Source organism: Nonomuraea cavernae (assembly GCF_040655715.1).
Taxonomy (GTDB): Bacteria; Actinomycetota; Actinomycetes; order Streptosporangiales; family Streptosporangiaceae; genus Nonomuraea; species Nonomuraea cavernae_A.
On the sequence record NZ_JBFAKL010000040.1, the window covers coordinates 1 to 54,456 of the forward strand.

58 protein-coding genes, 1 tRNA gene and 1 pseudogene (1 of these 60 only partly in view) are annotated in these 54,456 nt (G+C 71.7%); 23 read left to right on the forward strand and 37 right to left on the reverse strand.

Annotated elements, in window-relative coordinates; genetic code table 11:
• Positions 1–94: 94 nt before the first annotated feature.
• A pseudogene (locus AB0I38_RS37380) lies at positions 95–892 on the reverse strand (RNA-guided endonuclease InsQ/TnpB family protein); the annotation flags it as partial.
• A 116-nt stretch (positions 893–1,008) separates the two neighbouring features.
• On the opposite strand from AB0I38_RS37380, the gene AB0I38_RS37385 reads away from it, so the two are divergent.
• On the forward strand, positions 1,009–1,866 hold the full coding sequence (locus AB0I38_RS37385) for a carbohydrate ABC transporter permease (RefSeq protein WP_358493435.1): 858 nt from the start codon (positions 1,009–1,011) through the stop codon (positions 1,864–1,866).
• Between the two features lie 46 nt (positions 1,867–1,912).
• Here the strand turns inward: AB0I38_RS37385 and AB0I38_RS37390 are convergent, their stop codons facing one another.
• From AB0I38_RS37390 to AB0I38_RS37430, 9 genes are all read right to left on the reverse strand, one after another.
• Positions 1,913–2,932, reverse strand: a complete 1,020-nt coding sequence (locus tag AB0I38_RS37390; protein WP_358493440.1) for a 2-hydroxyacid dehydrogenase — start codon at positions 2,930–2,932, stop codon at positions 1,913–1,915.
• Positions 2,929–3,543 carry a histidine phosphatase family protein gene (locus tag AB0I38_RS37395; protein WP_358493445.1) on the reverse strand — a complete coding sequence of 205 codons (615 nt, stop codon included), beginning with the start codon at positions 3,541–3,543 and terminating at the stop codon, positions 2,929–2,931. Before AB0I38_RS37395 ends, AB0I38_RS37390 begins: the two co-directional genes overlap by 4 nt.
• Positions 3,540–4,976: an FGGY-family carbohydrate kinase gene (locus tag AB0I38_RS37400; RefSeq protein ID WP_358493450.1), complete on the reverse strand. Its 1,437-nt coding sequence runs from the start codon at positions 4,974–4,976 to the stop codon at positions 3,540–3,542. The genes AB0I38_RS37395 and AB0I38_RS37400 overlap by 4 nt, the downstream gene beginning before the upstream one ends.
• Positions 4,973–6,460 (reverse strand): FGGY-family carbohydrate kinase, encoded by a 1,488-nt coding sequence (locus AB0I38_RS37405; RefSeq protein WP_358493459.1) that lies wholly within the window; start codon positions 6,458–6,460, stop codon positions 4,973–4,975. Before AB0I38_RS37405 ends, AB0I38_RS37400 begins: the two co-directional genes overlap by 4 nt.
• A complete protein-coding gene (locus tag AB0I38_RS37410) occupies positions 6,460–7,704 on the reverse strand; it encodes a sugar ABC transporter permease (RefSeq protein ID WP_358493464.1) in 1,245 nt (414 codons plus the stop codon). The genes AB0I38_RS37405 and AB0I38_RS37410 overlap by 1 nt, the downstream gene beginning before the upstream one ends.
• Positions 7,701–8,492: an ATP-binding cassette domain-containing protein gene (locus tag AB0I38_RS37415; RefSeq protein WP_358493468.1), complete on the reverse strand. Its 792-nt coding sequence runs from the start codon at positions 8,490–8,492 to the stop codon at positions 7,701–7,703. The genes AB0I38_RS37410 and AB0I38_RS37415 overlap by 4 nt, the downstream gene beginning before the upstream one ends.
• A gap of 18 nt (positions 8,493–8,510) precedes the next feature.
• A complete protein-coding gene (locus tag AB0I38_RS37420; RefSeq protein WP_358493474.1) occupies positions 8,511–9,596 on the reverse strand; it encodes an ABC transporter substrate-binding protein in 1,086 nt (361 codons plus the stop codon).
• Positions 9,597–9,792: 196 nt separating this feature from the next.
• A complete protein-coding gene (locus AB0I38_RS37425) occupies positions 9,793–10,752 on the reverse strand; it encodes a sugar-binding transcriptional regulator (RefSeq protein WP_358493478.1) in 960 nt (319 codons plus the stop codon).
• A 120-nt stretch (positions 10,753–10,872) separates the two neighbouring features.
• Positions 10,873–11,856, reverse strand: a complete 984-nt coding sequence (locus AB0I38_RS37430) for an ArsR/SmtB family transcription factor (protein ID WP_358493481.1) — start codon at positions 11,854–11,856, stop codon at positions 10,873–10,875.
• A 105-nt stretch (positions 11,857–11,961) separates the two neighbouring features.
• Between AB0I38_RS37430 and AB0I38_RS37435 the strand changes: the two genes are divergently transcribed.
• Positions 11,962–13,176 carry an MFS transporter gene (locus AB0I38_RS37435; RefSeq protein ID WP_358493485.1) on the forward strand — a complete coding sequence of 405 codons (1,215 nt, stop codon included), beginning with the start codon at positions 11,962–11,964 and terminating at the stop codon, positions 13,174–13,176.
• 95 nt (positions 13,177–13,271) lie between these two features.
• Here the strand turns inward: AB0I38_RS37435 and AB0I38_RS37440 are convergent, their stop codons facing one another.
• On the reverse strand, positions 13,272–14,252 hold the full coding sequence (locus AB0I38_RS37440; protein ID WP_436838819.1) for a LacI family DNA-binding transcriptional regulator: 981 nt from the start codon (positions 14,250–14,252) through the stop codon (positions 13,272–13,274).
• Positions 14,253–14,355: 103 nt separating this feature from the next.
• Here AB0I38_RS37440 and AB0I38_RS37445 point away from each other — a divergent pair, with 103 nt between their 5' ends.
• A complete protein-coding gene (locus AB0I38_RS37445) occupies positions 14,356–15,015 on the forward strand; it encodes a hypothetical protein (protein ID WP_358493489.1) in 660 nt (219 codons plus the stop codon).
• Here the strand turns inward: AB0I38_RS37445 and AB0I38_RS37450 are convergent.
• Positions 14,993–15,556 (reverse strand): cysteine dioxygenase, encoded by a 564-nt coding sequence (locus tag AB0I38_RS37450; RefSeq protein WP_358493492.1) that lies wholly within the window; start codon positions 15,554–15,556, stop codon positions 14,993–14,995. The genes AB0I38_RS37445 and AB0I38_RS37450 overlap by 23 nt on opposite strands.
• Entirely contained in the window at positions 15,553–16,413 is an 861-nt protein-coding gene (locus AB0I38_RS37455) for an amidohydrolase family protein (RefSeq protein WP_358493495.1), read from the reverse strand. The genes AB0I38_RS37450 and AB0I38_RS37455 overlap by 4 nt, the downstream gene beginning before the upstream one ends.
• Before the next feature lie 182 nt (positions 16,414–16,595).
• Between AB0I38_RS37455 and AB0I38_RS37460 the strand changes: the two genes are divergently transcribed.
• Entirely contained in the window at positions 16,596–17,585 is a 990-nt protein-coding gene (locus AB0I38_RS37460) for a LacI family DNA-binding transcriptional regulator (RefSeq protein ID WP_358493501.1), read from the forward strand.
• Between the two features lie 92 nt (positions 17,586–17,677).
• Here AB0I38_RS37460 and AB0I38_RS37465 read toward each other — a convergent pair whose 3' ends face one another.
• On the reverse strand, positions 17,678–19,018 hold the full coding sequence (locus AB0I38_RS37465; protein ID WP_358493508.1) for an aromatic amino acid ammonia-lyase: 1,341 nt from the start codon (positions 19,016–19,018) through the stop codon (positions 17,678–17,680).
• A gap of 4 nt (positions 19,019–19,022) precedes the next feature.
• On the reverse strand, positions 19,023–19,403 hold the full coding sequence (locus tag AB0I38_RS37470; protein WP_358493513.1) for a phage holin family protein: 381 nt from the start codon (positions 19,401–19,403) through the stop codon (positions 19,023–19,025).
• A gap of 135 nt (positions 19,404–19,538) precedes the next feature.
• Between AB0I38_RS37470 and AB0I38_RS37475 the strand changes: the two genes are divergently transcribed.
• Complete coding sequence (locus AB0I38_RS37475; RefSeq protein ID WP_358493517.1) at positions 19,539–19,814, forward strand: hypothetical protein; 276 nt, start codon at positions 19,539–19,541, stop codon at positions 19,812–19,814.
• Here the strand turns inward: AB0I38_RS37475 and AB0I38_RS37480 are convergent.
• Both AB0I38_RS37480 and AB0I38_RS37485 read right to left on the reverse strand, forming a co-directional pair.
• A complete protein-coding gene (locus AB0I38_RS37480; RefSeq protein ID WP_358493520.1) occupies positions 19,811–20,587 on the reverse strand; it encodes an FAD:protein FMN transferase in 777 nt (258 codons plus the stop codon). The genes AB0I38_RS37475 and AB0I38_RS37480 overlap by 4 nt on opposite strands.
• 45 nt (positions 20,588–20,632) lie before the next feature.
• The gene (locus tag AB0I38_RS37485; RefSeq protein ID WP_358493525.1) at positions 20,633–21,337 is read right to left on the reverse strand and encodes a hypothetical protein; all 705 of its coding nucleotides are present in this window, start codon (positions 21,335–21,337) and stop codon (positions 20,633–20,635) included.
• Positions 21,338–21,388: 51 nt separating this feature from the next.
• Here AB0I38_RS37485 and AB0I38_RS37490 point away from each other — a divergent pair, with 51 nt between their 5' ends.
• From AB0I38_RS37490 to AB0I38_RS37500, 3 genes are all read left to right on the forward strand, one after another.
• Entirely contained in the window at positions 21,389–21,784 is a 396-nt protein-coding gene (locus AB0I38_RS37490; protein ID WP_358493529.1) for an OsmC family protein, read from the forward strand.
• Between the two features lie 158 nt (positions 21,785–21,942).
• The gene (locus AB0I38_RS37495) at positions 21,943–22,200 is read left to right on the forward strand and encodes a hypothetical protein (RefSeq protein ID WP_358493534.1); all 258 of its coding nucleotides are present in this window, start codon (positions 21,943–21,945) and stop codon (positions 22,198–22,200) included.
• A gap of 46 nt (positions 22,201–22,246) precedes the next feature.
• Positions 22,247–22,320: transfer RNA gene (locus AB0I38_RS37500), tRNA-Lys, on the forward strand.
• A 129-nt stretch (positions 22,321–22,449) separates the two neighbouring features.
• On the opposite strand, the gene AB0I38_RS37505 is transcribed toward AB0I38_RS37500, so the two are convergent.
• The 6 genes from AB0I38_RS37505 to AB0I38_RS37530 form a co-directional block, all read right to left on the reverse strand.
• A complete protein-coding gene (locus AB0I38_RS37505; RefSeq protein WP_436838820.1) occupies positions 22,450–23,874 on the reverse strand; it encodes an aminobutyraldehyde dehydrogenase in 1,425 nt (474 codons plus the stop codon).
• A 77-nt stretch (positions 23,875–23,951) separates the two neighbouring features.
• Positions 23,952–25,142, reverse strand: a complete 1,191-nt coding sequence (locus tag AB0I38_RS37510; RefSeq protein ID WP_358493537.1) for an NAD(P)/FAD-dependent oxidoreductase — start codon at positions 25,140–25,142, stop codon at positions 23,952–23,954.
• Between the two features lie 5 nt (positions 25,143–25,147).
• Positions 25,148–25,336: a ferredoxin gene (locus tag AB0I38_RS37515; RefSeq protein WP_358493541.1), complete on the reverse strand. Its 189-nt coding sequence runs from the start codon at positions 25,334–25,336 to the stop codon at positions 25,148–25,150.
• A 13-nt stretch (positions 25,337–25,349) separates the two neighbouring features.
• Positions 25,350–26,195 carry a fumarylacetoacetate hydrolase family protein gene (locus AB0I38_RS37520; protein ID WP_358493547.1) on the reverse strand — a complete coding sequence of 282 codons (846 nt, stop codon included), beginning with the start codon at positions 26,193–26,195 and terminating at the stop codon, positions 25,350–25,352.
• Complete coding sequence (locus AB0I38_RS37525) at positions 26,195–27,136, reverse strand: catechol 1,2-dioxygenase (RefSeq protein ID WP_358493552.1); 942 nt, start codon at positions 27,134–27,136, stop codon at positions 26,195–26,197. Before AB0I38_RS37525 ends, AB0I38_RS37520 begins: the two co-directional genes overlap by 1 nt.
• Entirely contained in the window at positions 27,129–28,583 is a 1,455-nt protein-coding gene (locus AB0I38_RS37530) for an aldehyde dehydrogenase (protein ID WP_358493557.1), read from the reverse strand. The genes AB0I38_RS37525 and AB0I38_RS37530 overlap by 8 nt, the downstream gene beginning before the upstream one ends.
• A gap of 102 nt (positions 28,584–28,685) precedes the next feature.
• On the opposite strand from AB0I38_RS37530, the gene AB0I38_RS37535 reads away from it, so the two are divergent.
• Entirely contained in the window at positions 28,686–29,384 is a 699-nt protein-coding gene (locus AB0I38_RS37535) for a gamma-glutamyl-gamma-aminobutyrate hydrolase family protein (RefSeq protein WP_358493561.1), read from the forward strand.
• 19 nt (positions 29,385–29,403) lie between these two features.
• On the opposite strand, the gene AB0I38_RS37540 is transcribed toward AB0I38_RS37535, so the two are convergent.
• Together AB0I38_RS37540 and AB0I38_RS37545 are read right to left on the reverse strand one after the other, a co-directional pair.
• The gene (locus tag AB0I38_RS37540; protein WP_358493565.1) at positions 29,404–29,976 is read right to left on the reverse strand and encodes a MarR family winged helix-turn-helix transcriptional regulator; all 573 of its coding nucleotides are present in this window, start codon (positions 29,974–29,976) and stop codon (positions 29,404–29,406) included.
• 181 nt (positions 29,977–30,157) lie between these two features.
• Positions 30,158–30,985: an acetoacetate decarboxylase family protein gene (locus AB0I38_RS37545; RefSeq protein WP_358493568.1), complete on the reverse strand. Its 828-nt coding sequence runs from the start codon at positions 30,983–30,985 to the stop codon at positions 30,158–30,160.
• A gap of 185 nt (positions 30,986–31,170) precedes the next feature.
• On the opposite strand from AB0I38_RS37545, the gene AB0I38_RS37550 reads away from it, so the two are divergent.
• The 3 genes from AB0I38_RS37550 (at position 31,171) to AB0I38_RS37560 (ending at position 34,336) form a co-directional block, all read left to right on the forward strand.
• The gene (locus AB0I38_RS37550) at positions 31,171–32,502 is read left to right on the forward strand and encodes a glutamine synthetase family protein (protein WP_358493573.1); all 1,332 of its coding nucleotides are present in this window, start codon (positions 31,171–31,173) and stop codon (positions 32,500–32,502) included.
• A 27-nt stretch (positions 32,503–32,529) separates the two neighbouring features.
• Entirely contained in the window at positions 32,530–33,774 is a 1,245-nt protein-coding gene (locus tag AB0I38_RS37555; RefSeq protein ID WP_358493581.1) for a cytochrome P450, read from the forward strand.
• Positions 33,775–33,856: 82 nt separating this feature from the next.
• Positions 33,857–34,336, forward strand: a complete 480-nt coding sequence (locus tag AB0I38_RS37560) for a DUF4232 domain-containing protein (protein ID WP_358493591.1) — start codon at positions 33,857–33,859, stop codon at positions 34,334–34,336.
• 68 nt (positions 34,337–34,404) lie between these two features.
• Here the strand turns inward: AB0I38_RS37560 and AB0I38_RS37565 are convergent, their stop codons facing one another.
• The 5 genes from AB0I38_RS37565 to AB0I38_RS37585 form a co-directional block, all read right to left on the reverse strand.
• Positions 34,405–35,349 (reverse strand): sugar kinase, encoded by a 945-nt coding sequence (locus AB0I38_RS37565; protein WP_358493594.1) that lies wholly within the window; start codon positions 35,347–35,349, stop codon positions 34,405–34,407.
• 223 nt (positions 35,350–35,572) lie between these two features.
• The gene (locus tag AB0I38_RS37570; protein ID WP_358493597.1) at positions 35,573–36,673 is read right to left on the reverse strand and encodes a winged helix DNA-binding domain-containing protein; all 1,101 of its coding nucleotides are present in this window, start codon (positions 36,671–36,673) and stop codon (positions 35,573–35,575) included.
• A 46-nt stretch (positions 36,674–36,719) separates the two neighbouring features.
• The gene (locus tag AB0I38_RS37575) at positions 36,720–37,940 is read right to left on the reverse strand and encodes a serine/threonine-protein kinase (RefSeq protein ID WP_358493601.1); all 1,221 of its coding nucleotides are present in this window, start codon (positions 37,938–37,940) and stop codon (positions 36,720–36,722) included.
• Positions 37,941–38,135: 195 nt separating this feature from the next.
• Positions 38,136–38,690 carry a GNAT family N-acetyltransferase gene (locus AB0I38_RS37580; RefSeq protein ID WP_358493605.1) on the reverse strand — a complete coding sequence of 185 codons (555 nt, stop codon included), beginning with the start codon at positions 38,688–38,690 and terminating at the stop codon, positions 38,136–38,138.
• 12 nt (positions 38,691–38,702) lie between these two features.
• Positions 38,703–39,212: a shikimate kinase gene (locus tag AB0I38_RS37585; protein WP_358493609.1), complete on the reverse strand. Its 510-nt coding sequence runs from the start codon at positions 39,210–39,212 to the stop codon at positions 38,703–38,705.
• 34 nt (positions 39,213–39,246) lie between these two features.
• On the opposite strand from AB0I38_RS37585, the gene AB0I38_RS37590 reads away from it, so the two are divergent.
• Both AB0I38_RS37590 and AB0I38_RS37595 read left to right on the forward strand, forming a co-directional pair.
• On the forward strand, positions 39,247–39,528 hold the full coding sequence (locus AB0I38_RS37590; RefSeq protein WP_358493614.1) for a hypothetical protein: 282 nt from the start codon (positions 39,247–39,249) through the stop codon (positions 39,526–39,528).
• A gap of 13 nt (positions 39,529–39,541) precedes the next feature.
• Positions 39,542–39,928, forward strand: a complete 387-nt coding sequence (locus tag AB0I38_RS37595) for a ChaB family protein (protein WP_358493617.1) — start codon at positions 39,542–39,544, stop codon at positions 39,926–39,928.
• Between the two features lie 22 nt (positions 39,929–39,950).
• On the opposite strand, the gene AB0I38_RS37600 is transcribed toward AB0I38_RS37595, so the two are convergent.
• Genes AB0I38_RS37600 through AB0I38_RS37610 form a run of 3 tightly spaced genes read right to left on the reverse strand, consistent with a single transcriptional unit; the run spans position 39,951 to position 43,115 of the window.
• Positions 39,951–41,777 (reverse strand): transketolase, encoded by a 1,827-nt coding sequence (locus AB0I38_RS37600; RefSeq protein WP_358493622.1) that lies wholly within the window; start codon positions 41,775–41,777, stop codon positions 39,951–39,953.
• Positions 41,778–41,796: 19 nt separating this feature from the next.
• Positions 41,797–42,834, reverse strand: coding sequence for an SDR family oxidoreductase (locus AB0I38_RS37605; protein WP_358493627.1), 1,038 nt, complete (start codon positions 42,832–42,834; stop codon positions 41,797–41,799).
• An 8-nt stretch (positions 42,835–42,842) separates the two neighbouring features.
• Positions 42,843–43,115 (reverse strand): hypothetical protein, encoded by a 273-nt coding sequence (locus AB0I38_RS37610; RefSeq protein ID WP_358493631.1) that lies wholly within the window; start codon positions 43,113–43,115, stop codon positions 42,843–42,845.
• Positions 43,116–43,328: 213 nt separating this feature from the next.
• On the opposite strand from AB0I38_RS37610, the gene AB0I38_RS37615 reads away from it, so the two are divergent.
• Both AB0I38_RS37615 and AB0I38_RS37620 read left to right on the forward strand, forming a co-directional pair.
• Entirely contained in the window at positions 43,329–43,577 is a 249-nt protein-coding gene (locus AB0I38_RS37615; protein WP_358493636.1) for a BON domain-containing protein, read from the forward strand.
• On the forward strand, positions 43,570–44,292 hold the full coding sequence (locus AB0I38_RS37620) for a metallophosphoesterase family protein (protein WP_358493639.1): 723 nt from the start codon (positions 43,570–43,572) through the stop codon (positions 44,290–44,292). Before AB0I38_RS37615 ends, AB0I38_RS37620 begins: the two co-directional genes overlap by 8 nt.
• Before the next feature lie 224 nt (positions 44,293–44,516).
• On the opposite strand, the gene AB0I38_RS37625 is transcribed toward AB0I38_RS37620, so the two are convergent.
• Both AB0I38_RS37625 and AB0I38_RS37630 read right to left on the reverse strand, forming a co-directional pair.
• Positions 44,517–44,666, reverse strand: a complete 150-nt coding sequence (locus AB0I38_RS37625; RefSeq protein WP_181308348.1) for a GPGG-motif small membrane protein — start codon at positions 44,664–44,666, stop codon at positions 44,517–44,519.
• Positions 44,667–44,750: 84 nt separating this feature from the next.
• Positions 44,751–45,236 carry a DUF1360 domain-containing protein gene (locus AB0I38_RS37630; RefSeq protein ID WP_358493644.1) on the reverse strand — a complete coding sequence of 162 codons (486 nt, stop codon included), beginning with the start codon at positions 45,234–45,236 and terminating at the stop codon, positions 44,751–44,753.
• 94 nt (positions 45,237–45,330) lie between these two features.
• Between AB0I38_RS37630 and AB0I38_RS37635 the strand changes: the two genes are divergently transcribed.
• From AB0I38_RS37635 to AB0I38_RS37655, 5 genes are all read left to right on the forward strand, one after another.
• Positions 45,331–45,927, forward strand: coding sequence for a nucleotidyltransferase (locus AB0I38_RS37635; protein ID WP_358493648.1), 597 nt, complete (start codon positions 45,331–45,333; stop codon positions 45,925–45,927).
• A 162-nt stretch (positions 45,928–46,089) separates the two neighbouring features.
• A complete protein-coding gene (locus AB0I38_RS37640; RefSeq protein WP_358493654.1) occupies positions 46,090–46,971 on the forward strand; it encodes a DMT family transporter in 882 nt (293 codons plus the stop codon).
• A 218-nt stretch (positions 46,972–47,189) separates the two neighbouring features.
• Positions 47,190–49,340, forward strand: coding sequence for an accessory Sec system translocase SecA2 (secA2, locus tag AB0I38_RS37645; RefSeq protein ID WP_358493659.1), 2,151 nt, complete (start codon positions 47,190–47,192; stop codon positions 49,338–49,340).
• A 49-nt stretch (positions 49,341–49,389) separates the two neighbouring features.
• Positions 49,390–49,761 (forward strand): VOC family protein, encoded by a 372-nt coding sequence (locus AB0I38_RS37650; protein WP_358493667.1) that lies wholly within the window; start codon positions 49,390–49,392, stop codon positions 49,759–49,761.
• A 121-nt stretch (positions 49,762–49,882) separates the two neighbouring features.
• Positions 49,883–50,767: a DMT family transporter gene (locus AB0I38_RS37655; RefSeq protein ID WP_358493670.1), complete on the forward strand. Its 885-nt coding sequence runs from the start codon at positions 49,883–49,885 to the stop codon at positions 50,765–50,767.
• Here AB0I38_RS37655 and AB0I38_RS37660 read toward each other — a convergent pair.
• Entirely contained in the window at positions 50,670–51,830 is a 1,161-nt protein-coding gene (locus AB0I38_RS37660; RefSeq protein ID WP_358493675.1) for an FAD-dependent monooxygenase, read from the reverse strand. The genes AB0I38_RS37655 and AB0I38_RS37660 overlap by 98 nt on opposite strands.
• An 82-nt stretch (positions 51,831–51,912) precedes the next feature.
• On the opposite strand from AB0I38_RS37660, the gene AB0I38_RS37665 reads away from it, so the two are divergent.
• Complete coding sequence (locus AB0I38_RS37665; protein ID WP_358493680.1) at positions 51,913–52,503, forward strand: TetR/AcrR family transcriptional regulator; 591 nt, start codon at positions 51,913–51,915, stop codon at positions 52,501–52,503.
• 131 nt (positions 52,504–52,634) lie between these two features.
• On the opposite strand, the gene AB0I38_RS37670 is transcribed toward AB0I38_RS37665, so the two are convergent.
• The gene (locus AB0I38_RS37670) at positions 52,635–53,213 is read right to left on the reverse strand and encodes a GNAT family N-acetyltransferase (RefSeq protein WP_358493688.1); all 579 of its coding nucleotides are present in this window, start codon (positions 53,211–53,213) and stop codon (positions 52,635–52,637) included.
• A 106-nt stretch (positions 53,214–53,319) separates the two neighbouring features.
• Between AB0I38_RS37670 and AB0I38_RS37675 the strand changes: the two genes are divergently transcribed.
• Positions 53,320–54,456 carry the 5' portion of an acyl-CoA dehydrogenase family protein gene (locus AB0I38_RS37675; RefSeq protein WP_358493694.1) on the forward strand. The gene runs 66 nt beyond the window's last position, so only the first 1,137 of its 1,203 coding nucleotides appear in the window; the start codon lies at positions 53,320–53,322; the stop codon falls past the right edge of the window.

Sequence of the window (54,456 nt, forward strand, 5' to 3'; positions counted from 1 at the left end):
CGAAACCCCGGCCGACAGATCCAAACCAAGACACCTGGGTCTGTTCTCGCGCGGGTCAAGCCAGGGCTCGAAGCGGCACACGTCCATCCTCACAGTTCTCACGAACAAGCCGGGTGCTGACCTTATGCAAGTGGTCGCGTCTGCGGTCGGCGATCCGTGCGTGCACGCGGGCCACCTTCAGCCGGGCCCTGGCCCGGTTGTTCGATCCCTTCTGCTTGCGGCCCAGCGCCCGCTGAGCGCGGGCCAGCCGCTTGCGGTCGGCTCGCTCGTGACGTGGGTTCACGATCTTCTCCCCGGTCGACAGCGTGAGCAGAGCGGTTATGCCCGCGTCCACTCCCACGCGGGCCGCTACCTGGGGCAGCGGGGAGATCTTCTCCTCCACCAGCAGGGACACGAACCAGCGTCCGGCCGCGTCCTTGCTCACGGTCACCGTGGACGGCCGAGCGCCCTCAGGCAGGGGACGCGACCACACGATGTCCAGCGGCTCGGACATCTTGGCCAGCGTCAACCGGCCGTCGCGCCAGTGGAACGCCGAACGGGTGTATTCCGCGCTCTGGCGCGACTTCTTGCGAGACTTGAACACTGGGTACCTGGCCCGTTTGGCGAAGAAGCCGGCGAACGCCGCCTGCAGATGGCGCAGCGCCTGCTGCAACGGAACACACGACACCTCACCGAGAAACCTCAGCTCCTCGGTGCCCTTCCACGCCGTCAGTGCCGCCGACGACTCCGCGTAGGAGACACCACGGCCCTCCAGCCGATAAGCCCGGGTCCGCTCCTGCAGCGCCTTGTTGTAGACCAGGCGCACACAGCCGAACGTCCGGGCAAGCTCCGAAGCCTGCTCGGGAGTCGGGTAGAAGCGGTACTTGTAGGCCCGCTTCACGATCTGCGCCACGCCGCACAACCTACTGCAAGATCAGCTAAATCTCGTACATGTGTTCGATTTGATGGCATTGTTCCGGCTTTCCTCCCCGCCCTGAAGGACGGGGTCTCCAGCCTCGAGGAGATTCGATGACGGCGGTGGCCGGGCGAAGGCGGGTGTTCACCGGGCTGCGGCTCGCGGTGCTGATCGCCTTCGTGGTGATCTTCCTGATCCCCATCTACGTCCTGCTGGTCACCAGCTTCAAGCCGCTCACCGAAGCCGACCCGGGACAGGCCTGGAACCTGCCGCAGACCTGGACCCTTGAGGCGTGGCGGGTGGCGTGGGAGAAGCTGGCCCCCGGGCTGTGGAACAGCGTGCTGCTCGCGGTGCCCGGCTCGCTGCTGTCGTGCGTGCTGGGCTCGATGAACGGCTACGTGCTGTCCAAGTGGCGCTTCCCGGGCGCCGACCTGCTGTTCACGCTCTTCCTGTTCGGCATGTTCATCCCCTACCAGGGCGTGATGATCCCGCTCGTGCAGCTGCTGGTCGGGCTCAACGAGCTGACCGGGCTGCAGGGCGTCTTCTACGGCGGCATCCCCGGGCTGGTGCTGGCGCACGTGGTCTACGGCATCCCGATCTGCACGCTGATCTTCCGCAACTACTACGTCACGATCCCCGACGAGCTCATCGAGGCGTCACGGGTCGACGGCGCGGGGATGCTGCGGACGTACTGGTCGGTGGTGCTGCCGGTGTCGGCGCCCGCCATCGCCGTGGTGATCATCTGGCAGTTCACCTCGCTGTGGAACGACTTCCTGTTCGCCGTGTTCCTCACCGGGCCGACGAGCTGGCCCGCCACCGTGATGCTCAACAACATCGCCGGCGCGCAGGCCACCCCGTACAGCCAGCAGATGGCCGCGGCGATCCTGGCCTCGATCCCGACGATGCTGATCTACGTCCTGCTGGGCCGCTTCTTCATGCGCGGCCTCATGGCGGGCGCCCTCAAGGGCTGACCGCGGGGCTGACCGCGCGGGGCTGAGTCGCAGGGCTGAGCCGCGGTCAGGAGGCGGCGAAGGCCGGGTTGGCGCAGTGGGCCAGCGGCTCGCCGCGCACGTAGCGGGCCACGTCCGCCGCGACGATCCGCGCCGCCTTGATCGCCGTCTCCTTGCTGGCCCCGGCCAGGTGCGGGGTCATCACCAGGTTGGGCGTCGTGAGCAGCCGCGACCCGTCAGGGATCGGCTCCTCGGGGAAGACGTCCACGGCGGCGCCGAACAGATGGCCGGAGTCCAGCGCGTCGCACATCGCGTCGTAGTCCAGCAGCGCCCCCCTGGCGCAGTTGACCAGCACGGACCCGGCGGGCATCCGGGCGATCTCGGCGGCGCCGATCATGCCGGTGGTCTCGGGCGTCGCCCTGGCGTGCAGCGAGACGAAGCGGGAGCGGGTGAGCAGTTCGTCGAGGCTCACCTTGCCCGGCAGGTCGACGTACGGGTCGTGGACCAGCACCTCCGCGCCGAAGCCCGCCAGCATCCGGGACACCCGGCTGCCGATCGCGCCGTAGCCGACCAGGCCGACCGTGCTGCCGTCGAGCTCGGGCCCGACCATCTCGTAGCGGTAGTAGTCGCCCCGCCACACGCCTGCGGCCAGGTCGGCGTGCGTCGTCGGGATGCGGCGGGTGGCGGCGAGCAGCATGGCCAGCGTGTGCTCGGCCGTGGCGACGGCGTTGCGGCCGGGGGCGAAGGTCACGGCGACGCCCGCCTCGGTGGCCGCCTCCAGGTTGGCGTTGACCGGGCCGCCACGGCTGACGCCGAACAGTTTCAGGTCGGGGCTGGCGGAAAGGACGCGGCGCGTCAGGGGAGCCATCTGGGTGACGCACACCTCGGCGCCCCGCAGCGCCTCGATCAGCTCGTCCTCCACGTCGGACGCCTCGTCGACCTCGCCCACCCGGCCGAACGGCACCACCGGCCACGGCAGCGTGAGCTCGCGGATCTCGACCTCGCCGGGAACCTGGTGCCGGAGCGCGTCGGCGAACAGGCGGTTCTGGACGAAGTGGTCACCGGCGGCAAGGACTCGAAGTGTCAACGCATGACTCCGATCGGAGAGTTGAACTGCAGGATCGCGACCTGCCCGGCACGCACGCGGAGTTCGGTGACGGCGCAGTTGTCCAGGCGCGGGAAGAGCCGCCGGTACGAGCCGAGCGGCACCCCGATGAGCCCGCACAGGGCGAGCCTGATGGCGGTCGTGTGGGCGACCACCAGCACCCGGCCGTCCGGGTGGGCGGCGTGGATGTCGCGCAGGGCGGCCACGAACCGGTCGGCGGCCCGGTGCGGGTCCTCGCCGCCGGGCAGCGGGTGCGCGGCCGGGTCGGCCTCGAACGCGGCCCGCGCTTCGGGGAAGCGCCCGTGCATCTCGGTGGCGGTCAGCCCGTCGGCCTGGCCGAAGTCGAGCTCGACCAGGCGGGCGTCCACCTGGAGCTCGACCCCCGCCGCGCGGGCGCTGGCCGAGGCGGTGCTCCGGGCCCGGCTGAGCGTGGAGGAGTATACGGCCGACAGGCCCGCGGAGGCGGCCCAGCCGGCCAGGCGCGCGGCCTGGTCGTGACCGCGCGGGGTCAGCTCGATGTCGCTGAGCCCGGCGTAGCGGTTCTCGGCGTGCCAGACGGTCTCGCCGTGGCGCACCAGCACCAGGTCGGTCATCGGGTGGTCCTCTCGCGGGCGTGGGTGGCGGCCGGCGAGGGGAGCCAGCCGCGGCCTTCCAGTTCGTCGACGAAGCGCAGGTAGTGCTCGCGCAGGTCGGTGCCGTCCGGCTGGACGACCTCGCGGGTGCGGATCATCCCCGCCGACGCGTCCGGCCCGGCGGCGAGCACGGCCATGCCGAGCGCGGGCTCGGCGTTCTCCCGCAGCGTCACCGGCCGCCCGAGCACGTTCGCGCGCAGCCGGTTCCAGTACGCGCTGCGGGTCGCCCCGCCGGTCAGGATGATCTCGCCGTCCACCGGCGCGCCGAGCAGGTCGAGGTAGTCGAAGCAGAGCCGCTCGATGTACGCCGCCCCGCGCAGGATCGCGGCGTACCGCTCGACGTCGTCGGAGACGTGGCCGAGCGTGAAGCCCTCCGCCTCCGGAGCGTCGAACGGGAACCGCTCGCCCCGCGAGACCAGCGGGTAGGTGGTGGCGGGGTCGGCCCAGGAACGGGCGGCGGCCTGGTGGCCGAGCGCGTCGAGGTCGCGGCCGGCGAGGTCGCGGGCCAGCACGCCCGCGCCCGTGCTGGACGCGCCGCCCGGCAGCCAGGAGCCGTCGGGCGCGCGGTGCGAGTAGACGACGCCCAGCGGGTCGTGGACGAGCTCCCGGGTGACGCCCTTGAGCACGAGCGTGGTGCCCATCACGGAGTTCCAGTCGCCCGCCTGCAGAGCGCCCGCGCCCAGCTGGGCGGCGCAGCCGTCGGTGGCGCCGGCGATCACCGGGGTGCCCTCGGGCAGGCCGGTCGCCTCGGCGGCCTCGGCGCACACCGTGCCGAGCCGGCTGCCGGGCCGTACCACCTGGGGCAGCATCGAGGCGGGCACCCCGAGCGCGTCGAACGTCTCGCGGGGCCAGTCCTCGTCGATCAGGTGCACGCCCGTCTTGAGCGCGTTGCTCAGGTCGGTCGCGACGTGGTGGCCGGTCAGGCGGCGGTTGACGAAGTCGCTCTGGTGGGCCAGCAGCGCCCCCGCGGGGGCGTCCGGCAGCAGCCAGAGCAGCTTGGGCAGCGCCCAGTTGGGCTGCATGCGCTGGTAGCCGAGCCGCTCCCACACGGCGGCGCCCACCGTGTTGACCCGCTCGACCTCGCCGGTCGCCCGCCGGTCGTCGTACATCAGGCCGGGCGTCAGCGGGTCGCCGTCGCCGTCGGTCAGCAGGACCGTTCCAGAGGTGGCGTCGACGGCCACGCCCTCGATCCGGCCGGGCGGCACGTCGCGCAGCGCCTCGCGGGTGGCGGCGGCCAGCTCGCGCCACCACTGCTCGGGGTCCTGCTCGTGCCTCGGCCCGTCGCGGTGGCTGGTCAGCGGCCGGCTCGCCGCGCCGAGCACCCGCCCGGTCTCGTCGACGGCCATCGCGCGCACGCTCTGCGTGCCGAGGTCGATGCCGATCCACACGCTCATGTACGGTCCCAAGTCCGGTTTCGCATCTCGGCGAGCAGCGGCCAGGATCGGGCGCTGTTCTCGCGCAGGGCAAGGAAGTCCTGGTAGGCGGTGTCGTACGGGCCGGGTTCGGGATGTACGGCGTCGCGCAGCCGGACGAACCGGTCGGCGGCCACCTCGATGCCGGGGGCGGCGCCCGTGGCGACCAGCCCGACGATGAAGGCGCCCCGCGCGCCGACCTCGGCGTCACTCGACCGGTGGACGGGCAGGCCGGTGATGTCGGAGATCAGGCGCACCCACAGGGCGTTGGCCGACCCGCCGCCGCACACGCGCAGCTCGCGGGCCGCGACCCCGGAGACGGCCAGGCAGTCCTGGATGACGAGGCTGAGCCCTTCGAGCACGGCGCGGGCGAGGTGCTCGCGGCCGTGTTCGAACGACAGGCCCAGGAAGGAGCCCCGGGCGAGCGGGTCGGAGAACGGCACCCGCTCACCGGCCGGCGAGAAGTACGGCAGGAACGCCAGCCCGCGGGCGCCCGGCGGGCTCTGCGCGGCCAGCTCGCCCAGCGAGGCCGGGCCGGGCAGGCCGAGCAGCCGGCAGGCCCACTGGACGACCTCGACCCCGGAGAAGGTGGGGAAGGCCCGCAGGTAGCCGCCCGGTATCGCGAGCGTGACGCCGACCGCGTCGCCGTTCAGGTCGGGCCGCTCGGCGACGGTCTCGGTGCACAGCGTGGTGCCGAGGATGCCGCACGCCTGGCCTGGCCGTACGGCTCCGGCGCCGATCGCGGTCGAGGCGATGTCGTAGGGCGCCATCACGACGGGTGTCCCGGCGGGCAGGCCGAGCGACTCGGCGGCGCCGGTGGTGAGGGCGGCGACCCGGCGCGTGTCGTCACGTGGCTCGGGCAGCAGCCGCTCGGCCCACTCCAGGCCGTACATCGCCATCAGCTCGGGGGAGTAGGCGCGGGTGCGCAGGTCCATGAACGGGGCCGACGCGTCGGATTCGTCGGTGGCGATCTCACCGGTCAGCCGGGAGAAGATCCAGCCGCCGCAGGTGAGGCTGGCGGCCGAGCGGTCGAGCCGGTCGGGGTCGTGCTCGCGCAGCCAGCTCAGGATCGCGTGCGGCAGGCCCGACGCGCTGACGTTGCCGTTGAGGCGGAAGGCGCGCTCGGCCACCCCGGAGCGGGCCCAGGCGTCGACCGTGGCGGCGGCCCGGCCGTCGTTCCACAGGATCGCGCTGCCGGTGGGCTCGCCGGCGGGGTCGACCAGCCAGACCCCGTCACCCTGCGCGGTGACGGAGACGAAGTCGACCGGGCCCTCGGTCTGGGAGGCGACGTCGCGCACGGTGCGCACGACCGCCTCCCAGACCATGGTCATGTCCTGCTCGGCCCAGCCGGGAGCGGGACGGTACACGCCGGTCTCGTGCCGGGCGATCGCGACCTCCGCGCCCGCCTCGTCGTAGCCGACCGCCTTGATGACGGTGGTGCCGGCATCGACGCAGATCGCCGCCATCAGGCTCTTCCGTGTGAGGTCCGCGACTTGCGGGCGATCGAGTCGACGACCACGGCCAGCAGCAGGACGACACCCGTGACCACGAACCGGATGGAGGAGTCGAGGTTCAGCAGGGTCAGGCCGCTGGAGATCGACTGGATGACGATGATGCCGAGCAGCGCGCCGAACGCCGTGCCGCGCCCGCCGAACAGGCTCGTCCCGCCGATCACGGCCGCCGCGATGGCGTTGAGGTTGATGTCGCCCCCGCCGCTGCTCTGGTTGGCCGCGGCCAGCCGGGCGGCGGCGAGGATGCCGCCCACCGCGGCGAAGGACGAACAGAGCACGAACACCGAGGTGTAGACGGCCTTGACGTTGATGCCGGCCCGCCGGGCCGCCTCCACGTTGCCGCCGACGGCGTAGACGGACCTGCCCCACTTCGTACGGGACAGCAGGTAGTGCATGACCAGCACCATCCCGACGAAGAAGACGAACATCCAGCCGATGCCGCGCGTCTGCCCGAGGTACCAGACCACGAAGGCCAGCACCGCCAGCAGCACCGCGCTCCTGATGGCCAGCATGGACGTCGACTTGGACGACAGCCCCGCCCTGCGGCGCTCGCTCGCGTGCAGGTAGCCGCTGACGAACAGCCAGACCGCCGCCACCACGGCGAAGGTGTAGGAGAGCCAGTCGGGCACGAAGGACAGCTGCGCGAAGTTCACCAGCCCGGAGTCGAACGGCAGGTTGATCGAGCCCTTGCTGCCGAGCACGTAGAGCTGCAGGCCCAGGAAGGCGAGCAGACCGGCCATGCTGATGACGAAGCTCGGCACCCCGAACCGGTTGAACAGCTGCGCGTAGACCCAGCCGACGACCGCGCCCATGAGCACCGCGCCCAGGATCGCCACCCAGATCGGCAACCCCTGGCTGACGAACAGCACGGCCAGCACGGCGCTCGACAGCCCGCTGACCGAGCCGACCGACAGGTCGATCTGGCCGACCAGCAGCACGCAGACGATGCCGAGCGCGATGACGCCGACGGCCGCCGACTCCAGCGTGAGGTTCACCAGGTTGGCGCTGGACAGGAAGACCGGGTTGAGGATCTGCAGCACGCTCCAGATCACGATGAGGCCGACCACGACCGGGATCACACCGAGGTCGCCGCCCCGGGCCCGCTCGACCACGTCGGAGATCGCGCCGCGCAGCCCCTCCCGCGACCGCAGCCGCTCGTCCTGGCGATCGGTGGCCGTGTTCTTGACCGTGGTGCTCACGAGGAGAGCCCTTCCTTCCTGCGCGCCTGCCGTTGGGTCACCGCGTTGTCGGTGGCTCCGGTGATGGCGGCGATGATGTCCTCGCTGGAGACGTCGTTCACGTCGAAGACCCCGTTGTTGCGGCCGAGCCTGAGGACGGCCACGGTGTCGGCCACGGCCTTCACGTCGGCCATGTTGTGGCTGATCATGATGACGCCGAGGCCGCGTTCGCGGAGCCGTTCGACCAGGTTGAGCACCTCGGCCGTCTGGGCGACGCCCAGCGCGGCGGTCGGCTCGTCGAGGATGATGACCTTCGGGTCGCCGAGCAGCGACCGGGCGATGGCGACGGTCTGCCGCTGTCCGCCGGAGAGCGAGGCCACCGGCACCCGCACACTGGGGATCTTGGCCGAGAGCTGGCGGAGCAGATCCCATGAGCGGGTCTCCATCGCCACGTCGTTGAGCCGCAGCGGCCGCAGCTCCTGCCCCAGGAACAGGTTCTGGATCACGTTCAGGTTCTCGCACAGCGCGAGGTCCTGGTAGACCGTGGCGATGCCGAGCCGGTGGGCCGCCGCCGGAGTCGGGATCTCGACCGTCTTCGAGTCGAAGACGATCTTTCCCGAGTCCGGCGGGTGCACGCCCGAGAGGATCTTGACCAGCGTCGACTTGCCCGCGCCGTTGTCTCCGACGATGGCCACGACCTGTCCCGCGGCCACATCGAGGTCGATGTCGGTCAGCGCGGCGACCGCGCCGAAGGTCTTGCTGATCCCACGCAGGGACAGGACGTTGTCTGATTGCTGGTTGGACGACAAGGGGGACTCCCTGGAGATCTACTTGATGCCGAGTTCGGCGCAGCCCTCGGCGTAGGCGCCGGTGCAGACCTCGGAGGCCTTCATGATCCCGCTGTCGAACAGGACCTCCTTGATGTTCTCCTTGGTCACGACCGTGGGAACGAACAGCTCCGACGGCGTGTCGTAGAGCGTGGCCTTGCCCTCGGGCTTGTTGCCCTGCACGAAGTCCCAGGCGACGTTGGCCGCGGCCTCGGCCACGATCTTGATCGGCTTGGAGATCGTGTTGTACTGGTCGCCCGAGATGATCCGCTGGGCGGCGGCCGTCTCGGCGTCGTTGCCCGTGACCGGCGGAACCTTGCCACCCGCGGCCTTGAACGCCGCGATGGTGCCACCGGCGGTGCCGTCGTTGGCCGCCACCACGCCGGCGATCTTGTCGCCGAACTGGGTGATCTGGCCGCTGACCCAGGTCTGCGCCTTCTCAGGCTGCCAGTCGGGGGTGTCGTACTCGGCGAGCAGCTTGTGGCCGCTCGGGTCGATCGCGGTGTGGATGCCCTTCTTGATCAGGCCGGCGGCGGCGTCCGTGGGGGAGCCGTTGACCTGGAGCAGGCCGCCCTCGATCTTCTCGGCCTTGAGGTGGTCGACCAGCGACTGGCCGATCATGGAGCCGATCTTCTCGTTGTCGAACGAGATGTAGTAGTCGGCGGGCGTCGCCGGGATCGGCCGGTCGTAGGCGATGACCGGCACGTTCTGCGCCTGCGCCGTCTTGACGATCGTGGCCGCGGCGGCCGAGTCGACCGGGTCGAGCACGATGGCCTTGACGCCCTGCGCGAGCGCCGAGTTGGCCTGCTGCTGCTGCTTGGCGGCGTCGGAGTCGGCGTTCTGGTAGATGACCGAGCAGCCGGAGCAGAGCTCCTTCATCTTGGCCTCGAACAGCGGCTTGTCCTGGAGCTCGTACCTGGTCGACGCGAGGTCGGGCATGAGGAAGGCCACCTTGGCGTCGGCGGCGCCGCCGCCGCCGGAACCGGCGTCCGTGGTGCCGCTGTCGGAGCCGCAGGCGGTCAGAGCCGCGCCCGCGATGACCGCCACGGCGGCGAACGCCGTGGTGCGCATCTGAGTTCTGTTCAAGGTTTTTTCCTCACTTGCTACGTCCTCGCGGAGCTGGTCGCGTCGCGTTCCCCCGGCGCCGCAGGGCACAGGGCCGCTCACACACGGCAACGCGCTGCGGTGCGACTCACGCTAGCGCGCACCCAGAACTTTTGTCCAGCAAAAGTGTTCAGGTAGTTTTTACCCCTGTGACCTGCTGTTAATCATTTCAGGGTATTCAGCGAACGGAGGTGAGCAGACCCTCGGCGGTCACCGCGTCGGTGACGAGCCGGTTGAAATAGCCGCCCCGCGCCCCGGCGACGATCGAGCCGACCTTCTCCGGGCCCACCGCGACCGCGATGGAGAAGGGGATGCGGCGCAGATCCTCCAGGGCGGTCGCCACCAGCCGCTCGCTGCCCGGATAGCCGACGGGCTCGCCGTCACGGTCGTAGAAACGCGAGCACACGTCGCCCACCGCCTGGCGCAGGCTGTCGGCGTAGCGGGGCACGAAGGCGGGCACGACCTGGCGCATCACCGGCGGCGAGCCGACGCCCACGATCGCGCACTTCGCCCGCGCCCACAGGTCCATCACCCGGCGCACCGACGGCTCGTGCTGCAACGAGTAGAACAGCTCCGGCCCCGGCAGCGCGGGCGCGTAGAGGTAGCTCGGCACGCCGCCGACCCGCTCGGCCAGCAGGCGCGTGGTCTCGTTGGTCTGGAACCAGGGCTGCGGATCCTCCTGGCCGCCCACGGCCGGCGCGATCGTGACGCCGGGGAACTGGCCGAGCCCCTCGCGCGCGCACTCGTAGATCGTGCTGCCGGAGGACACCAGGACCACGTCGCCCGAGGTCAGACCCACTGCGGCGAGCGCCCTGGCCAGCCCGGGGGCCAGCCACGGGCCGAGCGCTGGGCCGCTGACCTTGGGCACCAGGTAGACCCGCTCCAGGCGCAGCGCGGCGGCGACCTCGGCGGCCAGCGGGCCCTCCTCCAGCGCGGACGGCCGGTGCACCCTGATCTCGACCAGGCCGTGCTTGCGCGCCTCGGTCAGCAGCCGGCTCACGGTCGCCCTGCTGACGCCGAGCCGCTTGGCGATGTCGGCCTGCGTCGCGTCCTCCAGGTAGTACTGCGAGGCGGCCGCGTACATCAGCTCCTGAGGGAACCGGGCTGGCGCCTCCGGTCCGACGTCGGCGGCATTCATGCGCGCGCTCCCTAGGGCTTGAACATTGTTGCTGAACGGATGCGCAACGACTATACCTTCGTGCTCTCCGGAGCAAAGGCTAGCGATCCCCGCGTGCCCGCGACACGCCGCACGAGGGGCCTACGGCAGCGAACCCGTGACCAGGGCGTCGCCGAGCGGGGAGCGGGAGTAGAGAACGTTGCGTCCGGTGCGTGCGCGGGTGACGAGTCCGGCGCCGCGCAGCGCGGCCAGATGGCCGCCCGTCGTGCCGAGACTCTGGCCGAGCAGGGCCGCGAGATGCGTCGTCGTGGCCGGCACGGCGAGCTCGGCGAGGACGCGCGCCCGGGTGCGGCCCATCAGCAGCGCCAGGCGAGGCGCCGGCGCGGGCGGCTCCATGGCGGTGCCGCGCGCCGGATAGACCAGCGCGTACGGCCAGGCCTCCTCCAGATAGGCGCCGACGCTGGCCGCGAACACCGACGGCAGGAACAACAGCCCCTTGCCGCCGAGCCGGTGCCGCTCGTCGCGGCTGCCCATCCGGATCCCGATGAACCCGTCGCCGTCCCACCTGACCTGCGAGCTCAGGTCGCCCAGCGCGGCGGCCCAGCCATAGGCGGCCAGCCGCCCCGCCCGCTGGATCACGTCCCTCTCCAGCACCGCGTGGAACCGCGGCCAGGCCACCGAGACGATCTCCGTCCAGAGCTCCTCGTAGGCGTCGGCCAGCAGTCGCACCACGTCGGGGCCGAGCAGCAGCTCACGGGCCCACGCGGCCACCGGGGGCCGCGCCGCCAGCACCGCGCCGATCTCTTCGTGCGCCTGACCGACCGGGGTCGAGCGCATCGCGGCCAGCTCGGTCGCGAACGGCACGCTCAGCCCGGCGGGCGGCGGCGCGACGAAGTCGACGTTCGCGTGCCCCCTGTTGCCGGTGATCGCCGCCGCGGCCCGCAGCGCCGGATGCCGCCGTTCGACCTCTTCGTACGGCTCGCGCCACCGCGCCACCCAGTGCCGGTGCACCCCCGCCTCGGTCCTGCCCGACAGGACCCACTGCGCGTGCATGGTCTCGACCAGCGGCGAGATCGCGAACCGGCTGGCCGCCACGTCCTGCGGAGTGACCTCGATCCTGAACACCTTTCGGTTATATCCGAAACAGTCGCCGTGGCCGAGGCTGTCCCGCAGCATCGTGACCTGGCGGCCCCCACCTCGCGGGAGCCGCCGATCTGAGGAGTGTGAGACGTGACCGAACGCGGGGCCACCTTCGGAGAGGTGTTCGCGGTACGCGAGTTCCGGGTGCTGTTCGGCAGCTTCGCGCTGCTGATGTCCGGCGACTCGATCAAGATGCTGGCCCTGTCGGTGCTGGTGTACGCCCAGACCGGTTCGCCGGGGCTGTCGGCCGCCGCGTACATGGCGGGCTGGCTGCCCTACATCTTCGGCGGGATGTTCCTGCTGTCGCTGGCCGACCGGCTGCCGCCGCGCGCGGTGATGATCGTCGGCGAGCTGGTCCGGGTGGTCGTCTGCCTGCTGCTGGCCTACGCCGGGCTGCCGGTGCCCGTGATGCTCGCGCTGGTGCTGGTGACCGGGCTGTTCGCGCCGGTGTTCGGGGCCGCGCGCAGCGCCCTGCTGCCCGAGGTACTGCCCGGCGACGCCTTCGTGCTCGGCCGCTCGCTGCTCGGCGTCACCTCGGCCGGGGCCCAGGTCGCCGGGCTGGCCGTCGGCGGCGCCTTCCTCGCCCTCGCCGGGCCGCACGGCGCGCTCGCGGTGACCGCTGCCCTGTCCGCGGTGGCCGCCGTGGTGCTCAGGTACGGCCTGCCGTACCGGCCCGCCAGGAGGGCGGGTGAGCACGGCGCGGTGCGCACCACGCTGCGGGTCAACCGGCTGTTGCTGACCGACCGCCGCGTCCGGGGGCTGCTGCTGGCCGGCTGGCTGCCGACCGTGTGCCTGGCCGGGGCGGAGGCGATGATCGTGCCCTACCTCGGCGGTCAGGGGCAGGCGGGGGTGGTGCTCGCGATGGCCGCCGTGGGCATGGCGGTGGGGGAGTTCGTGGTGGGCAGGTTCGCGGCGCCCGCCCTCAGGGAGCGGCTGTCGCTGCCGCTGGCCGTGCTGCTCGGGCTGCCGTGGCTGGCCTTCCTCGCCTCGCCGGGTGTCGGCTGGGCCGCCGCGCTCGCCGCGATGGCCGCCGCCGGGCTGTCGTACCAGCTGGGGCTGCAGCGGAGGTTCCTGGAGGCGGTGCCGGAGGACGTGCGCGGACAGGCGTTCGGGCTGCAGTCGGCCGGGCTGATGACGGGGCAGGCCGTGGGCGCGGCGCTGGTCGGGGTGCTCGGCGAACTGATCGGCCCCGGGCCGGCCATCGTCGCGGCCGGCGGCGCGGGCGTCCTCGTCGCCCTCGCGCTCGCCGGCGCGCTCCGCCCCGAGCCGGAGTCCAGCCGGGCTGCTCTCCCGGACCGCCTGTGAGGCGGGGGACCAGGGGGTCGCTCGTCCGGGTCGCATATGAGACGGGAGTTCAGGGGGACGCTCGTCCGGGTCGCCTGTGAGGCGGCGGGGGGAGTTCAGGAGGGTCGTTCGCCCGAGCCGCGGGGGATGAGGCGGACCGGCAGCTCGTGGTGTTCGGAGGGACCGTCGTCGCCGGACAACCGCCGGAACAGCAGCTCGGCCGCCCGCCGGCCCATCCCGCCGGGATCCTGGGCCACCACGGTCACGCCGGGGCTGAGCAGGTCGGCCAGCTCGAAGTCGTCGAAGCCGACCAGCGCCAGGGGCCGCCCGCCCAGGGCGCGCAGCGCGGTGACGGTGAGCCGGCCGTTGCCCGTGAACAGCGCGGTGGGCGGCCGGTCGAGCGCCAGCATGCGATCGAGGTCGGCCCGCGCGGTGTCCAGCGAGGGCGGGCGCATCGACACCAGCCGCTCGTCGAACAGCCGGCCCAGGGCGGCGCGGTGGCCGTCCAGCCGCCGGGCGGCCGTGAAGATCGACGGATGGTCGCCGAGGAACGCGATCCTGCGGTGGCCGTGGGCGATCAGGTGCCGGGTGGCCAGCCGCGCGCCGCCCGCGTTGTCGCTGAGCACGGTGTCCACGTCGAGGCCGGGGCCGGGCGGGCGGTCCACGAAGACGGCCGGAGTGCCCGCGTCGAGCTCGGGACGCAGGTAGGAGTGGTCGCCACTGGCCGGCACCACGATCAGCCCGTCGACCCTGCGCGCGCAGAACGTGCGGACCAGCTCGCGCTCCCTGGCCGGCTCCTCGCCCGACGAGCCGGTCAGCAGCAGGCAGCCGTGCCGGATGGCGACGTCCTCCACCGCGCGGCTCAGCGCCGAGTAGAACGGATCGGCCACGTCCTCGATCACCAGGCCGACGGTCGACGTGCGCCCCCTGCGCAGCACCCGGGCGCTCTCGTTGCGGCTGTAGCCCAGCCGGTCGATGGCGTCGCGCACGCGCTTCGCCGTGGCCGGGTTGACCCCCGGCTCGCCGTTCACGACCCGGGAGACGGTCTTGAGCGCCACCCCCGCGGCCGAGGCGACGTCCTTCATCGTCGGTCTCACGCTCGGATCATGTCCCATGTCGGACGTACAGACAACGTTGTCACCTCGGCCTGCCCGACACTTTAGGTTAGGCTTGCCTATGGTCGTAGGAGGGGGACGCGGCATGCTGACCGAGGTGCTCGAACGCCTGGCCGCCGAGCGGGGCGGGGTGATCGGGGTCGAAACCGGTCTCGTGGTCTCGCCCGACGACAGCTGGACACCGGCCTCGGAGCTGCTCCGCCCGCCTCACCACCTGCTCGGCAGGCTGGTCGACGAGACGGCCGCGCGCTGGAACGCGCCGCGGCACGTCGGCGCGGCGCTGTTCTGGAAGACCTACACCTACTGGCACACGATGCCGATGGCGCTCGGCTGGGCGCTGGACGGCCGGATCCCGATCATGCGGCCGGCCGACACCTACTTCAAGGTGTCCGACGCCGGAGTCACGATCGCCGCCTCCCGGGTGAGCTGGGCGTCCGGCGCGGGCGCGATCGCCGGCGCGCTCGCCGAGTCGCAGGAGCCGCTGGTACGGGCCATCAGCGCGCTGGCGAAGGTGGGCGAGCGCACCCTGTGGGGCTCGACCGCCGAGGCGTTCGCCCACCCGCTGACCCTGTTCGCGCCCGCCGACTACATGGCGCTGCTGCGGGAGATCGGCGAGCCGGTCGACGGGCTGATCGAGCCGGTCGGCGACGGCTATTTCCGCAGGACCTGCTGTCTGTGGATCACCCTGCCCGACGTCGAGCCCTGCGGAAGCTGCTGCGTGCTCAGGCCACCGCGTCGTCCATAGGGCGGAGCTCGCCGTCGTCCATGGGCCGCAGCTCGTCGGCGTAGCTCACCGAGACGCGGCGCATCACGCCGGTGTCGTCGATCGAGTACTGTCCGAGCCGCCAGAGCGGCGGCGAGTAGGCGTGGATCGAGACGCTGTGGTCCGTGGCGCCGGTCAGCCGGTGGATGTGGTCCGGGCCGAACGAGAACGACCGCCCCTCCGCCATCACCGTCTCCAGGTGCTCGCCGCCGATGCGCGGGTTGCATTCGAGCAGCGCTCCCTGGACCACGTGCACCGCGCCCGAGGAGATGTCGTGGTCGTGCCAGCCGGTGTCGTCCTCGGGCCGCCAGCACAGCAGCCACACGTCGACGTACGCGTCGCGGTAGAGCGAGGCGTAGTGGCGGCCCCCGTCCGCGGGGAAGTCGACCTGGTCACGCCACTCCTCGGGGCGCACGGCCAGGTCGTCCACCAGGTCACGCAGCTCACGCCGGTCGAGCGTGCGCTCCGGGAGCCGGGCACAGGCGCCTTCGTCCTGGATCTGGTGGATGGTGTGCTCGCTCACTTGCGAAACTCCTCTCTGCCGAGTAGACGACGGGGGTTGGTGACCCGGATGGCGTGCGCGGCGGCCTCGCCCAGGCCCGGGTCGGGCGCGGTGGCGTAGGGGGCGTCGGAGCCGTTGACCACGACGTCGACGCCGAGCTCACGGACGATCGCGTCGATCGCGCGCGGGCCGTACGACGAGGTCTCCACGAAGAAGCCGGTGTCGACCTGGCCCCGGCCGCCGCCGCCCCGGGCGATCAGCCGCTCGGAGTGCAGCGGGGCCAGACCGGCGAGCAGCGCGAAGCAGACGCGCAGCCTCGGGTGCCGGGGCCTGACGACGGCGTGGAAGTAGTGCCAGGAGGCGTGCATCTGCTGCACGTACGGCACCAGCGCGGGCCACCAGGCGGGCGTGCCGGGCACGGCGCGCGCCGGGCCCGGATGCACGAAGAGCGGCAGGTCCCTGCTGGTGAGCACGTCGAGGAGCCGGTCGTCGGGCTCGGCCGTGGCCGGGATCTGCAGCCCGGCGAAGCCCCGGTCGAGGTCCTTGGCCAGGCGGCCGGGGTCGGGCTCGCTGTGGCAGGTGGCGGCCCACGCGCCGAACGGCCGCCCGAGGCCGAGCGCGCCCTCGTGGTAGGCGTCGATCAGCGGCCAGGACTCCTCCGGCGGCAGCGACTCGATGCCCAGCGGGCTGGACAGGGAGACCAGGGCGAGCTCCAGGCCGGTGGTGTCGCGGATCGCGTGGTCGGCCGGGTCGACCTCGTAGGGAGGCTCGCCGTCCAGGATCAGCGTCCAGCCGTCGAGGTGGGGCGGGGAGGTGCGGGCCCGCAACGCCTCGACGAACGAACCGGTCCACAGGTGCTGGTGCACGTCGATGCCCACGATCGACCCCTCCCCTCATTTCCTACTAAGATTACCGGTAAACCGTACCACCTGGTGAATCCGGGTGGTGAAACGCTTCAGTGATACGGTTCAGTGAACCGCTTCACCTCTGTCGTGTCAACGGGTCCCGCGCTCCTTCCCAGGCACGCGAAAATGTCGGCGCCACGCAATAAGCTGGCGGGATGCCTCGCAAGAGAGCGACGATCCGGGAGGTGGCCCAGGCGACCGGCCTGTCACCCGCGGCCGTCTCCTACGCCCTGCGGGGCCTACAGGTGTCCGAAGAGACGATGGAGCGGGTCCGCGCCGCCGCGGCCGAGCTGGGCTACGAGGCCGATCCCATCGCCAGGGCGCTGGCCAGCGGCCGCACCGGCATGATCGGCCTGCTCTGCGGCTCGCTCGAAGACCTCTGGCAGCAGTCGCTGGCCGTCGGCATCAGCCGGGGCCTGCGCGAGAAGGACCGCTATGCCCTGATCCTCGACGCGGTCGGCGACCCGGCCCGCGAGCGCGCGTTCGCCCAGCAGCTGCGCGACCAGCGCGTCGACGGCATGATCGTGCAGCCCGTCGATCCCGCCGCGCCGTTCTGGCCCGAGCTGTGCGAGTCGCTGCCCGTGGTCGCGATCGGCGACTCACTGGCCGGCACGGCGGGCGAGGTCGTCTTCGACAATCGCCGGGGCGTGACGCTCGCGCTGGAGCACCTCAAGGGCAAGGGCCACCGCCGCATCGCCGTCCTCACCCCGACCCGGCCGAGCACCCCCGACCGGCCCGCCGACGTCCACGTCACCGCCGAGGCCGAGCGGCTCGGGCTCGACATCGAGGTGGCCACCGCCCCCCACGGCCTCGGCGCGGCGACCGAGGCCGCCCATCGCATCCTGGGCGACGGCCGGGCGAGCGCGATCTTCTGCTTCGCCGACTCGATCGCCTACGGCGTCTACGCGGCGGCGGCTGAGCGGGGGCTGTCGATCCCCGGCGACATCTCCGTCATGGGCTACGACGATCACCCCATGTCCGGCCTGCTCACCCCCGGTCTCACCACGGTCGACTGGGACATCGACGGCATCGTGCGGGCCGCCGTCCGCCTCATGTGCGCGGCGGCCGACGGCGCCACCCGCCGTCGTCGCGTCGTCCAGCAACCCACCCTGCGCGAACGCGGCTCGGTCCTGTCCCTGCCGTGACGGCGCGTGGTCCGTTGCGTGGGCGGGGCTGGTCTCGTGCGTAGCCCGAACGTCCGGTTCGCGGGCGTGGCTCGGGCGGCCCGCAAGGCCGTTCAGCCGGCCCGGTGCCGGTCCGGGGGAGGGGTGAGCGCCTGCCGGGCGGCCTCGATGTCCGTGGTGAGGGGCCGGTCGGGCACGGGGTCGCCGAGGGCTCGGCCGGCCGCCACCCGCTCGCAGGCCAGCACGATCTCCAGAGGCTCGACGCAGCGCAGCGCGTAGCGGGCCGCCTGCGTGGCGAACCCGGCGTGGTCCTCGGTGCCCCGCGAGATCGCCGCGGTCGCGATGGTGACCGGCGTCGCCAGGTGCCGGAGCTCGGCCAGGGCGTCCTGGGCGACGTACTCAAGGATCATGACCCCGGAGCCGCCGGCCCGGGCGGCGAGGAAGGGCGGCCGGCCGGTGTAGGCGGGCTCCATCAGCGTGGCCAGGCGGGCCGCGCTCAGCTGGGCGGCCGGCACCAGGGCGGCGCGCAGCGTGTCGAGCGCGAGGGCGACCGGCGCCGAGTGGAAGTTGCCGTTGTGCCAGGCCAGCGAGCCGGCGATGAGGGGGTTCTCGGTGGCGGAGTTGAGGTCGGTCTCGACCACCTGCTCGGCTCTGGCCAGCGCGTCGAGCGCGGCCCCGTGCACCTGGGGGAACGCGCGGAATCCGTACGGGTCCTGGAGCCGGGCGGGCGGCCGGCCGCCGAGGAGCCCGCGCAGGCGCGCGGCCGTGAGCGCCTGGCCGGGATGCGGACGCGCCTCCTGTACGGGCGCCGCCACCGGCTCGGCGGAGGCGCCGGCGGCGTCGAACGAGAGGGCGGCGACCTCGACGGCGGCGTCGAGCAGCCCGCGCAGCCGGTGGCAGGCGAGCGCGGCGTCGGCCAGCGTGGCGGCCCCCGAGCTGATGAACGGCAGCGCGTCACCGGAGGCCAGCGCGTAGCGGGGGGCCGGCACGTCCTCCGGCCCGGTCCGCCAGCCGATCTCGCCCAGCAGGCACAGGGCGGTGGTGGCCAGCGCGGTCAGGTCGCCGGTGCCGATCGCCCCATAGGTGCGGACCGGCGGGGTGAACCCGGCGTTGACCGCCTCGGCCAGCACCGGCAGCGCCCCCGGGTCGACGCCCGAGCCACCGGCGAGCAACTGGTTGAGCCGGACCGCGAGCATTGCCCGGGCCTGTTCGGGCGGCACCAGCGGGCCGGCCCCGCCCGCGTGGCTGCGCAGCAGGTCGAGACCGCCTCCGTCGACCTGGACGTCCTTGTTGGCTCCGACGCCGGTGCCGCGGCCGTAGACCGGGCCGGACAGCTCCTGGGCGGTTTCCCACGCGGCCCGGGCCCGATCGAGCGAGCCGATCGTGACCCGGGCCGTGCCGTACGCCACCGCGTGCACCTGCGCGCAGGTCAGCGCGGCGCCGTCGAGCTCCACGGGGTCAGTCGGCGTCGGGGATGAGCAGGCCGAGCACCCAGCTGACGACGCTGATGATGATCGCGCCCCAGAAAGCGGCGGGGTAGAAGTCGTCGACGTGGAAGGGGATGCTGAACTGCTCCGAGATCCAGCTGGTCAGCAACAACATGCCCGCGTTGATGACGAGAAGGAAGAGCCCGAGCGTGAGCACGATGATCGCGCAGCCGAGCGCCTTGACGATCGGCTTCACGATGGCGTTGATCAGGCCGAAGATCAGGGCGACGACCAGCAGCGTGCCCCAGTATTCGGCCGAGTATTCGGGGGCGGTGATGTCGATGCCGTCGAGGAATTGGATCGCGACCCAGAGGGCGACGGCGGCCGCCAGGGTTCTGATGATGAATCTCACGCTGGTGGATCCTCCCATTTCTGCTCGGCACTCCGATAGGGGCGGCGGCCTCCACGCTATGCGCTCGCCGATCACCGTGCGCGACACCGGTTATCAGGGTCGAACGAGGGAAGGGGCGTCTTGAAAAGGAGTGAGATGAACACCGAAGGCCTGGAGTCATTGTCGGCCGGCGAGTTGCACGATCGCGCCGTCCGCTATGCCGTGCGTCACGGAGACCTGGACTTCCTGTGGAACCTGCTGAAGGTCATCCCGGCCGCGGAGGCCGCCACCGGGCACGAGACCGAGACCACCGCCAGCCTGAGCCGGGTGTCCGCGCTGCTCAGCAATGCCATCGCGGCAGGTGAGGGCGACCTCGGCGAGGCGCTGCGTCCCGTCTACCTCGACTACCTGGCCAAACACCCCGAGGCCTAGCCGGCCAGCCGGGCCGGCGGCTCGCAGTACTCCGCGAATCCGGGGGTGCTCACCTCTCGCCCGTCCCGCTCGACGATCAGGCTCTGGTACGGCCCCTCCGCCAGGTCCGCCGCGAAGCGCCGGGCCGCCACCGGGCCCATGGCGTACAACGCGGTGGCGTAGGCGTCGGCTACCCCGAGGTCGGGGCCGAGCACCGTGACCGAGCTGAGCCCGCGCTGGCGCCGGCCGGTGTGGGGGTCGACGATGCGGGCGCCGCCCGAGGTGGCGATGCCGAGGTCGTGGCCGTGGACGACCTTGCGCACCAGGCCGGTGTGCGGATCGCGGATCTCGACGGTCCACGGCTTGCCGGGGGCGGCCGAGCCGCGCAGCCTGATGTCGCCGCCCGCGTTGACGCGGTGGTCGCCGGCGCCGGCCATGACCAGCCCGCGCGAGAGTCGTTCGAGGGCCCAGCCCTTGATGTAGCCGGAGGGATCGACGACGCCGTTGATGCGGGGGTCGAACCAGCCGCCGGTCGCCTCCCTGAGCTCGTCGCAGCGGTGCAGCACCTCGATGAGCTCGGGGATCTGCTCGATGGTCCGGCCGTGGTTGAGCCGCCCGATCTGGCTGTCCTCTTTCAGGGGGTTGAACGTGTCGTCCACCCAGTGCAGCCAGGCGAAGGCGTTGTCGAGCAGGGGAGTCAGCTCTCGGCGAGGCAGGGCCGTACGGATGTCCACGCTGACCCGCATGCCGTTGACCATCTCGACACGGGCGCTTCCAGGGAAAGTCGTCACCATTGCCTCCTTGTCGCCCTACCGTCCCACATGACGCGTAATGTCGCGCTAAGCCCTTTGTCGGAGCTTAACTCCTGTGCGGACCTGCGTGGGGGGCACGGCCAGGCGGTCCAGGGCGCCGCGGACGTACCTCGTGAAGGTGCGCGGTCCCGCGACGATCACCTCACGTTCGGCGATGTCAGGCACCTGGCGCCGCAACCCCGAGGCGCTGATGCGTTCCTTGACCCGGGGGTCGTGCTCGTCGCCGGTCACCAGCACGAGGGCGTACCGGGACTCGAGGTCGCGCAGCTCGTCGGTGACGCGGTCGGCGCGGTAGACGGCCACGGTGTCGTCGGTACGGCTCGCCAGCAGCTCGCGCAGGCCGGCCGGGTCCAGCCCGGACACGATGAGCAGCGACTTCCCAGGCGCCGAGGGGCCGGCGTGGCTCCACACCGCCATCACGGCCGCGAGGGCGTACAGGATGAGCGAGCCGGTGCGGCTGAGGCCGGTCACGTATGTGGCCGGGCCGAACTGGTGGGCCAGCATCAGCGCGCCGACGGGATAGCCGACGAGGCGCAGTCGTTGCCTGGCCACCTCGGACAGGGCCGCGGACCTGACGGAGAGCAGGCCGAGCGCCACGAGCGCCGCCGCGGCGGCGAGCGTGGCGGGCCGTAACGGGGCGCCGGCCTCCGGCCGCAGCACGCCGAACTCGGCCACCGCGACCCCGGCCCAGAAGACGAGGGGCCACTGCTTCGCACGCATGTCACCAGCCATGCTTCGACCATGCGCGGTGAACATGAGAGCCACCTGAGTAGGGTCTGAAACATGGCTAACGTACGAGTTGAGCGGACAGATGACGGCGGATTCCGGGCGACGAACGGCCGCGGCGCCGAGGTCCGGATAGGCGGCGGCGGCGACGAGGAGGGGGCGTTCACCCCGGTCGAGTTGCTGCTGGCGGCGGTCGGCGGGTGCAACATCGTCACGGTGGAGCCGCTCACGGCCCAGCGCGGTCACCGGCTGGTCAGGCTGGCGATGACCGTGGAGGCGCAGAAGGTCGAACCCAACCGGCTCGGGCCCGTCACCGTCACCTACGACGTGGAACTGCCCGCCAAGGAGGCCGAGGAGGTCTACCGGGCGGTGGCGACCAGGGTGCACGAGAAGTACTGCACGGTGAGCAGGTCGCTAGAGGAGGGAACCGAGGTCCGTTTGGAGGTTCCGTAGCCGGATTAGGTTGATATTCGACCCCGTTATGACGCGTCCGTTGCATTCGTCTCGGTAGTGTCGAGGCAGGTCAAGAGTCCTGCGACTGACTAGCAGACCTTCACCGATGCGGACGCGGAGGGGGACCGTCGTCTGCAGAGCGGGACCGCCGGCGACTTTTGGGGGAAAGTGCGCCGGCCTGGACCGCCGAAAGATCGAGGCCGGGCGGCTTTGGGGGAAACCGCCCGGCCTCGATTCATGTCCTGGAGCGGACCACCGCGAACGCGCTGGCGCTCAGGGAGCTCCTCGACCTCGGCACCGACTTCGCCCCGTGCGACCGCCGGCCGAACGCCCTGGTCGCGACCTCGCTGGACGTTCCCCGGTTCTGGGACCTGGTTCTGGGCGCGTACACCCGGCTGGGGGAGCGGCTCGGTTGATGTGCGCGGCGGTAGGTGGCTGCTGCTACAGTTGCTTCAGTCGCAAGCGCCGCTAGCTCAGTTGGTTAGAGCAGCTGACTCTTAATCAGCGGGTCCGGGGTTCGAGTCCCTGGCGGCGCACCGACCGAAAGTCCAAGTCAGTGAAGCTGACTTGGACTTTCTTCGTTTGGAGCCCAGCCCGCCGGTGGCTCATGCTCCATCGCGATCATGACGGTCGCTCCGTGGCTGCTCGCCAGTGGAAGGGCCGGATCAGGTGTGGCTGATCATCACGTGCTTGACCCGCGTGTAGTCGTCGAAGCCGTACCTGGACAGGTCCTTGCCCGTGCCCGAGTGCTTGAAGCCGCCGTGCGGCATCTCCGGGATGATCACCTGGTGGCAGTTGACCCAGACCGCGCCGAAGTCGAGCGCGGCCGACAGGCGCATGGCCCGGCCGGTGTCCCTGGTCCACACGCTCGCGGCCAGCGCGTAGTCGACGCCGTTGGCGAGCTCGGCCGCCTCGTCCTCGCCGGTGAAGGGCTGGACGGTCACGACCGGCCCGAACACCTCCTGCTGGACGATCTCGTCGTCCTGGCGGACCCCGGCGACCACGGTGGGCGCGAAGAAGTAGCCGGGACGGTCAAGGCGCGTCCCACCGGTGATCACGCGGGCGTGCGCGGGCAGCCGGTCGAGGAATCCCGCCACCCGCGCCGCCTGGGCGGCGTTGTTGGACGGCCCGAAGGAGACGCCCTCCTCGTCGGGCCCGCCCGTCACCAGTGACGCGGCGGCCTCGGCGAGGGCGGCGACGAAGTCGTCGTGGATCCGCTCCTCGACGAGCACCCGGGTCACGGCGGTGCAGTCCTGCCCGGCGTTGAAGTAGGCCGCCTCGGCGACGGCGCGGGCCGTGACGACGAGGCCGACGTCGCCGAAGACCACGGCGGGCGCCTTGCCGCCCAGTTCCAGATGGACGTCCTTGAGGTCGGCGGCGGCCGCGGCCATCACCTCGGCCCCCGCGCGGGTGGAACCGGTGATCGCCACCATCTCGACGCCGCGGTGCTCGACCATCGCCCGGCCGGTGTCGCGGTCGCCGCACACGACGTTCACCACGCCGGGCGGCAGCACCCGGGCGCACAGCTCGCCGAGCAGCACCGTCGAGCCCGGTGTGGTGTCGGACGGCTTCATGACCACCGTGTTGCCCGCGGCCAGGGCCGGGCCGAGCTTCCAGGCGGCCATCAGCAGCGGGTAGTTCCACGGCGTCACCTGGGCCACCACGCCGACCGGCTCGCGCCTGACGAACGAGGTGTGCCCCTCGGCGTATTCGGTGGCGCCGAGCCCTTCCAGCACCCGGGCGGCGCCGGCGAAGAACCGGATCGCGTCGATCGACTTGTCCACGTCGACGACCAGGGCGACGCCACGCGGCTTGCCGGTGGCGCGCACCTCGGCGCCGGCCAGGGCGTCGCGGTTCGCCTCCATGAGCGCGGCCAGCTCCAGCAGGAGCCGCTGCCGCTCCGCCGGGGTGGTGCGCCGCCAGGTCCTCGCGGCCTCGGTGGCGGCCTCGACCGCGGCGGCGACGTCCTCGACGCCGGAACGCGGGGCCGTGCCGTACACCTTCTCGGTCGCGGGGTCGACCAGGTCCATCCACTCGCCGGAGGCCGGGTCGCGGGACTCCCCGGCGATCACGTTGCGCAGCGTTTTCACAGTGGTCTCCTCAGTTGCTTGCCTCAGTCGCCCGCCTCGTGAGGCTGGGCTCGCTCGCCTCGGTGGCCGCCTTCGGCTCAGGCGGCGGTGGAGGTCCGCATGAGCATGGCGCGGTAGCGGGCGACGGCAGGGGCGAGACCGATGAGGACGACGCCGACCAGCTCACCGTCGCGGTGGTAGCCGACCGCCACCTCGCCGTCGAGGTCGCCCTCCAGGACCCGGATGTCGTCCCCGCCGAGGGCGGGCACTCCGAACGACTGGACGCGCAGGTCGTACTGGTCGCTCCAGAAGGTGGGCAGCGGCGCGAAGGGCGCCGGATCGGGCTCGGCCAGCCCGAGGTCCGCCAGCAGCGTCGCGGCGGCGCGCCTGGCGGTGTCGGTCGGGATGCTCCAGTGCTCGACCCGCCGCGCCACGTCGTCGTAGCGCGGGTTGGGGAAGCGGGCCACGTCGCCGACCGCGACGACACCCGGCCGGCCCTCGACGCGCATCGCGTTGTCGCACAGCGTGCCGTCGGACAGGTCGAGCCCGTTGCCGTCCAGCCAGGCGGTGTTGGCCGCCGAGCCGACGGCCTCGACGACGACGTCGGCGTCGAGGCGGGTGCCGTCGGACAGCTCGGCCCCGGTCACCCGGCCGTCGCCCAGAAAGGCGGCGACCGTCCTGCCCAGCAGGAACACGACCCCGTGCGCCTCGTGGCGGCGCCGGAGCGCGGCCCCGAGGTGGTCGCCGAGCGGCCGGCGCATGGGTACGGCCTCCGGCGCGACGACGGTCACCGACGCGCCCAGCGCGCGGGCGGTCGCCGCCACTTCGCAGCCGATGAAGCCGGCGCCGACCACCAGCAGCCTGACCTCCGGCCGCAGCTCGGCGCGCAGGTCGCGGGCGTCCTCCAGGGTGCGCACCACATGCCTGCCCGCTCGCGGGCCGGGCACGGGCAGCCGGCGGGGCCGCATCCCGGTCGCGACCACCAGGCCGTCGCAGGCCAGCTCGGCGCCGTCGGCCAGGTGTACGGTGCCGGCCCGGAGGTCGGCGGCGGCGATGGGGACGCCGAGCCGCCAGGTGACGTCGGCGACCGCCGGGCGCAGCCGGAACGCGACCGCCTCGTGGGTCACCTCGGAGGCCAGCGCCTCCTTCGACAGCGGCGGCCGGTTGTAGGGCAGGTGCGCCTCGTCGCCGACGGCGACGATCTCGCCGGCGAACCCGGCGGCGCGCAGCCGTTCCGCCGCCCGCAGGCCGCCCATCGAGGCGCCCGCGATGAGGACGCGCCGGCTCATCCCGCTCAGCCCTCGACCGTGATGGCCTGGAGCGGGCACACGTCGGCGGCCTCCTCGACGGCGTCGCGCAGCGACTCGCCGGGCTCGGCGACGTAGACGAGGCGGTCGTTCTCATTGAGGTGGAAGACCTCGGGGGCGGAGAAGACGCACTGCCCGTGGTCCTTGCAGATCTCCATGTCGACGATGACCTTCATCGGGTTCACTCCTTTAACGCTTCGGGCCGCGGATGCCGCGAAACTCCCAGTCACCGCCGAAGGTGGTCGAGATGACCTCCTCGGACTCGGTGGGCTGGGCGCCGCAGTCGTCACGGATGGGGGCGGGACCGCTGACGATGTGGTTGGTGAGCCTGCCGAGGGCCTCGACCTCGACCTCGACCACGTCGCCCGGCTGGACCGGCCGGGAGTTGGCAGGGGTCCCCGACAGCAGCACGTCCCCCGGGTAGAGGGTGATCGTGCGGGCGATGTCGGCGACGAGGTAGTGCATGTCCCACTCCATCTCGTCGGTGGAGCCGTCCTGCACGAGCGAGCCGTTCACGTAGGTGCGCAGCCGCTTGCCGCGGAAGTCCCAGTCGGTGACCAGGCCGGGGCCGAGCGGGCAGAGCGTGTCGGAGCCCTTCACCCGCAGCATCGAGCCCGCGTCGGTGTCGCGGAAGTCGTGCAGGCCGTAGTCGTTGCCGATCGTGTAGCCCGCGATGTACTCCCCGGCCTCCCCGGGGGAGATGTTGCGTGCCGTCCGGCCGATGACGATGGCCACCTCGCCCTCGTAGTTGAGGTACTTGCACCGTTCGGGCCGGACGACCGCGCCCCTGTGCGCGTTCAGCGCGGACGTGGGCTTGTGGAAGTACGTGGGGGCGGGCGGCAGCGAGGTCATGAACTCCTCGACCCTGCTGCGGTGGTTCAGGTGCACCGCCACGACCTTGGACGGCACGCACGGTGGCAGGTGGACGGCGTCGTCGGCGCCCACCACGCGGCCGTCGGCGCTGACGAGCTCGTCGCCCTCCCCGCGGACCTGGGTGGCGGCCCCGTCGAGCAGGATCCTGCGGTACTCGGGCATCAGCCGGCTCCTTCGAGCCGGAACGGATAGGGGTACGGGTCGCCGGAGGCGTCCGTGGCCCGCGGTGCCGCGAACCCGCCCTCCGGACGGTCGAACCAGATGTGCGCCTGGCCGGTGCCGGTGGCGTTCTCGTAGTCGCTGTAGAGCCGGCCGGGGGCGGTGAAGTCGTGCTCGCCGAGGGCGCCCGCCATCATCAGGTAATGGCCGAACCTGGCCTCCGGCTTGAAGCGGAAGAAGTCGTCCATCGTGTCGAGCACGCGGGCGTGGTCTCCGCGCCGCATCCACTCGAGGCGCTCCTCGTCGGCGGCCCGCGCCTCGGGGGTGAAGATGTGCGCGGGGTCGCTCGCCTCGTGGGCCCGCAGGTGCCGCAGCGGCCAGAAGGTGTGCGAGAGCGCGCCGGAGGCGATGAGCAGCACCTTGCGGTCGCTCGCCGCGACGGCGTCGCCGACCGCCCGCCCGAGACGCAGGTTGTCCTCGGTCTCGGCCGTCTGGCACATGCCGATCGAGATCCAGCGCTTGCCCGGCACTCCGAGGTACTTCCACAGGTTGACCGTGGCGTAGAAGATCGGCAGGTGGTGGTCGTCGATCGCGGTGATCCAGGTGGAGTGCTCGTCCTGGTGGGCGGCGATCAGCCGGGCCAGCTCGGGGTCGCCGGGGAAGTCGTACGGGATCCGTGACATGCCGCGCGGCAGTTCCTCGGAGGTGAAGAGCCCGGACCTGCGGTCCTGCGCGGTGACCACGAACTCGACCGTGGTCGCCCAGTGCGAGTCGAAGACGACGACCGTGTCGTAGTCGGCGGTCTCGAAGACCTCTTCCCGCAGGCGGTGCAGGCCGGGGACGATGCTGATCTCCTTGCCCTCGTTGAGCTCCTTGCGGACCTCGGGCGGCAGCATGATCGTGGGGGCGTGCGCGAGCATGCCCGCGCCGACGATCTCACCCATTCCAGCCTCCTGGTGCGAAGACGACGTTCTTCACGTCGCAGTAGAAGTCGAAGCTCCAGTTGCCGCCTTCGCGGCCGACGCCTGACTGGCGCGCGCCGCCGAAGGGCGCCCGGAGGTCTCTGACGAAGAAGCAGTTGACCCAGACGGTGCCGGCGACCAGGCGTTCGGTGACGCGCTCGGCCCGTTCGGGCGAGCCTGTGACCAGGGTCGCGGCCAGGCCGAACTTCGTGGAGTTGGCCAGCTGGACAGCCTCCTGCTCGGTGCGGAACGTCTGGAGCGTGAGGACGGGCCCGAAGACCTCCTCGTTGACGATCTCGCTGTCGGCGGCGGCGCCGGTGAACAGCGTCGGGCGGTAATAGAGCCCGCCCAGGTCGGTGTTGGGTGCGCCGCCGATCAGCGCGGTCGCGCCGGCCTCCCCGGCTCGCCGGACGAAGCCGTCGATCCGGTCGAGGTGCTCGCGGTGGATCTGCGGGCCGAGGTCCGTCGCCAGGTCGCGCGGGTCGCCCTGGCGCAGCCTGGCGGCCCTGGCGACGAACCGCTCGGTGAACTCGGCGGCGACGCCCTCCTCGACGAGCAGCCGGGTGCCGGCCAGGCAGACCTGGCCGGCGTTGTCGTACTGCTCCACGGCGAGGTTCACGGCCAGGTCGAGGTCGCCGTCGGCGAAGACGACGAGCGGTGACTTGCCGCCGAGTTCGAGCGAGAGCGGGGTGAGGTTGGCGGCGGCGGCGCGGGCGATGTGCCGCGCGGTCGGCACGGAGCCGGTGAAGCTGATCCGGCGCACCTCCGGGTCGGCGACCAGCGCCGCCCCGGCCTCCTCGCCGTAGCCCTGCACCACGTTGAAGACGCCGTCGGGCAGGCCGGCCTCGGCGGTGATGTCGGCCAGCAGCGAGGCGGTCAGCGGTGACCACTCGGCCGGCTTGAGCACGACGGTGTCGCCCGCGGCGAGCGCCGGGGCGATCTTCCAGGTGGCCAGCAGGAGAGGGGCGTTCCACGGGGTGATCAGCGCGCAGACCCCGGCGGGGTCCCACGAGACGTGGTTGCGGTGCCCCCTCGTCTCGAAGTCGTCGTGGTCCAGTTCGAGCAGCCAGTCGGCGAAGAACCGGAAGTTGTGCGCCGCCCGGGGCATCACACCGCGCAGGTGCGAGCGGAGCAGGGCGCCGTTGTCCGTGGTCTCCACGATGGCGAGCTGCTCCAGCCGCTTCTCCACGCCGTCGGCGATGGCGTGGAGAAGGCGCGCGCGCTCCTCACGGCTCGTGCGGGCCCAGGCGGGGAACGCCTTCGCCGCGGCGCGCACGGCCCTGGCCGCCTCGTCGGCGCCGCCGCGGGCGACCCGCGCGATCACCCGCTCGTCGATCGGTGACACGTCGTCGAACGTGGCCGGTGACGCCACGCGCTCGCCACCGATCCAGTGTCCCTCGTGGACCTGGACATCTCCGACAGTGGCCATCCACTCCTCCAAATCGTTTGGCTCCAAACAATTTAGAGGCCCCCCTCCCGGCGAGTCAATATGCCACTATCGTTTGGAGGCAAACGAGCTTGAGGAGTCTGGATGTCCGATCGCCGGCCGATCATCGCGATCCCCTCGCGGTTCGCCGCCACCACCTCCGCCCTTCGCTACGCCGCCGTGGTCACCGCGCGGGCGCTCGCCGACGCCGTCTACCGCGCCGGAGGTGAGCCGTTCCTGATGCATCCGGTGGGGCCGGACGCCGCCGCCCGGCTGGCCGTCGCCGACGGGCTGCTGCTACCCGGCGGCGGCGACCTCGCCCCCTCCTCGTACGGGGAGAGCCGGGAACACGCGAGCGTCTACGACGTGGACGCCGAGCAGGACGCCTTCGACTTCGCGGCGGCGCGGCACGCCCTGGACGCGGGACTGCCGACGCTGGCGATCTGCCGGGGGCTCCAGGTGGTCAACGTGGTGCTGGGCGGGCGGCTGCGCCAGCACATGGAGCCCGGCCACCGCCACGTCGTCCACCAGGTACGGGTGCGGCGGGGGTCGCTGCTGGCGCACGTGGCCGGCGGGGAGAAGATCGAGGCGTCCTGCTACCACCACCAGTGCGTGTCGTCGCTCGGGGCCGGCCTGGTGGCCACGGCCTACGCGGAGGACGGAACGGTCGAGGCGGCCGAACCGGCCGCGCCGGCGGGTGGAAGCTGGCTGCTCGGGGTCCAGTGGCACCCGGAGGACACCGCGGTGACCGACCCCGCCAACCAGCGCCTCTTCGACGCCCTCGTCGCCGCCGCCCGGCGCTGATCGGAGCGGGCGCCGGGAGTCAGCTCGACCGGCGGCGGCCGCCCGGGCGCGGCGGGACGGGCTCGTCGCCGAGCAGGTCGCCGCGGCGCTCCTCGCCCTTCTCCTCCAGATGGGTGACGATGCGGCGCAACGTGTCGGCCAGCTGGAGCGCCTCCCCGGGCGCCAGCTCCTCCACCACGAACGCCTCCTCGCCGTTGAAGGCGGGGAAGAGTCGTTCCATCAGCGACAGCCCCTCGGGGGTCAGCTTCAGCAGCGCGCGCCTGCCGTCGTCGGGGTGCTGGCGGCGTTCGACGAGATCGCGGGACTCAAGGGTCTTGATGATGCCCGTGAGCGTGCCCTTCGAGATGCCCGCCTCGGAGGCGGCGTGCCGGGTCTCGATCTCCTCCCAGATCCACACCACCCACAGGACGACGAACGCGCTCCAGGTGAGGCCGGCCGGGCGCAGCGCCGAATTCTCCAGGTGCTGCCGGACGGCGCTGGCCGCTCGGTGGATGTTGGAGACCGCCGCGAGGGCGTCATGCCGCACGGCGATGTCGCCCAACCGGCGTTTGACCGCCTCCTCGGTTTCCGACAGCGAGTAGTGCGCGGGCACGCCGGCTCCCTTCGAGTCAACTCTTACGTCAACTTCATTTGTACACGTACGATCCACGCCGAACAGCAGGTCGCAAGGATGTGGTGCGGGAGAGCGACTGCGGCGGCGCCTCCGCCCGCCGGGTGGAGACCGATGGAGGCCGGCCATGACCGCCGGCCGGCCTCCATCGCTCATGGCCGGATCACCGCTCGCCTGGCTCCGTGAGGGCGCCCGAGGTGCCGGACTCCAGCAGCGTGCCCCCGTTCCAGGTGGTGCCGACCTGGCGGTGGTAGCCGCCGATGACTTCGTCCACGGTCAGCCCGGCCAGTTCCTCGGTAGGCGCCTCGAACAGCTCGATCTCGGCGTCGCCGGCCCAGGGCTGACCGCCCTCGAACGACGCGCCGGAGGTGGCGATGAGCTCGTCCAGGGCCGGCCCCTTGCCGGGCTCGATGGACGGCAGCCAGCGGTGGTGGGCCATCGGGTGGCCGTTGACGAAGCCGTTGGCCTCGCTCGGCTCGCGGAGCCGTACGACGGCCTGGGCGAGTCTCCGGTCGGCCGCGGCCAGCGTGGCGCCGAAGACGCCGCCGGCGCCCAGACGGGGGGCGGCCAAGCCGTACGGGTGCGGGCGGGTCAGGTGGATGGAGCCGAGCTTCTTCGGGTAGCCCTGGTGCGTGCCGCGGGCGATGGCGAAGTCCTTGTCCACCCAGATGTAGACGCATCGCGAGTAGGTCTGCCCCCGGTAGGAGCAGCGCACCACCACGAAACACTCCTTGTACTGGGAGCGAACCGGGTCGAGCAGCTCCTCCCGGCCGCCGGAGCACGACTGCCAGTCCGCCCAGATCACCGCGACCGCGCCGGGATCCTCGTCGGCGAGCCCGAGCGGCTCGGGCAGCAACTCGGCCACCCTGGCGGGATCGGTGCGGTACTCCACGGTGAGGAGGTCGCCGGAGTAGTGCCACGGCGGGTGGGGGATCAGCGAGGAACGGCCGGTCGCCGTCTTGGGCGTGAAGAATCCGCGTACGGCAGCCATGGCGCCTCCTGGTCTGCGAGAAATTCATTTGGATCCATACGATATGCGCTGAGCTGCGGCTTGTCACGGCGGGAGCCGGATGTGTTGATTCCACGAAAGTCTTGTCGTACAGCGGTTCGCGGCGTATTGTTTGCGCCCAAACGAACATGCCGCCATTCTGGCGTGCCCGTCCCGAGGGAGCCCTCTTGAGCACGGAACGAGCCGTCCAGCGCCTGTCCGAACAGGGCATCGACATAGTCCGCATCGGCTACTCCGATCTCATCGGAACCGAGCGGGGCAAGGATGTGCTCGTCGAGCGGCTGGGCGACGTGGTGGAGAGCGGGCTCGCCTTCTGCCAGGCGGTCTACTACACCTCGCCGCAGGGCGACGTCGTCCCGGTGCCCGGCGGCATCGACAGAGGGCTGCCCGACGTCACCATCAGGCCCGATCTGTCCACGCTGGTGCCGCTGCCGTGGGAGCCGGGCGTGGCGAGCTGCCTCGGTGACGCGTTCGACCCGGTCGGTGACAAGCCCTTCCCGGAGTCCCCGCGCGAGGTGATGCGCGCCGCGGCCGCCCGGCTGGGCGAGCTGGGATTAACCGCCCTGGTCGGCCCGGAGCTGGAGTACTTCCTGCTCGAACCCGACGGGGCGGGCGGCTGGCGCCGTTACGACGACGCGCCGGGCAACGTCTACGTGGCGGGCACCAGGGGCGACCGGGGGTCCCACGTGCTCCGCGCCCTGCGGATGCTGCGCCAGATGGACATCGGCGCCACCATGGGCAACCACGAGTTCTCCGGCGGGCAGTTCGAGATCAACCTGCACCACTCCGAGGCCGTGAACGCCGCCGACCGGGCCTTCCGCTTCAAGTCGGCGATCAAGGAGCTGGCCCGCCAGGACGGGCTGATGGCCACCTTCATGGCCAAGCCGTTCAACGACGAGGGCGGCTCCGGGTTCCACGTGCACCTCTCGTGCGACGATGCCGACGGCCGCAACGTCTTCGACGACCCCGACGGGGCGTACGGGCTGTCCGAGACCGCGCGGCACGCCATCGGTGGCGTCCTCGCGCACGCGCCCGCCCTCGCCGCGCTGCTCAACCCCACCATCAACTCCTACAAGAGGTTCGGCCCCGACACGCTGGCCCCATGGCTGATCGACTGGGGACTCGACAACCGCAGCGCGATGCTCCGCGTGCCGCCGGAGCGCGGCGCGGGCAGCCGCATGGAGCTGCGGCTCGGCGACGCCACGGCCAACCCCTACCTCGGCATCTCGGGCCTGCTCGCCGCCGTCTACCTGGGCGTCAGGGACCGGATCGACCCGCCCGCGCCCTTGGAGGGTTACGGCTACGACACCTCCAGGTCGCCCCTGCTTCCCATGTCGCTGCCGGTCGCGCTCGACGCGCTCGACGGCGACACCGCGCTCGCCGAGGTGCTCGGCAAGGAGTTCGTCAGCAGCTTCCTCGCCTACAAACGCAATGAAGTCGAACGGTTCTCCCAGTTCGTGACCGACTGGGAGTTCCGCGAGTACGCCTACCACCTGTAGTTCACGCACATCCTCGGAGGGACCCCCATGCGCCTGGAAGACGTCGACCTGGCGGACAACGACAAATTCCTTGACGGCGAGACCCCGTGGCGCATGTTCGACGTGCTCCGCTCGGAGGCGCCCGTCCACTGGCAGGAGGAGGAGCACGGCAGCGGTTTCTGGTCCGTGACCAGACACGAGGACATCGTGCGGGTCGACCGCGACGCCGAGACCTTCACCTCCTCGAAGTTCGTCAACCTCGAGGAGGTCGACGAGCGGCAGGCCACCATCAGGCGATCACTGCTGGAGACTGACGGTCCTCGCCACGGCGTGCTGCGCCGCATCCTGCAGCGCCAGTTCACCGCCAGGGCCATCGCGGGCTACGAGGTCTTCCTGCGCGGCCTGACCGCGCGCACCCTGGACGCGGCCCTGGCCAAGGGCACGTTCGACTTCGTGAAGGAGGTCTCGGCCGACTTCCCCATCAACGTGCTGGCCAAGATGCTCGACGTGCCCGAGAGCGACACGCAACAGCTCATCGACTGGGGCAACCGGATCATCGGCAACACCGACCCCGAGTACGCCGACGTGCTGATCCACAGCGAGGAGAGCGAGAAGTACCGCGACCTGCCCTTCCGCAGCCCCGCCTCGCTGGAGGTCTTCGAGTACGGCCGCGACCTGGCCCGCCGGCGGCGCGGCGGCGACGGCGCCGACCTGGTGAGCAAGCTGGTCAACGAGCCCACGGCCGACGGCGTGCCGCTCTCACCGACCGACTTCGACAACTACTTCCTGCTGCTCGTCGTGGCCGGCAACGAGACCACTCGGCACGCCATCACCCACACGATGCGCGCGCTGATCGAGCACCCCGAGCAGGCGGACAAGCTGCGGGCCGATCCCGGCCTGATGCCGGTCGCGGTCGAGGAGTTCTTGCGGTGGGGACCTCCGGTCTACCACTTCCGCCGTACGGCGACGCGCGATGTGGAGCTGCGCGACCGCAAGATCGCCGAGGGGGACAAGGTCGTCATGTGGTTCGCCTCCGGCAACCGCGACGAGAGGGTCTTCGACTCGCCCTACAGCTTCGACGTGACCCGGCCGGACAACGACCACCTCACGTTCGGCAAGGGCAGTCCGCACTTCTGCCTGGGCAACGCGCTCGCCCGGCTGGAGATCCGGATCATGTTCGAGGAACTGCTGCCCCGGCTGGCCGACATCCGGTTCGCGGGGGACATCAGACGGGTCCGGTCCACCTTCGTCAACGGCGTCAAGGAGCTTCCGGTCACGGTCACGCTCGCCTGACCTGCCGCGTTCCACGGCCGTATTCCGGCAATATCGCCGCGAACGTGAAAGAAAACCGCCTGCCATGGGCATAACACTCCTGATGAGAAGTATTCGGATCGCCGGGATCGTGGGCGGGCTCCTGCTGGCAGGCGGCGCCGCCCCGGCGTTCGCGCAGTCTGTGCCGGGGCACGAGCCCGCGGTCGCCGGGCAGTGCTCGGCGGCCCGCCTCCGGGTGGACCTGGGCCGGGTGGACTCCGGCGCGGGCAACCGCTACGCGCCACTGGAGTTCACCAACCGGTCGGAGACCGCCTGCACCCTGTACGGACGTCCTGAGCTCGTCCTGCTCTCCGCGCAGGGCGCCGCTCTGTCCCTGCCGGTGAGCGCGGCCGACGGGCCGTCACCCGTCGTCACGCTCCAGCCGGGCGACACGGCCGGCGCGGTCCTGCACTGGACGGTCGTCGAGACCGACTGCGTCACGCCGACCGCCCTCCAGGTCACCCCACCGGGCGGCGGGCCGGCCAGCACGATCGCCTTCGCGGAGGAGCGGGTCTGCCACATCGACGTCACCCCCGTCGCCTAGGGCGTGCTCCCCGCCGGCGCCCGTCCCCTGGGGGCGTGCTTCCTGGTCACGCTCGTCGCCTGGAGGTGTCAGCGGGTCACTCCGTCGGCGGAGCCGTGCAGGAGCCGCAGGTCGGCCCGGCGGGGCAGGCTCTCCCAGTCGCCCTGCGAGGTGACGGCGAACGCCCCGGCGGCGCAGGCCGTCCGCAGCCGCTGGTCGGGTGACGCGCCGGCCAGCCAGTCGGCCAGCCACCCGGCCGCGAAGGCGTCCCCGGCCCCCACGGGGTCGACCTCGGTCACCTGGTACGGCTCCGCGTGCCGGATCTCGCCGTCGGACAACTCCATGGCGCCCTTGGCGCCGAACTTGACCAGGACGTGCCGTGGCCCCAGCGCGGCCAGCGCCTTGGCCAGGTCGGCGGCTCCGTCGGCGTCGGCGATCAGGCGGCCCTCGGCCTCGGTGGCGAACAGCACGTCCACGTCGCCGACCGTCTCGCGCAGCCACGCACCGGCCTCGCCGGGCGACCACAGCCGTCCCCGGTAGTTGATGTCGAGCGACACGGGCACCCCGGCGCCCCGCGCCTCGGTGATCGCGTGCCGTACCGCCTCGCGGGCCGAAACCGACAGGGCGGGCGTGATCGCCGAGACGTGCAGCATCCGGGCGGACCTGATGAGATCGAGGTCGAGGTCGCCAGGGGACAGGCGGGAGCCGGCGCTGTCCTTGCGGTAGTAGCTGACGTCGATCAGGTCGGCGGTGCGCCGGCCCTTGATCATCAGGCCGGTCGGCGCCCCGGGATCGGCGATCGCGTGGGTCAGCACCCCCTCGCCCATGAGCGTGGCCCGGATCAGGTCGCCGAACTCGTCGGCGCCGACGCGGCCGATCCAGGCGGTGTCGTGGCCGAGGCGGGCGACGCCGATCGCCACGTTGGACTCGGCGCCGCCGATGCCCAGGTCGAAGTCACGGGCGAACCGCATCGGGCCGGTACGGCGGGCCGTGAACAGCGCCATGGTCTCGCCGAAGGTCACCAGGTCGGTCATCGAGTCGTGCTCAGCTTTCTCAAGACGCGCGATCCCTGGTCATCCGCGCCCAGCGCCCTCACCCGCGCGGTAAGGCCCAGACGAGGGCGGCTGTGACCACGGCACCAGCGCGGTGGATGTGGCGATCATTCCCTCGTTGTCACCATATCGTCGTCGAGCACGCGCTCTCAGGCATGCCCGTGCCCGCGAGCGGCTCCTGACGTCGATGGCGGCCCGGGTGGTGTCACGTGGCGGAGGGGCCGTGGGAGACGGCGACGTCGTGGGTGTCGCCGGGGGCCAGGAAGGACAGCAGGCGCAGGGCCTCCTCCCGCACCTCGTCCAGCGGGGCGATCGGCTCCCACTGGTGAATGGTGAGCGTCGAGGTGCCCTTGGCGCGCCGCACGGTCCAGTCACCGGCGGTGAAGCCGTCGACCAGGATGAGGCGCGGCATCACGTTGGTGCCCATGAACCCGCTCATGGCGGCGAACCCGGTCTCGGTGATCACTCTCGACCTCTCCGCATATGAAAGGAAGAGGTTGTCGAAGTCGTACATCAATCGGACGGGCGCTGGCGTTTCCTCGGAAGGCCGTGGAGCGTCTGGCAAGTCGTGGTAAGTGCGGCCGTCCTCGTCCCGGAACCGTGCCAGCGCCAACCCCTCCACCACCTCGGCCAGCCGCGTCAGCCCCGACCAAATCTGCACGTCCTTGACCGTCGCGGGACCGAACGCGGCCAGGTAACGCAGCACCAGCTCGGCGGCCGTCATGGCGGGTGCCGAGAACCCCAGCCACGAGTCCGCGGGAGCGTGCGCGATCGGCCCGCTGGTGCCCCAGAGCCCGCGAGGCGGCACCTGCACCAGCGGCACCAGCCACCGCACGCCCTGGCCCAGGGCGTGCGGATCGTTCGACGGCCACCGCTCGGCCAGCCGCCGCCCCAGCTCGGCGAACGTCAGAGGGCGTTCCTCCAGCAGCGCCCGTCCGAGTGCGGCGAGCTCGTCGAGATCGACGCCCGCCAGCCGCCGGCCGAACGTGGTGCGGGTCATCCGTTCGGTCACCACCTGCACCAGCGGCCGCATCGCCAGGCAGTCGCGTGCGCTCACCAGGTGGATGGTCGAGCGCTGCAACGCGATGCGGACGACCTCGCGCGAGGCCAGCAGGCCGGAGGCGTCGGACGCCTGGAAGCCCTCGATCCGGTTCCACAGCCCGGTGTACCAGGTGTGCGGGGTCTGCGCCTGCAGGCCGCCGAGGTGCTCGACCACGTCGCGCACGGGCCGGTCCGTGCGGCGTAGCAGCAGCTGCCTGTCCAGGGTGGCCCGGTTGAGGGCCCGGCGACTGATGAGGGGATCCATGCCGCACACCGTAGGGGCTATCGCGGAAGACTTTGTTCCGCGATGGTCACCCGCCGATCATGGCTGCTCCGGGGATCTGCCTCTCAGCGGCCACGCCGGGTAGCCGGGCGCCGCCTCGGAGGGCGGCCGTGGGGGCGGCTCGCCGGTCGTCGGCCCACGCGCGCAGCCGGGGCCAGGCGTGGACGAGCGCGGCACTGGCCGGGATGACCCGGTCGCCGTTCACGGCCACGAGTTTGCCCACCTCGGTCTGGGTGGGCGCGACCCGTACGCTCTCCCGTACGAGCAGGCCCGCGTCGGTGAGGCGGGCGAGGGTGCCGTGCTCGTCACCCGACACGGCGTCGCCGTCGAGCAGCCGCAGCAGCAGTCCCGGCGCCTCTTCCCGTTGCTTCGGCGTCAGCGATCTGTAGACCTCCTCCGCCACCTCGCCGAGCGAGCGCGGTCCCGCCAGGCCGCCGGGAGGCTCCAGCCGGGCCGTGGCGCAGCCCCGCGGCTCGGGGCCGCGCGGCGACCCGGCGGTGGCCGGTGGTTCGGGGGCGTCCGGCGGCTCGACCCAGAGCGGCAGGTCGGTGGCGGTGGGGCGGGCCGTGGCGTCCTTGGACAGGGCCCGGCCGACCAGCTCGCGCAAGCGGACGGGGAGCTCGTCCAGCTCGGGGTCCACGGCGAGCAGCCGGTGCATCACGCCGCCCGGGCTGTCACCGTGGAACGGGTCGCGGCCGGTCGCGGCGAAGAGCAGTACGGCGCCCCAGGCGAACACGTCGGCCGCCGGCCCCGCCCGCCGTCCGGTGACGACCTCGGGCGCCAGGTAGGTGCGGGTGCCGAGCGAGCCGGGCGCCGCCACGCCGAGGTCGATCAGGGTGGGCCCGCCGGGGGAGAGCAGCACGTTCTCGGGCCGCAGGTCGCGGTGGGCGATGCCGACCGCGTGCAGGGTGCGCAGCGCCGTGGCGAGCGCGCCGGCCAGCGCGTCCAGCTCCGTGCCCGTGTAGGGCCCGTGGACGGCGACCGCCTGCCGCAGGTCGGGCCCCTCGGCGAACTCGCTGACGATGTAGGGGACCGACCGGTCGACCCCGACGGCGACCACCCGGGCCAGGTGGTGTGGCGCCACCCGCCAGACGGCGTCGCCCAGTTGCTCGGTGACCTCGCCCCGGGGCACCTTGACCGCGAAGCGGCGGCCCTCGCCGTCGTAGGCGTCGTAGACCACGCCCCGGACGCCCGCGCCGAGCCGTCCCGCCAGCCAGTAGCCGCCGAGGCTCTCCGGGTCACCAGGCACCAAGCGCATCGTCACTGACGCTTAGATGCGCGAAACCGGCGATTGGTTGACGCCCGCCGCCGGGCCAGGGAAGACGCCCCACCGTCAGCTGGGGGAAGGTGCCTCACCGTCAGCCGGGAAAGTGCCCGCCATCGGGCCGGGGAAAGAACGTCACAGGCCCCCCGCGCGCCTCGGAGGACCCGTGCGTCATGATCATTATGCCAGGCTTTCCGATCTTGGCAGCCACTCGGTCCGCAGCACCGACATGGTCACCGAGTCGTGCCACTCGCCGTCCCACAGCAGCGCGTCGCGGCGCACGCCCTCCTCGACGAACCCCACCTTCTTGTAGACGTGCCTGGCCCGGTCGTTGAAGGCGTGCACGTCGAGGCTGATCCGGTGCAGCGGCGTCGTCGCGAAGGCGTGGCCGAGCACCAGCGTGATGGCCTCGGTGCCGTAGCCCTTGCCGAACACCCGCGCGCCGAGCAGCGCGATCCGCAGGTTGCAGGCCAGGTTGGCCGGGTCGAGCTCGTTGAGCACGATCTCGCCCACGTACGCGTCTCCGGCCGTGATCGCCAGGTCGAGGCGTTCGGGACGCCCGCCCCTCGTCAGGTACCACTGGCGTGCCGTGTCCCGGTCGAACTCCGCGTGCGAGCCGGTCAGCCGCCGCACCTCCGGGTCGGTGACCAGGTCGTACAGGCCCTCGGCGTGCTCGGGGCCGACCGGGACGAGCGTCACGCGCTCGCCCGCGAGAGTGGGTTTCTCAGCGAACATCCCTCCTGGCTATCAGCCGTGATCAGCCGCGGGCAATCCCATTTCGGCCAACACGGCCGCCGTGATCTCCTCGGGCGTCGTCACGCTCACGTCGAAGGTCAGGTCGGCCACCTCGCGGAAGTACGGCTCGCGCCGGGCCCGCACGGTCTCCGGGGGGAAGGCGGGCCGGTGGTCGCCGGTGCGCATCCGCTCGGCCAGCACCGCGTCGGGGGCGTCCAGCCACACCACCAGGGCGCCGCGCATGGCCTCGCGGACCCGCGGGTCCTCGACGGAACTCGCCGCGGCGGTGATCACCTTCGGTTCGCCGCGGAGCTCCACCAGCACGTGCTCCGCCTCGCGCTCGTGCAGGCTCACCGCCCCCTCGCCGGCCGCGATCTGCGCCGCCGTGGCGTCGTAACGAGCCCGGAGGAAGGGATCGCTGTCGCTCAACGGCCGGCCGAGAGCGTCGCTGATCAGGCGACCGGCTGTCGACTTGCCGGAGCCCATCAACCCGACCAGCACTACTGGTTTGTTTTTTGCCATGAGGAAAGAGGTTCCTTCTGTCAAGGAGGTAATCATGACCATCGCCGGAAGCATCATCCTCATCATGCTCGGCGCGATCCTCACCTGGGCCGTGGAGTTCGATCTCGCGGGTCTCGACATCAACGTGGTCGGGGTCATTCTGATGATCGGCGGCCTGGTCGGGCTGTTGTTCGGCCTGTACCGGATCAGCGTCACCCGCAGAGCCGTCGGCCCCATCGACGAGCCCGTCGTTCGCCACGAGCTCGTCGACGAGCCCGAGACGCGGCGCACCACGGTGTACGAGGAGCGCCGCCGCTACGACGAACCGCCGCTGTAGGAGGTGCAGCGTCATGCCAGCCCGCGAGGAACTGCCGTCGACCATCCGTCGTTCGCCGAAGAAGGCGCAGGACACCTGGATGAAGGCGCACGACTCCGCCGTCAAGACGTACGGCGAGGGCCGCCGCGCCCACATGACGGCCTTCTCCGCCCTGAAGCACACCTTCGAGAAGGTGGGTGACCACTGGGAGCCGAAGGCGCGCAAGGGCCCGTCCGACCAGGGCGCCCTCGACCGTTCCGGCAGGACGGCCGAGGGCGTCGACGCCAACGCCAACAAGGAGCTCCTGAGGCAGGTGGCGAGCAGGCTCGACATCCCCGGCCGGTCGAAGATGACCAAGCCGGAGCTGGTCGAAGCGATCAAGAAGGCCAACCGGCGGGCCGGCGCCAAGGCCCGCGGCTGACCCTGTCCGTTCAGCCGCCCGTTCACAGCAACCGCTTGACCGCCTCCGCAATCGCGTGGCGGTCAATGCGGGCGTCCGACAGCTGTTGCGCCGGGGTCGCGGATCCCGGCAGGTCCCGTACGGCCAGCTTCATCACTCTCGGCCCCAGTTCGCTGACGGCGTCGAGCACCGCGTCTCCGAGCCCGCCTTCCGGCCGGTGGTCCTCCACCGTGATGAGGTTGCCCGTGGTGGTCGCGGCCTCCGCGAGCGCGGCGGCGTCGACGGGCTTGATCGAGTAGAGGTCGATCACACCGACCTGGACACCCTGCCCGGCCAGCTCGTCGGCGGCCGCCAGGGCCTCGTGCACGGTCACTCCCGCGGTCACGATCGTGGCCCGGTCGGAGGGGGAGTGCCGCAGCACCCGGGAGCCTCCCACGGAGAAGCGCTCGCCCGGCGGGTAGATCACCGGCGTCTCGCCGCGGGTCGTCCTCAGGTAGGACACCCCGTCGAGGTCGGCCATCGCGGCCGTCAGAGCCGCCGCCTGGTTGGCGTCACACGGGTAGAGCACCGTGCTGCCGTGGACCGCGCGCATCATGGCCAGGTCCTCCAGCCCCATCTGGGACGGGCCGTCCTCGCCGATCGACACCCCGGCGTGCGAGCCGACCAGCCTGATCGACGCCCGGCTCACCGCGGCCATCCGGATGAAGTCGTGCGCCCGGGTCAGGAACGCCGCGAACGTCGCCGCGTACGGAATCCAGCCGCGCACCTGCAGGCCGATCGCCGCCGCGACCAGTTGCTGTTCGGCGATGTACATCTCGAAGAACCGCTCGGGGAACGCGGTGGCGAACTCCTGGGTCTTGGTGGAGTCGGCCACCTCCCCGTCCAGCGCCAGCACGTCGCCGCGGGCCGCGCCCACGGCGGCCAGCGCCTCGCCGTAGGCGGTCCGGGTCGCGACCCGCTCGCCGACCGCGTACTCCGGCAGGCTGAGCGAACCTCCCTCGAACCGGTACGGCTCGGCTCCCGCCTCCGGCCGGTGCACGTCGACGGTGATGTCGCGCGGGCCGCCCAGCGCGTCGATGGCCGCGTCGGGGTCCTTCAGCGCCTTGCCGTGCGCCCCCTCGCGGTTCTCGACCTCCAGGACGCCCTCGCCCTTGCGGGTCTTGGCCAGGATCACGGTCGGCCGCCTGCGGGTGTTGCGGGCGTCGCTCAGGGCGAAGTCGACCTGGCCCGGGTCGTGCCCGTCGATCTCGATCGTGTGCCAGCCGAACGCGCCGAACCTGCGGGCGTACGCGCCGGTGTCCCAGCCGTGCCGGGTCGGGCCACGCTGTCCCAGCCGGTTGACGTCCACGATCAACGTCAGGTTGGCCAGGCCCGCGTCGCCGGCGTGCTCGGCGGCCTCCCAGATCGACCCCTCGGCCAGCTCGCCGTCGCCGCACAGCACCCACACCCGGTACGGCAGCCGCTCCAGCCGCCCGGCCAGCGCGATGCCCACGCCGACCGGAAGACCCTGCCCCAGTGATCCGGTCGCCACGTCCACCCAGGGCAGCCTCGGGGTCGGATGCCCCTCCAGCGGGCTGCCCTGCTTCCTGAAGGAGAGCAGCTCCTCGTCGGTGAGCGCGCCCGCCGCCTTGTACAGCGAGTAGAGCAAGGGGGAGGCATGCCCCTTGGAGAAGATCAGGTGGTCGTTGGCGGGGTCCTCCGGCCGGGCGAAGTCGTAGTGGAGGTGACAGGTGAACAGCACGGCCATCAGGTCGGCGGCCGACATCGACGAGGTCGGGTGCCCGGACTCGGCCGCCGCGGAGCTGCGTACGGAGTCCACGCGCAACTGGGCGGCCAGGTCGGACAGATACTGAAGATCGCGTTCAGGCATGAGGTTCCTTCCGGGGGCGTCAGCCCGCGCGGCGAAGGGCAGCGAAGGCGCCCGCCAGCGCGCCGGCGCCGAGAGCGAGGAGGACGGGGCGGCGGTGCTGGGAGAGCCAGAGCTGCGGGCTTCGGCCGTGGGAGCGCTGGTCGAAGCTGCCGTGGGCGCCGTAGTCGCGCGTCTCGTCGGCCGGTTCCCAGAGGTTGGCCACGCCGGTGGGCGTCTGCTCGGTGGTCTGCTGCGAGTCCACGCCGGTGCGGGACAGGTAGCGGTCCAGCAGCGCCGGGGCGACGCGCTGGGCGAGCAGGGTGGCGGCGGTGGTGATGCCGACCCAGTACTCCTTGCGCTCCGGGTGCTCGGCCGCGTAGACGATGCCGTCGGCGGCCACCTCCGGCTGGTAGATGGGAGGCACCGGCTGAGGGTGCCGGCGCAGCTTGTTCAGCACCCAGTCGAACTGCGGGGTGTTGACCGCGGGCAGCTGGACCATGGTGATGTGGATCCCGCTCCGCTCGGCCAGCAGTTCCGTGCGCACCGACTCGGTGAAGCCCTTGACCGCGTGCTTGGCGCCGCAGTAGGCCGACTGCAGGGGGATGCCGCGCTGCGACAGGGCCGATCCGGTCTGCACGATCGTGCCCCTGCCGCGCGGGCGCATCAGGTCGAGGGCCACCCGGGTGCCCCAGACGTACCCGAGATAGGTGACGGCGGTGGTCCGCTCGTACTCCTCGGGCGAGATGTCGGTGAACTTGGCGAAGACCGAGGAGAAGGCGACGTTGATCCACACGTCGATGGGGCCCACCTCGGCCTCGACGCGTTCGGCCGCCTTGCGCAGCTGCTCGTAGTCCGCGACGTCCGCCTCGTAGACCTGGCCGCTCCCGCCCGCCACGCCCACGTCGACGGCGGCCGCGCCCAGGCCGGTCGTGCCCCGGGCGATCAGCGCGACCCTGGCGCCCTTCTCGCCGAGCAGGCGCACCACGGCCCGCCCGACACCGCCGCTCGCCCCGGTGACCACGACCACCTTGTCGCGGAGCCCGTCGTTGTGCTGAAGATCTTCCTGCTGCGGTCGCATGCCTTCTCTCAGCCTGCCTCTCCCACGTTGCGGTCCTTCTGGCGTCGTACGGCGAGCACGATGTCGACGATCGTGACCACGGCGGCCACGACGGCGATCACGGTGACCACGTAGGCCTGGGCGATGATGCCCAGCACACCGAAGGCGAAGGCGAAGACGAGGACGAAGGAGCCGACCCTGATGTGCACGACGTCGCGTGGCGTCGCCGGCACCATCGGTTTGCCGGATTCCGACCGCCCTTCCCATTGTTCACGGCGTTCCCAGTCGCTTTTCTCAGACATGGCGCACACCTGCCCGGACCGTTTGCCGTCTAACGTCCGGGGAAGCCGGGGCAAGGTGCCCGAGACCTGGGCTTCTTCCGCGGTGGCGGGGAGCCGTGGCGGGCTTCGGCCGGTAGGCGGCGTACGGCCCGGTGGAACGGGCGGCCATCGCCCTCGTACGCGCCGTTTGAGGCGTTCTTCCATGGGCATGCGGCGACTGGAAAGGGGAGTGCGATGGAAGCACCGCAGTACGTCGCGGCCCGGGTCCAGCAGGCGCTGGCCGAGGACACGCGTACACACGAGCTCGGCATCCACGTCGACATCAGGGGCGACCAGATGTTCCTGCGCGGCAAGGTGAGCGGTGCCGAGCAACGCGAACGGCTGGGGGCGGTGGCCCACGAGGCGGCGCCCGGCCTGAGGATGCACAACGAGATCAAGATCGTCGACTACGGCGAGCCGGGAGAGGATGAGCATCTTGACTGATCTGCGCATCGCGGCCGCGGGCGACCTCCATCTGGGCGAAGACGCCCGGGGCACCTACCGGGAACGACTCAAGGGCATCGAGGATCGCGCCGACGTGCTGATGCTCGCGGGTGACCTGACCAGGCACGGCACCCTGGAGGAGGGCAGGGTCGTGGCCGACGAGTTGCGCGACCTGCCGGTGCCCGCCGTCACCGTGCTCGGCAACCACGACTACCACTCCGACCTGCAGCACGAGATCGCCGCCGTGCTCCGTGACGCCGGGGTCATCGTGCTCGACGACGACGGCGTCGTGATCCAGTGCGGCGACTCCAAGCTGGGCGTGGTCGGCGGCAAGGGCTTCGGCGGCGGATTCGCCGGCAAGTGCGCGAGCGAGTTCGGCGAGCGCGAGATCAAGGACTTCGTCGGTCACACCCGGCAGATCGCCGACGCCTGGCAGGTGGCGCTCAAGGAGATGCAGGTGGACCGGCGCGTGGTGCTGTCGCACTACTCCCCCATCAAGGAGACGCTCGAAGGGGAGCCGCTGGAGATCTATCCCTTCCTCGGCAGCTACCTGCTGGCCGAGGCGGTCGACACCGCGGGCGCGGAGCTGATCCTGCACGGGCACGCCCACAAGGGCAGTGAGAAGGGGCTCACGCCCGGCGGCATCCGGGTGCGCAACGTCGCGCTGCCCGTGCTCGGCCGGGCCTACGCCGTCTACTGCCTCAACGGCGGTTAGCTCATTCACCCAGGGGCACGCCGGTCCGGCCGGAGCCGGGCCGGCTGCTCGCGTATACGAGCAGCCACCGGCTCCGGCACATAGCGGCCGTCGAACGGATGGGTCATGCCCTGCGACATAAGTACGAGGAACGCACGGCTCGACATGCCGGAAAATCCAGGCAGACCACTGGACCGGAATGGGGTCCCGGCCCAGTGGGAAGGCGGATGGGGCGCCCCGCGCCCCTAGACATTGAAGATGCTGACACCGCCGGGACCGACCAGGAAACCGATGACGATGAGGACGATTCCCCAGAGCAGGTCGCGCCGGGCCAGAATCACGTAGATGCCGGAGATGACGAGGATGACAGCGATGATCCATAGCAGAGTAGCCATGAGCCCGCTTCTGCCCTGAGCGCCAGACCTTTAACATTCTTTTCGGTTGCGGTCGTTTCTTCCCCTATGTCACAGGGCCTGTGGTCACTCGGTCGAGCGCATGAGCTTGGCGTACGCCAGTTGCAGCCAGTCGGAGGCGGCCACCGCGGTCATGGTGAGCCCGGCCAGACGGGTGAACCGGGGCGCGAAGACCAGCCCGGCGGCGTAGGCGGTGGCCGTCCACTGGGCCAGGCAGAACGGACAGGCCAGCAGCTCGCCCATCGCGTTGCGCGGCTCCTCCTTCAGCTCGGACGGCCCGCTGACGCCCTCGTACGTGGTGAACGGCGCGCGCAGCGGGCTCGTGACCGGGTCCTTGGCGATCAGCCGTGACACCTTGTGCGTGCAGGCCGCCATCAGCGCCAGGTCCATCAGCCCGACGCGCTCGGGTGCCCGCCGGCCGGTCAGCGCGGCGACGGCGACGCCCGTCGCGACCGCGCCGCCGTACACGCTGAGGATGCGGAGGTAGGACTTGAGCGGCCGGTCGTGCTCGCCCGCGTACTCCTGTTCGGTCTTCTCGAGGAAGTCATTCATGGGCACGCGCTACCCCTGTGCCGGGCGGCTACTCGGTCCCCGACCGGCGCGGCCGAAGACGTCTATCCGGCGATCGTAGGGGTAGCCCGCTCACATGGGCAGCCACAGTCACGCGGTCACCGACGCCATCCTCGACACCCTCAAGCGGGCGAGTTCGGGGCTGAAGGACGCCGGCGTGAAGTTCGCGCTGGCCGGTGGTTGCGCGGCCTACGCCAGGGGCGCGGCGCCCTCACTGCACGACGTCGACTTCGTCCTCACCGAGCACGACGTGCCCGCCGCCCTCGAAGCGCTGCGCGGGATGGGCTTCCAGACCGCCAAGCCGCCGGAGGACTGGCTGGTCAAGGCGTTCGACGAGGGCCGGCTGGTGGACCTGATCTTCCGGGTGTCCGACCGGCCGATCACCGACGAGCTGCTCGACCGGGCCGAGCCGATGAAGGCGTCGGCGGTGATCGTGCCCGTGCTGGAGGCGACCGACCTGGTCATCTCCTGGCTGCTGCCGCTGTCCGAGCACGCCTGCGACTACGGCGGCCTGCTGCCGCAGGTGCGGGCGCTGCGCGAGCAGGTCGACTGGACGCGGGTCGCCACGGTGACGGCCGACTCGCCGTACGCCGCCACGTTCCTCACCCTGCTCGAACGCCTTGGCGTGCTCGACACCCCGGTGCACCCCACGGGCGACCCCGCCTGGCCGTGACGGCCGTTAAGGTGTGATCATGCCGCGCTTTCTGATCTGCTCCCCGCCGCCCGCCCTGTAGCGGGCGGCATCTCCTGAATTTTCCGGATCTCTTCGATCCGGGGATGGTCGCTGCCCGCACGACGGGCCCACTTCCGACCACTCCATCCGGAGAGATCTGTCATGACCCCTGTTTCCGCGCGGCGGGGCGCGCTCTACGTGTCCGTGGCCGCGACCGCCTGGGGCACCGGCGGCGCCGCCGGGTCGCTGCTCTTCCAGTCCGGCGGGCTCGGCCCCGTCGGCGTCTCCCTCTGGCGCTACCTGCTCGGCGCCGCCTTCCTGCTCGCCCTGACCCGCCTCACGGGCGGCCGGTTCGACCGGCTCAGCCCTCGGGTCGTCGTCGTGGGCGCGGGCATGGCCGTCTACCAGACGGCCTACTTCGCCTCGATCGCCGAGTCCGGCGTGGCGGTCGCGACCGTGGTGACGATGGGAGCCACTCCCGTCTTCACCGCCCTCGGCGGCCGGATCCTGCTGCGTGAGCGGCTCGGCCGTGTCGGGCTCACCGCCCTGGCGGCCGCGCTCGCCGGGCTGGCGCTGCTCACCGGGGAGTCCGCGGTGGAAGGCGGCGGCGGTCTCGCCGGGATCGCGTTCGCGCTGCTGTCGGCCGCCGGCTACGCCGGAGTGACGGTGTTCTCGCGGCGTCACCAGGACGACCCCCAGGGCACGGCCGTGGGCGGGTTCCTCGTCGGCGCGATCTGCCTGGCGCCGTTCGCGCTGGCCGACGGGGTGCTGCCGGAGCTCAGCCTGCCGTCGGTGGCACTGCTGCTCTATCTCGGGGCGGTGCCGACCGCGCTGGCGTACGGGCTGTTCTTCCGCGCGCTGACCGCGCTCGACGCCACCACCGTGTCGATCATCTCGCTGGTCGAGGCGGTGGGCGCGGCCGTGCTGGGCGTGGTGCTGTTCGGCGAGCGGCTCACGCCTCTCGCCTGGGGCGGGTGCGCGTTGCTGCTGGCCGCCGTGGTGGTGCTCACCACGAGGGCCGGCTCCACGGCCGGCCAGGAGTGAGCGGACCGCCCGGGTAGCGGAGCGGAGTGACGGTGCAGGCCGTCTCATGGGTTAGGGTCCGGTACGGCGACGCATGTCGTACCGTCGCTCCGCTCCTGACTCCGTCCAGACCTCATGCATAGGGGCATAAGGGGAACGGTGCCGACCAAGTGTGCGTTGGAGGGACTGTGGCGTCGATTTCCGGAATCTTCAGAAATCTCCTGGATCGTCCAGGGGGCGTGAGTCTGAGCCCGTACAAGAAGGTCGTCAAGGCCGCCGGTGACCGGGCCGACCGGATCGGGAAGCTCGACGAGCTGCCACAGCCCTCGATGGACGACCTGGCCGAGTTCTGCGCCGTCGCCCGCGAGGCCGCCGACCGCACCCTCGGGCTGCGGCCGTACGACGCGCAGGTGCTGGGCACGCTCGCCCTGCTCGACGGCAAGGTGGCCGAGATGGCCACCGGCGAGGGCAAGACGCTGTCCGGCGCGATGGCCGCGGCCGGCTACGCGCTCCAGGGCAAGCGCGTGCACGTGATGTCCGTCAACGACTACCTCGCCAGGCGCGACGCGGAGTGGATGGCGCCGTTCTACGAGGCGATGGGCGTCACGGTCGGCTGGATCGGCCAGAGCTCCACACCGGACGAGCGGCGCGAGGCGTACGCGAAGGACGTCACCTACGGGCCCGTCAGCGAGATCGGCTTCGACGTGCTGCGCGACCGGCTCCGCACTGACGCGAGCGAGCTGATCGTGCCCGCGCCCGAGGTGGCGCTGATCGACGAGGCCGACTCGGTGCTGGTCGACGAGGCCCGGGTGCCGCTGGTCATGGCCGGCGCGTCCGACGCCGGCAGCGCGGTGCCGGAGATGGCCCTCCTGGCCCGGCAGCTGGTCAGGGGCTACCACTACGAGGTCGACGACCAGGCCCGCAACGTCTACCTGACCCCCAAGGGCGCCGACACGGTCGAGAACCTGCTCGGCGTCGAGCTCTACGACGAGCACGAGCCGGGCGTCCTGATCGAGCTCAACCTGGCCTTGCACGCTCACGCGCTGCTCACCCGCGACGTCGACTACATCGTGCGCGACGGCAGGGTGCAGCTGATCAACCCCTCGCGTGGCCGGGTGGCGCTCCTGCAGCGCTGGCCCGACGGTCTGCAGGCGGCCGTGGAGGCCAAGGAGACGCTGGCGCCCAGTGAGAAGGGCGAGATCCTCGACTCCATCACCGTGCAGGGCCTGATCCGCCGCTATCCGCAGATCTCCGGCATGACCGGCACAGCGGTCGCGGTCAGCGAGCAGCTCGGCGAGTTCTACGGGCTGAAGGTCGCGGTGATCCCGTCCAACCGCCCGTGCGTCCGCAAGGACGAGCCGGACCGCATCTACCCGACCGCGCCCGAGAAGGACGCCGCGCTGGTCGAGGAGATCCAGGCGGCCCACGCCACCGGCCGGCCCATCCTCATCGGCACACTCGACGTGGCCGAGTCGGAGAACCTCGCCCTGCTGCTGCAGCGGCGTGGCCTGGAGCCGGTCGTGCTCAACGCGAAGAACGACGCCGAGGAGGCGGCGATCATCGCCAGGGCGGGCGAGCGCGACGCCATCACCGTCTCCACCCAGATGGCCGGGCGCGGCACCGACATCCGCCTCGGCGACGGCGTGCCCGAGCTGGGCGGCCTGTACGTGATCGGCTCCGGCCGCCACGCCAGCAGCCGCCTCGACGACCAGTTGCGCGGCCGGGCGGGCCGGCAGGGCGACCCAGGCGGCTCGGTGTTCTTCGTCAGCATGCAGGACGAGCTGATCACGCAGTTCGTCTCCGACGAGCGCCCGCCCGCGGCGGACTCCGACGGCCTGGTGCGCCACCGCCGCGGCACCTACCTGGTGGGCCACGCCCAGCGCATCGCCGAGGGCGTGCACCTGCAGATCCACCGCAACACCTGGCGCTACACCCGGCTGCTGGAGCACCAGCGCGAGCTCATCCTGGAGTGGCGCGACAAGGTCCTGCACAGCGACGCGGCCGCCCGCGCCCTGGCCGAGAAGGACCCCGAGCGCTGGGAGTCGATGCCCGCCGACACCCGTGAGGAGACGGCCCGGCAGATCGTGCTGCACGCGATCGACCGGTGCTGGACCGAGCACCTGGCCTTCCTCACCGACCTGCGCGAGGGCATCCACCTGCGTGCGCTCGGCCGGATGAGCCCGATCGACGAGTTCCACCGCGAGGCCGTGGCCGAGTACAAGTCGCTGCTGGGCGAGGTCGAGCGGCGCTCGCTGGAGTCGTTCGAGGCGCCCGAGCCCGACCTCAAGCGGCCCACCGCGACGTGGACCTACCTGGTGCAGGACAACCCGTTCGGCACCGAGTGGGACCGCATCCTCAAGCGGGTGTCCTCGCCCGCGCGCAAGAGCTGATCCTCCGTACCTGACAGAGGATGGCAGGTACGACTGGGAGCCTCGAAGCATGACAACGAAAGCGAAGCTCCTGGCCGTCAGCCTTGACTGCGCGGAGCCCAAGAAGCTGGCCGAGTTCTACCACCAGGTGACCGGCCTGGACATCCAGTACTCCGAGGACGAGTACGCCGCGGTGGGCGACGGCACCACCGCCATCTACTTCGGCCGGGTCCCCGACCGCAGGCCGGCGGCGTGGCCGGGGCCGGACAAGCAGTTCCACCTGGACTTCCGGGTGCCGGATGTGGAGCGGGCCGTCGAGGAGTACATCGCGCTGGGCGCCACCAGGCCCGAGTTCCAGCCGGGTATCACCGATGACGGCGTGGGCTGGATCGTCCTCCAGGATCCTGAGGGGCATCTCTTCTGCGTCTGTCCAGAGAAATAGTGACGGCGGCGACGGCGGACGAAGAGGCAAGGATTGGCCTAAAGGGTGATTCCAGCGGTCGGCCCGGGATCTAAGCTGGAGCAATGCTCTTGACGGGATCTTCGCGCCTTCGCGGGCGCGCATGAGCTGGGCCGGGCTGCTCATCGCCCTGGCCGGCGCCCTCGGATACGCGCTCGGCGCGGCACTGCAGCAGTACGAAGCAGTGGTGGAGGGCGCCTCGCTCAAGTTGGTGAGGCGCCCTCGCTGGTGGATCGGCGGGATCATCGGGTTCACCGGTGCCTGCCTGCACGCGGTGGCGCTGAGCCTCGCGCCGCTGGTCGTGGTCCAGCCGATCAGCGTGGCCACGCTGGTGTTCGCGGTGCCGCTGGCCGCGTTCATGTACGGGCGCAGACCGTACAAGGGGGAGATCTTCGGCTCCATCGCGGTGGCCGTCGGGCTGCTCTGGCTGATGATGCTGGTTCCCACCCACAACGTCACGCCCCGGCTGAGCAGCGGCGCCGCGATCGCGTTCATCGCGGTGATCGGCGTGGTGGTGCTCATCACGCAGCTGGCCGCGAGCCGGACACGCGGTCCCGCCCGGGCCCTGCTGCTGTCCGTGGCGGCGGGGGCCGTGACCGCCAGCGTGTCCACGTTCGTCCGGGTGGTCGGCGGGGGGCTGGAGGGCGACCTGGGGCGGTTGCTGCACTGGTTCACCCTGGCCGTGCCGGTGCTGCTGATCGCCGCCGTGGTGCTGCTGCAGCGGTCCTACGCGGTCGGCTACTTCGGCATCGCCTACGCCGGCGTGCAGGTGATCGACCCCGTCACCTCGGTGCTGGCCGGGGTGATCCTGCTCGGCGAGCCGCTGCCGACGAGTCCCGCGACAGCCATCCCCGCCCTGCTCGCGGCCGCGCTGACCATCGGCGGCACGATCACGCTCGGGCGGCTGGCCCCTGACCACTCGAAGCCGGCGCCGGTGGAGTCCAGTCCAGCACCCCGTCGAATGAACGCAACATCAGATCTGGGCTGAGCCGCCCGGCCAGCGACATCGCCAGGTCGCGAAGCCGCACCACGGCGGGGGCGCGCGTCTTGGTCGCCCGGCAGATGGTCATGCTGCGGCGCACGATATCGGTGGTGCGGCGCAGCCGGGCGGCCGTGTAGCCGGCGAGGTCGCCCCCGGCCACATGGGCGAGCACGACCGCGTCCTCGATCGCCTGACAGGCGCCCTGGCCCAGGTTGGGCGTCATCGGATGGGCCGCGTCGCCGAGCAGCGCCACCCGGCCCCGATGGAGGGCGGGCAGCGGGCGGTCGAGGTAGTGGACGTCGTTGCGGAGGATCCGCGCGGGGTCCACCGCGCGCAGCAGCTCCGGGATCGGCTCGTGCCACCCGCCGAACCTGCGTAGCAGCTCCTCGCGCTCGTCGGCGGGTGCGGCCCCGGCCGGCGCCTGGTCGGTCGCGTAGAAGTAGACGAGGTCGCGGGCCAGTTGATGGACGCCGAACACCAGCCCCCTGCCCCACGTCTCCGTGCTCCGCACCACGGGGCCCGAGCTCGGCACGAGCCCGCGCCACGCGGTCACCCCCGAGTAGACCGGCCCGGGATGCTCCGGAAAGAGCGCGCTCCTGGTGGCCGAGTGGATGCCGTCGGCCGCCACGACCAGGTCGGCCCGCAGGTCGCCCGCGCCGGTGTGGACGGTACCGGTGACGGGGTCGACACCGGTGACCGTGGTGCCCAGCCGCAGGCGCTGCTCGCCCAGGGCGTCGGCGAGGACCTCCGCGAGCGTGGCCCGCAACATGACGACCACCGAGTCGCCGTATCGCTCGCGCGCCCGCCCCTCGCTGGTGCGCATCAGCCACCGGCCGTCGGGCCGGCATATCCCGGCCTCCCCCTGCAACCTCGACAGCTCGCGGATCCGGTCGCCCAGTCCCAGCGTGTCGAGGGCGCGCAGCGCGTTGACCGCGATGGCCAGGCCCGAGCCGACCTGGTCCAGGTGCTTCGCCCGCTCCAGTACGGTCACGTCCCAGCCCCGCTCGCGCAGCGCGATCCCAGCGGTCAACCCGCCGACGCCCCCGCCGATCACCACGGCATTCGGCATGCTCCGCCTCCTTCACTACGTCTGTAGTCTCAGCGTACTACGCCTGTAGTGAGGTCTTACTACCGGTGTAGTATCGGTGCCCGTGAAGCGCTCTGACCAGGTCGCGGAGGCCGCCATCAGCCTGCTGGCCGAGCGAGGCATGCGCGGGCTCACCCACCGCGCCGTGGACGAGGCCGCCGGCCTGCCGCCGGGGTCGACCTCCAACCTGGCCCGCACCCGCGCCGCCCTCCTGGAGCTGACGCTGTCACGCCTGACGGAGCTGGAAGAGGAGGCTCTGGCCCCGCTCCTCGCGTCCGGTCCGCCCGCACGGCCGGCCGGGCAGGCCGGGCAGGCCGGGGACCGGTCCGGCGACCTGCCGGAGCTGCTGGCCGAGGCGCTGCACACGCAGTTGCGCGACCCGCGGCGCACGCTGGCCCGATACGAGCTCGCTCTGGAGGCCACCCGGCGGCCCGAGCTGCGCGTGATCTACGACCAGGCGGGCCGCCGCTTCCGTGACCCCGCCGTCGCCCTGCTCGCCGCCGCCGGCTCGCCCGATCCGGTACGACACGCGCACCGGCTCGTGGCGTACGGCGAGGGCATCATGTTCGACGCGATAGCCGGAGCGGGCGCCGAGCCGTCACTCGACGAGCTGCGCGCGGCGATCCGCGAGCTGCTGACCGGCATGCTGGCCTGAAAACGCCGGCCCGGCCGGCCGGCGGGGTCCGGCCTGGCGGCACCGTGGCGGGCCCGGCCCGGCCCGGCGGCATCGGTGGCGGGCCCGGCCCGGCCTGGCGGCATCGGTGGCCGGGCGGGTCCTGGGAACGCTCAGAGGGTCAGGCGGGCCCGGTGATCCGGCCACTCCTCCTGGAGGATGCCGAAGTAGACGGTGTCGCGCCAGCTGCCGTCGGGGCGTCTGCGCTGCCGGCGCAGGGTGCCCTCGTGCAGGCCGCCGATCCGCCTGATCGCGTTCTGTGAGCGCAGGTTGAGCACGTCGGTCTTGAGCGCGACCCGGTTGAAGCCCAGCTTGTCGAAGGCGTGGTCGATGAGCAGCAGCTTGCAGCCCGTGTTGACGGCCGTGCGCCAGAACGCCCTGCCGTACCACGTCCAGCCGATCTCGACGCTCTCGTCGAAGCCGGGCACGTCGCAGTAGGTGGTCCAGCCGGTGGCCCGGCCGGTCTTCCGCGGGATCACCGCGAACGGGACGTGCCGGTCGTCCTCGATCAGCGTGCGGGCGATCCGCGCCAGCTCCTCCTCGGAGCGGGGCGCCGCCGCGGGCAGCCAGCGCCAGACCTCCTCGTCACCGCCGCCCGCGGCGAACAGGTCGGGTATGTGGGCCATGGTGAGAGGTTCGAGTCGGACGACGTCGTTCTCGAGCGTCACGGGTGAAGGGAGCTTCGCGGTCATGGTGGTCACGTTAGATCCCGGCCGGGCGGGCTGTTACGGCCACATGGCTGTTTTCGCTGGAAACCACCTGTCGACAGACATACCGGCCGGTCGGTAGGCTCACGACATGGACTTCGCCTTCGACGCCGTCACCGAGGACCTGCGCGAACGACTGCTGCGCTTCATGGACGAATGCGTCTACCCAGCCGAGGCCGCCTTCGAGGAGCAGGCGGCGACCAGCGGATGGAGCCCGCCACCGCTGCTCGCCGACCTGAAGGACGAGGCCAGAAAACGCGGCCTATGGAATATGTTCCTGCCCGGTGACCACGGCGCGGGGCTGACCAACCTGCAGTACGCGCCGCTGGCGGAGATCATGGGCCGTAGCCCCAACCTCGCGCCCGCCGCCACCAACTGCGCCGCGCCCGACACCGGCAACATGGAGGTCCTCTCCATGTTCGGCAGCGAGTGGCAGCGCAAGGAGTGGCTGCGGCCGCTGCTCGACGGGGAGATCCGCTCGGCCTTCGCGATGACCGAGCCCGACGTGGCCTCCTCCGACGCCACCAACATCGCGACGTCGATCGTCCGCGACGGCAACGAGTACGTCATCAACGGCCGCAAGTGGTTCATCTCAGGGGCGATGAACCCCGACTGCAAGATCTTCATCGTGATGGGCAAGACGGACCCCGAGGCGCCGGCCCGCCGGCAGCAGAGCATGATCCTGGTGCCGCGCGACACCCCGGGCATGCAGATCAAGCGCGGCATGCACGTGTTCGGCTACAGCGACTCCGACCACGGCGGGCACGCCGAGATCGTCTTCGAGGACGTCCGTGTGCCCGCCGACAACCTGATCGGCGAGCAGGGCGGCGGCTTCGCCATCGCTCAGGCCAGGCTCGGCCCTGGCCGCATCCACCACTGCATGCGGCTGATCGGCATGGCCGAGCGCGCCATCGAGCTCATGTGCCGGCGGGCGCTGAGCAGGACCACGTTCGGCAAGCCCGTCGCCCAGCAGGGCGTGATCCAGGACTGGATCGCCGAGTCGCGCATCCGGATCGAGCAGCTGCGGCTGCTGGTGCTCAAGACGGCCTGGCTGATGGACACCGTCGGCAACCAGGGCGCCCACACCGAGATCCAGGCCATCAAGATCTCCACGCCGATCACCGTGGAGTGGATCCTCGACAAGGCCATCCAGGTGCACGGGGCGGGCGGCGTCTCGCAGGACTTCCCGCTGGCCGCGCTCTGGGCCGGGGCCCGCTCCCTGCGCCTG

Coding starts and splice junctions, on each gene's coding strand:
- AB0I38_RS37650 (WP_358493667.1), top strand. CDS start 49,390: ATGACAACGAAAGCGAAGCTCCTGGCCGTCAGCCTTGACTGCGCGGAG.
- AB0I38_RS37520 (WP_358493547.1), bottom strand. CDS start 26,195: ATGCCCGAGTACCGCAGGATCCTGCTCGACGGGGCCGCCACCCAGGTC.
- AB0I38_RS37560 (WP_358493591.1), top strand. CDS start 33,857: ATGAGAAGTATTCGGATCGCCGGGATCGTGGGCGGGCTCCTGCTGGCA.
- AB0I38_RS37655 (WP_358493670.1), top strand. CDS start 49,883: ATGAGCTGGGCCGGGCTGCTCATCGCCCTGGCCGGCGCCCTCGGATAC.
- AB0I38_RS37640 (WP_358493654.1), top strand. CDS start 46,090: ATGACCCCTGTTTCCGCGCGGCGGGGCGCGCTCTACGTGTCCGTGGCC.
- AB0I38_RS37630 (WP_358493644.1), bottom strand. CDS start 45,236: ATGAATGACTTCCTCGAGAAGACCGAACAGGAGTACGCGGGCGAGCAC.
- AB0I38_RS37535 (WP_358493561.1), top strand. CDS start 28,686: ATGTCCGATCGCCGGCCGATCATCGCGATCCCCTCGCGGTTCGCCGCC.
- AB0I38_RS37610 (WP_358493631.1), bottom strand. CDS start 43,115: ATGTCTGAGAAAAGCGACTGGGAACGCCGTGAACAATGGGAAGGGCGG.
- AB0I38_RS37530 (WP_358493557.1), bottom strand. CDS start 28,583: ATGGCCACTGTCGGAGATGTCCAGGTCCACGAGGGACACTGGATCGGT.
- AB0I38_RS37485 (WP_358493525.1), bottom strand. CDS start 21,337: ATGGCTGGTGACATGCGTGCGAAGCAGTGGCCCCTCGTCTTCTGGGCC.
- AB0I38_RS37405 (WP_358493459.1), bottom strand. CDS start 6,460: ATGGCGGCGATCTGCGTCGATGCCGGCACCACCGTCATCAAGGCGGTC.
- AB0I38_RS37475 (WP_358493517.1), top strand. CDS start 19,539: ATGAACACCGAAGGCCTGGAGTCATTGTCGGCCGGCGAGTTGCACGAT.
- AB0I38_RS37565 (WP_358493594.1), bottom strand. CDS start 35,349: ATGACCGACCTGGTGACCTTCGGCGAGACCATGGCGCTGTTCACGGCC.
- AB0I38_RS37625 (WP_181308348.1), bottom strand. CDS start 44,666: ATGGCTACTCTGCTATGGATCATCGCTGTCATCCTCGTCATCTCCGGC.
- AB0I38_RS37595 (WP_358493617.1), top strand. CDS start 39,542: ATGCCAGCCCGCGAGGAACTGCCGTCGACCATCCGTCGTTCGCCGAAG.
- AB0I38_RS37555 (WP_358493581.1), top strand. CDS start 32,530: ATGCGCCTGGAAGACGTCGACCTGGCGGACAACGACAAATTCCTTGAC.
- AB0I38_RS37510 (WP_358493537.1), bottom strand. CDS start 25,142: ATGAGCCGGCGCGTCCTCATCGCGGGCGCCTCGATGGGCGGCCTGCGG.
- AB0I38_RS37600 (WP_358493622.1), bottom strand. CDS start 41,777: ATGCCTGAACGCGATCTTCAGTATCTGTCCGACCTGGCCGCCCAGTTG.
- AB0I38_RS37515 (WP_358493541.1), bottom strand. CDS start 25,336: ATGAAGGTCATCGTCGACATGGAGATCTGCAAGGACCACGGGCAGTGC.
- AB0I38_RS37590 (WP_358493614.1), top strand. CDS start 39,247: ATGACCATCGCCGGAAGCATCATCCTCATCATGCTCGGCGCGATCCTC.
- AB0I38_RS37570 (WP_358493597.1), bottom strand. CDS start 36,673: ATGGATCCCCTCATCAGTCGCCGGGCCCTCAACCGGGCCACCCTGGAC.
- AB0I38_RS37445 (WP_358493489.1), top strand. CDS start 14,356: ATGCTGACCGAGGTGCTCGAACGCCTGGCCGCCGAGCGGGGCGGGGTG.
- AB0I38_RS37400 (WP_358493450.1), bottom strand. CDS start 4,976: ATGAGCGTGTGGATCGGCATCGACCTCGGCACGCAGAGCGTGCGCGCG.
- AB0I38_RS37480 (WP_358493520.1), bottom strand. CDS start 20,587: ATGGTGACGACTTTCCCTGGAAGCGCCCGTGTCGAGATGGTCAACGGC.
- AB0I38_RS37490 (WP_358493529.1), top strand. CDS start 21,389: ATGGCTAACGTACGAGTTGAGCGGACAGATGACGGCGGATTCCGGGCG.
- AB0I38_RS37615 (WP_358493636.1), top strand. CDS start 43,329: ATGGAAGCACCGCAGTACGTCGCGGCCCGGGTCCAGCAGGCGCTGGCC.
- AB0I38_RS37460 (WP_358493501.1), top strand. CDS start 16,596: ATGCCTCGCAAGAGAGCGACGATCCGGGAGGTGGCCCAGGCGACCGGC.
- AB0I38_RS37670 (WP_358493688.1), bottom strand. CDS start 53,213: ATGACCGCGAAGCTCCCTTCACCCGTGACGCTCGAGAACGACGTCGTC.
- AB0I38_RS37580 (WP_358493605.1), bottom strand. CDS start 38,690: ATGTTCGCTGAGAAACCCACTCTCGCGGGCGAGCGCGTGACGCTCGTC.
- AB0I38_RS37635 (WP_358493648.1), top strand. CDS start 45,331: ATGGGCAGCCACAGTCACGCGGTCACCGACGCCATCCTCGACACCCTC.
- AB0I38_RS37525 (WP_358493552.1), bottom strand. CDS start 27,136: ATGGGTGAGATCGTCGGCGCGGGCATGCTCGCGCACGCCCCCACGATC.
- AB0I38_RS37585 (WP_358493609.1), bottom strand. CDS start 39,212: ATGGCAAAAAACAAACCAGTAGTGCTGGTCGGGTTGATGGGCTCCGGC.
- AB0I38_RS37385 (WP_358493435.1), top strand. CDS start 1,009: ATGACGGCGGTGGCCGGGCGAAGGCGGGTGTTCACCGGGCTGCGGCTC.
- AB0I38_RS37395 (WP_358493445.1), bottom strand. CDS start 3,543: ATGACCGACCTGGTGCTGGTGCGCCACGGCGAGACCGTCTGGCACGCC.
- AB0I38_RS37660 (WP_358493675.1), bottom strand. CDS start 51,830: ATGCCGAATGCCGTGGTGATCGGCGGGGGCGTCGGCGGGTTGACCGCT.
- AB0I38_RS37545 (WP_358493568.1), bottom strand. CDS start 30,985: ATGGCTGCCGTACGCGGATTCTTCACGCCCAAGACGGCGACCGGCCGT.
- AB0I38_RS37605 (WP_358493627.1), bottom strand. CDS start 42,834: ATGCGACCGCAGCAGGAAGATCTTCAGCACAACGACGGGCTCCGCGAC.
- AB0I38_RS37425 (WP_358493478.1), bottom strand. CDS start 10,752: ATGAATGCCGCCGACGTCGGACCGGAGGCGCCAGCCCGGTTCCCTCAG.